Genomic DNA, 57,671 nt, shown 5'->3' on the forward strand with positions numbered 1-57,671 from the left:
AATGGCTGCCGTCGCTTTTAACGAATGTCCTCCCAGTTCAAAGAAACTATCCTCTATGCCGACTGGAGATATTCCTAGAATTTCCTCAAATACATCTACGATTGCTTGCTCCGTCTTATTACTTGGTGGTACGTATTTCGAGCTTTCTAACATATCTGGCTCTGGCAACCTAGTTTTATCCAGCTTTCCATTTATGGTTAGTGGAAATTCATCGATCTGTATCATAAAGGCAGGAATCATATACTCTGTTACTTCTTCTCTTATCGCTTCCTTAATTTCGGGTATAATTAATTCTTGACCCTTCTCTCCAATGAGATATGCACAGAGAATTTCATCGTTTCCAACTTCTTTTACAACAACGACAGCATCCGTGATGTTACTCTGTTTTCTTAATACACTTTCAATTTCCCCTAACTCTATCCTGTAACCACGGACTTTCACTTGTTCATCTATACGGCCTAAATACTCTATATTTCCATCTGGCTGCCAACGTGCTAAATCTCCTGTACGGTACAGTTTTCCCTCACCGAAGGGATTTTGAATAAACTTCTTATCTGTCAATTCTGGCTGATTCAAATAACCTCTTGCTAAACCATCTCCTGCAATGCACAACTCGCCAGGTATTCCAATACCGCATAGCTCCATTTCATTTAGAAGATATACCTTTGTATTTGCAATCGGACGTCCAATGGTAATGGAAGTAGAGTCTGTATTCACTCTAAAACTAGTTGCATTTACAGTAGATTCTGTAGGACCATATGTGTTTAGCACTTCTACCTTTTTCGCCCATTCTTTTAAAGTTTCTAGACGACCTGCCTCTCCACCTGACTCCAGCAAACGAAGCGTCGGTAATGCGTCAACACACAACCCGTCTATTAACTTAGGTGTCAATGAAGCTGTTGTAACATTATTTCGATCGATATATTTTTGTAGTTGCTCCATATCATAGGTTAAATGTTTTGGTACAATGCATAATGCCGCACCATTGCATAGTGCAGGGAAGATATCTCCCACCGCTTGGTCAAAAGATACATTTGCAAATTGCAGCACCGTATCCTTGTCGTTCAGTGCAAATGTTTCCTTATATGTGACCCACATATTGACCACATTTCGATGTTCAATTAAAACTCCTTTAGGGTTTCCAGTTGTACCAGAAGTGTAGATACAATACACTAAATCATTAGACCTGTTAACATGCAAAAGATTGTCCGTTTCATTAGCATAATTATTCTCATCTTCTAAATCTAATACCGGAATCCCTACCTTCCCTGGCAGCTTATTCTTATACGTCAATACAATCTTTGGACTACTGTCCTCCAGCATATAGTGAATTCTATTATCTGGATATTCCGGATTGATGGGTACATAAGCTCCCCCTGCCTTGATGATTGCTAATATTCCTACAATCATTTCCATGCTACGCTCTGTAACTAGAGCCACCAAATCGTTTGGAACTACTCCTAAATCCCGAAGAGTACGCGCCAACTGATTTGCTCTCTCATTCAGCTCGGCATATGTCATCTGTTTATCATCAAATTTAAGTGCAATATGTTCTGCTGTTTTCTCTACCTGATTCTCAAATAAGCTGACAACTGTTTGTTCTCGAGAGTATTCTACATTCGTTGCATTGAAATCAACCAATATCTTCTCTTGTTCCCTGATATCAAGCATATGCAAATCTTTAAGTTTTTTTTCTGGATGTGTTACTGCTTCCTCAAGCAGCGTTACATAATGCCTTGCCATATATTCAATCGTTTCTTGTTTGAATAAATCTATGCAATACTCAAAATCAATTTCATACCCTTCTGACACACATTCAACCAGAACGGATAAGTCAAACTTTGAAACATTTCTTTTAATAAATGCACTTTTTCCGCCCAATAGGCCTTGCATTTCCGTCGGTTTTTTCTTTTCTTTTAATCCGAACATAAAATCAAATATCGGATTTCTTGAGAGATCTCTTTTCTTCTCTACGGCTTCAACTAAATCTTCAAATTGGTATTCTTGGTTATCATAAGCCTGCAGACACTTCTCCTTCACAGCTAATATCAAATGCTCAAAGGTCTCATCCGGACTAATTTCTCCCTTGATCACCAGAGTATTGACAAACATCCCCAACATACCCTTAGTATCTGCATGAACTCGGCCTGACACGGTAGTTCCTACAATAATATCCTTTTGGCGACTATATTTGGCTAATAATAAAATGAACACAGATAGGGTAACCATAAATTCAGTAGCACCATGCTTTAGGGCTAGATTTTTAACCCCTGAGCTTAATGGCTCTTTTACCTTTGCTACAACATTGGCTCCCCTGAAAGACTGGATTTGAGGACGGAGGAAATCCGTCTTCAAATCCACCCTGGCAATTTCACCAGCGAATTCCCTCCTCCAATATTCTTCCTGTTTTGAGATATCATAAAAATTCTGCCATACGCTGAAATCTTTATACTGGATTCGGTTAGAATTTTTATTCATAAGTTCTCCTCTTATTCATGATCAGTTTCATCATTTTCATAAAATTCGTTCACCTGATGCAGTATAACTGGCAGGCTTTCTCCATCACATATAATGTGATGAATATCAACAAATAGATAGGAGGCCGTTGTTGTCTTCATTAATTTCACACGCATCAACGGTGCTTCGGATAAATTAAACGGTTGTATAAATTTATCGTATTCTGTTTGTACATCTATTTCGTCCACTTCGCTGTAGTCTATTAAAACCCTTGCGTCTGGAGAAATCGTTTGAATAGGCTCACCGTCCACAACATGGAAACTAGTTCGCAAGATTTCTTCTTGCTTTAACAGCTTATCCAAAGCCTTCTGTAATCTTTCTTTATCCAGCGGTTCTTCATAAGCATAAACGTCCGATACGTTGTAGTTAATATTAGGTCCGGTCATCTCGTCCAGAAGATAGAGTCGTTTCTGAGCTGAACTTGTAGGGTAGTATTCAGCTGCTGAAGCTTGTTCTATTGCCACAAACATCTCGCTCTCAATCGACTCGATATTTCCCGCTATCTGCTCGGGCGTACCAAAAGTAAAAACATCTCTAATTGACAATCTTACTCCTATGGCCTTCTCCAATTCATTGCACAAGAGCACTGCTTTCAGTGACGATCCCCCTAGATCAAAGAAGCTATCAGTTACACTGACTTTTTCAATATCTAGAATGTTCTCAAATGCCTGCACGATCAGAGTTTCATATTCATTTCGTGGTGCAATATATTCCTTTGACTTATACTGCGGCTGTGGTAATGAGGCTTTGTCAAGTTTCCCATTACTTGTCAGCGGAATCGCATCAACCGAAATAATATGTGCAGGCACCATGTAATCTGGTAATACTTTACTTAACTTGATCTTAACGTCCTTTTCTTCTATTTCTGTCTCAGTTATTACATAGGCACACAGGAATTTCTCATTCCTTTTGTCTTCTCGCACTATGACTACAGCTTCATTTATGCCTTCAAGCTCCAATAAACGGCTTTCTACTTCTCGTGGTTCAATACGATATCCTCTGATTTTTGCTTGGTCATCCATCCGTCCAATATATTCAATGTTTCCGTTAGGTAACCAACGTGCCAAATCACCTGTCCGATACATCTTTCCGGATCCAAATGGGTTGTGTACAAACTTCTCGTCTGTCAGGTCTTGTCGATTTAAATATCCTTGAGATACACCCTCACCTGTTATACATAACTCACCTGGAACTCCAATTCCACAAAGTTCATTTCCATTTAACATATAAATCTTCAATGTTGGAAGTGGCTTTCCTATGTCGCTAATTCCTCTCTCGATGGCTTCAGCATCAATATCGCGATAAGTAGCGTATACCGTGGTCTCTGTAGGCCCGTACATATTAACCAGACGACAATGCCTATTGTTCTCATGCCATTTCTTCAAATGTGTTGGATAAAGTGCCTCTCCTGCAAAAATAACATATCGTAAACTATTTATTGTTTGTCCTGTCGTTGCATCGATCAACGCATAAAATGGCGAAGGTACCTGGCATAAGATTGTTACCGCTTCTTTTTGCAAAAGCTCTCCAAAAGCATATCCATCTTTTACCGTATCTTCAGAAGGAATTACAAGCTTTGCTCCATTTAATAGGCATCCGAATATTTCCCAAACCGAAACATCAAAACAATAAGAATGGAATTGAACCCAAATATCATTTTCATAGAAATCAAGCTTAAACTTGTCATTCTTAAGTAATCGCACTACATTTACATGCTGAACCATAACACCCTTAGGCCTGCCAGTCGTACCAGAGGTATAAATTACATACATCAAATCACTTGATTGATTTACATGGACAAGGTTACTGCATTCCATTTTATAATTTGCCTCATCATGAAGATTCATGATAGGAATGTCAGCTTCAGGTTCTTTTGTACCGCATAATACGACCTTTGGTTTACAGTCATTAATGATATAATTAATTCTTTCCTCTGGATAAGATGGATCAACCGGTACGTAAGCTGCTCCAGCCTTTAAAATAGCGTATATACCCACCACCATCTCCAAACACTTCTCTGTTGAGATCACCACAAAGTCATTGGGTTGAATGTTATAGTCCATTCGAAGTTTTCTTGCCAGAGCATTCGCCCGTTCATTTAATTGTGCATAGGTCAGCTGTTGTCCATTAAATGTAATTGCTATACTATTAGGTATTCTGGCAGCCTGCTCTTCAAGTAACTGCACAATCGTCTTATTATCAGGGTATTCTGCATCCGTCATATTGAACTCATCCAATATTTTTGCTTCTTCGTTCATATCTACCATGGCAATATCCTGCAGCTTCTTTTCCGGAGACATTAAAACTCCTTCAATTAGTGTTAAGAAGTGTTTTGCCATGTACTCGATCGTTTCTGGTTTGAATAAGTCTGTAGAATATTCAAAATCAATCTTATAGCCTTCTGAATCACTTATCATGGTTAAGGTAAGATCAAATTTAGAAATACTTCCTTCAACGGATTCCCTCGTTCCAAATTGAATTCGATCCGAATAACTCTCTCTCTCATCGTCCTGCAATACAAACATCACATCGAATACTGGGTTTCTTGAGTAATCTCTCTTTACTCCCACTGCTTCAACTAAATCCTCGAACTGATAATCCTTGTTATCGTACGCCTGTAAACATTTCTCTTTTATACCTAATAATACATCCTCAAATGAATCATCGGAGCAGACATTCCCTTTGATTGCCAGAGTGTTTACAAACATGCCCAACATATTTCGGGTATCCGTATGGTTTCGTCCCGATATTGGAGTTCCTACTATAATTTCTTCCTGTCGACTGTATTTTCCTAACATAGAGAAAAAGATGGATAACAAAACCATAAACTCAGTTGCACCATACTTCTTCGCTAACTCTTTTACTTGAATACTCGTGTTTTCTTCTACCTGTGTTCGGAAATTAGCACCTCTAAAACTTTGTTTATGAGGGCGTGGATAATCCATGATTAAATCCAGGACTGGTATATCACCAGAAAATTCTTTCTTCCAGTACGCTGCCTGTTCTGTTATATCTCTAGCATTTTGCCAAACACAAAAGTCTTTATACTGTACTCGTGGTGTTAACAATTCTCTTCCTTCATATAACTCTTGTATTTTGTAGAGCATAATCGGCATGCTTTCTGCGTCACATAAAATATGGTGAATATCCAAAAATAAGTATGAATCATTTGGAGTATCCAGTATTTTTGCACGCATTAGTGGTGATTTTGACAGGTCAAATGGCTGGACGAAAGTATTATATTCATCCTGGATATACTGTGAATCTGCTGTATTAACTTCACTGTGCTCCAGCACAATTCTTGCATCTGAAGAAATTTTTTGAATTGGCTCACCATTCACTATATGGAAGCTTGTCCTCAAAATTTCCTCTTGCTCTACTAATTGATCCAATGCTCTCTGAAGTCGCTCATTGTCTGGTTTAACTTTAAGCTTGATTACTAAAGGAATATTATAAGTTGTACCAGGACCTGTTAGTTGGTCTAAAAGATAAAGTCTCTTTTGAGCTGAACTTATAGAATAGCTTTCTGCTTCTGCTATTTCTGGTATTTCTTCAAACGTATTTACAACCTTTGAGTTTTTAATTTGTTCTGCAATATTTTTTGGTGTAACTAAATCAAAAATTTCTCTAAGTGGTAACCTTACCCCTGCACTCTTCTCTAATTCATTACACAGCCGGATTACATTAAGCGAGTATCCACCCAAATCAAAGAAATTGTCGTTTACACTTACTCTATCCACACCAAGTACATATTCAAATGCCTCTACTACCAATTTCTCCGTCTGGGTCCTTGGTGCCTCATAACCCCTGATCATCTGACTTTCTTCAATATTCTTTTCCGGGTCCGGCAATAATTTACGATCTACCTTACCATTTGCAGATAGTGGAATCTCATCTACCTGTATGAATTGTGCCGGGATCATATAATCAGGCAGATATTTGGCTAACTCTCTTTTTATTTCTGCCAATTCTACTGTCTCATCTGCAACAATATACCCACACAGCTGCTTCTCTCCATGGGAATCACTATAATCAGCGACTACGGACTGGTGAATATTGGGCAAATGATTGATACAGTGTTCTATTTCTCCTAATTCGACACGATGTCCACGTATCTTTACTTGACTGTCTTTTCTTCCAAGGAAGTCTACATATCCTTCCCGACGCATCACACCATAATCACCTGTTTTGTACAGATACCCTAATCTATGGTTGATAAAGGCGGCCTTCGTCTTCTCTTCTTCATTGAGATAACCTGCGGCGACTCCTTTTCCACCAATATGCAGTTCTCCTGGAACGCCTATCGGGCATTCCTCTCCCCATTCATCCAGTACATAAATTTGTTGATTTTTCAACGGATAGCCATAAGGGATACTTTTCCACTCCGGCTTCACTTCTGTGATTGGGAAATAGATGGACCATATAGTGCCTTCTGTTGCTCCACCTAACCCGATGACTTGTGCTTTTGGCATTCTTGTTTTGATTTTCTCCGGCAAACCAAGAGAAATCCAGTCTCCACTTAGCATCACCCTACGTAAGCGTTCTGCTGCAGATCTCTGCACTGTATCTTGTTTTGTATTCTCCAGATACATATCCATAATGGCCGGAACCGAGTTCCATATCGTGATTTCTTCTTCGATCATGATCTGATGAATGCTGGCCACATCTAAGAGATCGGGAATTAATACTAACTGGGCTCCACTAATGAGTGCTCCAAAAATATCATAGACAGATAAATCAAAGCTCATCGATGATAGGGCAATGATTTTATCTTCGCTGCCTACTTTGAATCTCTCATTAATATCTAATAGTGTATTCACTACTGCCTCATGGGTGATCACAACGCCCTTAGGCTGTCCAGTACTTCCTGACGTATAGATAGCATAGGCTCTATCCTGCTGGCAGCCTTCTAGCGATTCCAAGGCACCATCGTTATAGGTGGAAAGGTTCTCTTTTTCATATAAATCCGGATGAATCATGAGCTTGATATCACTATTTTCCACGATATATTCTATTCTTTCCTCAGGATGTTCCGGGTTCACAGGAATATAAGCATGGCCGGCTTTTAAAATAGCCACCGTATTTACAATGGTCTCGATTCGTCTCTCTGCCCAAACTCCAATATAAGAATTGTGCGCATAGTTTTGTTCTGCTAAATAACGAGCGACCTGATTGGATTTTCTCGCCAACTCGCCATAGGTCAATGTATCCTGTCCTAATTTGACTGCAATAGCATCTGGCGTCTTCTGACATTGCCGGTCTATTAATCTTTGCAGTAAATCCCCTTCATAATCTCCTTGTGTATCATTGTAATCAAGCAGTAGTTCAGACTGTGTTACAGGCAGCGGCATAGATGAAAGATTATTGTCTATAACTTGCTGCAATCGAAGTTGATACGTTTCAAACATGGCACGGATCATATCTTCATCAAGCAAATCCTCCACATAATCCCAAGTCATCATTAATTGTCCGTCGCTTTCCGCAACTTGGAAGTCCAAAAATACTTCAGGGGCCTGATTTATTCCGTATTTCAATTCTCCCCTACTACCTATATTGGCATTGAAAGAATCCACTTCGCCACGAAGCATGCTTGTAAATATAATTGGCATTATAGCTTGAGCTTCTTGACCACGATGTTCAGCCAGATCACGCAGGAAATCAACCCCACTGTAAAATCTGTGGTTTAACGCTTCAAATAACCGATTCTGAATCTCAGTAGTTCTTTCCCAAAATGGTCTGTGAGATGATAAATCGATATCCAACAACAATTTTGATACAAAATCCCCCATCAGCGACATTCCATCTTGATGAAAAGGCTGATTACTAAACAGATTTAAGCTAAGTGCCATATTGGATTGATTGCTCCATTTAAATAGAACTTCCGCATATATTGTGCACAATAACGCAGATGGTGCAATTCTGTTATCCAAAGCTTTGTTTCTCACAATCGCCCAGTCTTTTGCAGAAATTTTCGTTTCTAAACGTTTTACTGTTGCGTTGTTTACAGCACTCCCATTAGAAAGAAGCGGTAACTGTGGTGCATCCGGGAAATCACCTACTTTCTTCTTCCAGTAGGCTTGATCTCTTTGATGCAATGCTTTCATCAAATCTGAAACTTGCCGTGCCAAAAGATTGGCATGATTATCAAGCTCTGCTTGGGTCGAATCTTTCTCCTCTTTCTTAACATCCTCTTTCTTAAGTAGCTTTTGCAAACGATCTTCTGGATTCTTGACAACTTCTGAAAGCAATGAAACATAATCATCCAACATTTGCTTTATCGTTTCCTGTTTAAATAAATCTGTAGAATACTCTAAATTGACCACATAACCCTCTGATGTGTGTATTACCATTAAATTCAGATCAAACTTAGCTACTTTTCCTTCCATTGGTACCCATGTTCCACTCATAATGCTCTTTGAACCAGACATAATTTCACTCTCTGGCATCATAAACATTACATCAAATAATGGATTTCTTGATAAATCTCTCTTTACATCTACTGCCTCAACCAAGTCTTCATATTGAAAGTCCTGATTATCGTACGCAAGAAGACATTTTTCTTTTACTCCTAGCAATACTTGTTCAAAACTCTCCTCTTGTTTCACATTTCCTTTGATAGCCAAGGAGTTTACAAACATCCCCAGCATGTCTTGTGTATCAACGTGGGTTCTACCTGATACAGGAGTTCCGACTATAATTTCTTCCTGTTGACTGTACTTGCTCAATAGAAGCATAAAGGTTGATAACATAATCATGAATTCCGTAGCACCATGCTTCTTCGCTAATTCTTTTATTTCCATAAAAACTGGTTCTTCAATCTTAGTTTTTACGTCGGCTCCATTGAAGCTCTTTTTCTTAGGACGTTGGAAATCTGTATTCAAATTTAGTATTGGAATTTCGCCTGAGAACTCGTTCTTCCAATATGCCGCCTGCTTCGTAATATCCTGAGTCATTTGCCAAGCAGAGAAATCTTTATAATGAACCCTTGGCATTGATAAAGTATTTCCTTCATATAACTCGCTTATCCAGTTCATCATAATAGGCAGACTTTCTCCATCAGAAACAATATGATGAATATCCAGCATCAAGTATGAAGCTTGTGGCGTCTGTAGTAACTTAACCCGCATCAAAGGTGCTTTGGATAAATCAAATGGGCAAACAAAACGATCATATTCATCTTGAATATCTAGTGTATCTGCTTCTTTGTATTCTAATACTACTCTCGCATCTGGTTGAATCACTTGAACTGGCTCTCCATTAATAAGATGGAAGCTGGTTCTCAATACTTCTTCTCTCTCTAAGAGTTTATCTAACGCTCCCTGTAGCTGCTCTTTATCCAGAGTGTTTTCATATTTTATGACATTCGAAATGTTATAGGAAATACTAGGACCTACTATCTCATTGAGAAGATAAAGTCGCTTTTGAACAGAACTCATAGGATAGAACTCTGCTTTAGCTATTTTCGGTATTTCCGAAAAACTATCATATTGTAAACTTCCAATTCTTTCTGCAATACGTTTGGGTGTAGATAAAGCAAATATTTCACTAAGCTTCAGTTTTATACCGATTGTCTTTTCTAATTCATTACACAATAATGTAACTTTCAGTGAATGACCACCCAAGTCAAAAAAGCTATCATGGACACTAATTTCTGTTACTCCTAGGATTTTCTCAAATGCTTCAACTACTAACTTCTCTTCTCTATTTGTTGGTGCTGCATATTCCTTAGACTTGTATTCTGGTTCTGGTAGTGCCGCTTTGTCCAGCTTTCCATTATGACTTAATGGAATTTGGTCAATTCGAATAATATATAAAGGAACCATATAGTCTGGTAACTTCTTGCGTAATTCACTCTTGATTGTATCTTCGTCTAATTTTTCTACTTCTGTATGAACCACTACATAAGCACACAGATATTTTTCTCCTTGCTTGTCTTGTCGTACTACAACGGCTGCTCCACTAACTCCTTCGAGTTCCATCAAAGTACTTTCAATTTCTCCTGGTTCGATTCTGAAACCTCTTATCTTAACCTGATCATCTATACGGCCAAGGTACTCAATATTTCCATCCGGTATCCACCGTGCCAGATCACCTGTTTTATACATCATTCCTGAACCAAAAGGATTTTTAATAAATTTCTGTGCTGTCAATTCTTCACGATTTAAGTATCCACGCGACACACTTTCTCCTGCAATACATAATTCCCCTGGTACACCTATTCCGGCTATTTTTTCATTTGATAATATATAAATTTGTGTATTACTAATAGGCTTACCAATCCATACTTTATCTACATTTAAGTCTGTTGGACAATGATATCCACTGGAATTAACTGTAGTTTCTGCTGGACCATAGAGATTCAGTAGTTCTGCTCTTACTTGTCCTTTTTCCCTTAATTGATTATAATGTCTCACACTTTCTGCATTCAGTTTCTCACCAATATTAATGATATAACGTAGCGTATTTATTCTCTCTTTGCTCATATCTAATTCTTCTAAGAACATATTGAACATTGAAGGAACGAACTGGATTGCATTGACTTTATAATCCTGAATTACCTTGATGATCTTATCACTTTGACTTTCTTCTCCTTGTTGCAAAATAACAAGTTTACCACCCGCTAACATCCACCAAAATACTTCCCAGGCAAAAACATCAAAGGCACAAGTGGTCTTCATTAAAAGAGATTCTCCCTCGTGTAATGGATATTCTCTTTGTGTCCACATCTGCTGATTGACTATATTCCGATGCTCTACCATAACTCCTTTTGGTTTTCCTGTTGTACCCGATGTATAAACCAGATAAATAAGATCATGAGGAGTATTTACATGTTCAGGATTCTCTGCACCTTCTTCATAATTGCTTGCACTATATAAGTCGACAACCTTTTCAGGGGAAATATTATACTTTCCATGACCAATTAAAACCGCTTTCGGCTGGCTATCTTCCAATATATACTCGATGCGTTCTTCTGGATAAAACGGGTCAATTGGTACATATGCTGCACCCGACTTCAGGATGGCATATAATCCGACCACCATCTCAATACTTCTTTCTGCTATAATCGCAACAAAATCATCAGGCTGGACATGGTATTCCCGTCGTAACCTTAATGCAAGTTTATTGGCACGAGCATTTAATTCAGCGTAACTCAATTGCTCATTCCCGCATACCACTGCTGTATTATGGGGTGTTCTTGCTACTTGTTCCTCAAATAATTGGACAATGGTCTTGTCTCTTGGATAGTCACGATCCGTTGCGTTAAACTGTACTAATTCTTTCATTTCTTCCGCTTCATTTGTCATGCCTAATTCGGTTAATTTCGTGTGTGGTGCTGCAATTGCTTGTTCCATAAGTCTTTGCAAATGGGAACCGATAATGTTTATTTCTTCCTTGTTATATAGCTTTGTACTGAATAGAATTCTAAAATGAAGACGATCACTCTTAAATGCTGTCATTCCCAAGTCATACCCGATTTGTTCGCGGTAATATTCAGATTCCACATTTAATTTGCCATCAATATTGATACTTGTTCCTTGATAGCCTTCAAAGAAGAATAAGGTTCCAATTAGATTCCTTCCTAATAAAGTACGATTCTGTATTTCTGCTAAAGGAAGAAAATCGTGATCATTTGCAGCAATTGCTTGGTCCTGTAATGATTTCAACAAATCGGCAAATGTGTCTTCGTTTGTTGTCGATATACGTACAGGTATTGTATTGATAAATAAACCAACGATTTCTTCAATACCTTCAATCTCTGCATTTCTACCAGATACAACCTTTCCAAAAACGACATCATTGGTTGAGTTGTATTTTTCCAATAAAACGCCCCAACAAGCTTCTACTAGCGTGTTCAATGTTACATCGTACTTGGCACATACCGCTTCTGCTTGTTCGGTTACCTCCAAGCTTAACTTAAACTCTTGACTCTGACTCTCTTCTTCTGTTTCTTCTGGACGACCCATAGGTAGAATATCAGCCCTTGTCTCATATCCTTGAAGAAGGTCTTCCCAATATTTAAGGCTCGGCTCTTTATCTTTTTCATTTATATAATCTACAAATTTTTCATAGCTGCCCATTTTATTAGAAGCAGTCTTATTAGGTATTTTTAAACACTCTTCGTCTGTTGCCATATACGCATTAAACAAATCTCTACGCAAAATTGGCAAACACCAACCATCTAAAATAATATGATGGTTCGTCATGATCAACCGATATCCACTATTGTTTATTTTTATCAGATTCATACGAACTAGTGTATCTTCTTCTAAATCAAATCCACGTTTTACATCTTGTTCCTTTAAATCAAGATAATCGGATTCATTATCTACTTCCATATAATTAAATTCCAGATTTCTTTCTTTCAATACAACTTGTCTTGGCACACTTACTCCCCGATAACAGATCTTTGTACGTAAAATATCATGCTGTGTTGCTAGAGATTCAAAAGCTTTGTGCATCTTCTCTACATCTACTTCCGTCAATCGCAACGTCTGCTGAACAACATACTTCGTAGAGGATTCATCCAAAAGCTTCTCATAGAGCATTCCCTCTTGCACAGGAGCCAAAGGATAGATACGTTGAACTTCTTCGCCGCGGTTTTTGGCAGCTTCCTGTACATAACAAAATTCGCTATCTTTCCATACCCTCTCACCAAAATCACTTGCCGTTGACTCACTCTTCTGTGCATGGGAGCAATGTTCTGCGACCGCTATCAGTTCTTCTTCATATGCTTTTCCTATTTGCTCAATTCTCTCAGCTAAATAACGACTGCTGTTGCAGGTTACTGTCATAGATAAACTACCATTTTGCACATGACCTATGACGTTAATGGATGGTCCAAATTGATTGCGAGGATCCGTATCCTGTCCATAACCCAGTTGTGAAAACTCAAAATATGGATCGCCAGATTCTTTCTTTGTTCCTAGTTCTCCAAGATAATTAAATGATATATCTGGTGCCACTTCCACATCCATTTCTTCTGAATTAACCATGTCTGCATACTTTATGAGGCCATAATCAATTCCATGTGCTGGCACACGTCGTAGGTTCTCTTTCGTATTTCGAATATCCTGAGCAATATTAGTGCCTAACTCTTCTAAAACTACGGGATATATACTAGTGAACCATCCTATTGTCCTACCTAAATCAAAAGACCCTACTGTTTCTTCACGACCATGTCCTTCCATCTGTATAGCAAGCGTTCTCTGACCTGTTACTTTGTTTACCGCACGTCCCAGTGCTGTTACAAGTAAGTCATTAATCTCTGTATTATAAGCATGTGCACTTTCTTTTAATAACTTTTCTGTGATCGTGGAATTAAGACATACCACGGCTGTCTTTGGTTCGAATTTATCATCAGTGCTATCTTCTTTTAACTTGCCATCAACCAATTTATTTTCTAACTCTGACCAGTAAGCTATCCTTCTCTTTAACTTTTCACTCTGGCTGTAACGAGCTAATCCTTCGCTCCATACTTTAAAGGAAACGGTTTTAGCTGGTAATGTTATCTCTTTCTGATTCAAAGCTTGAGAGTAGCCCTTCTCCAAATCCTCACTTAAAATTCGCCAGGAAATCACATCCATTATCATATGATGAGCTAGCAACATCATATAATCTTGCTCCGGCGTACTAAATAAAACAGCCTGCAATAATGGTCCTTCCGCCAAATCCATCTTTACTTTCGTTGTCTTAATTTTTTCCTGAATCTCTTCAGATTCACATGCTATTGTTGTAAAGCCGTACCATTTCTTATCTTCTACTTTCCCTATAACCTGTTTCTTATCTTTGTACGTAGCTCTCAACATATCATGATGCTGTACTAACGCAGACAAAGCTTTTTGTAGTGCCAGGACATTTAGTTTTTCACGAACCTTAAACACTTGGCATACATTAAAATGTTCAGGATTCATCATATTTTGTGCGAAGAAGTAGTTTTGAATTGGTGTCAGTGAAATCTCACCACTTATTTCTCCTTGCTCCGCAGGTATAATTTCTTTTTTCGTGGATAAATTCATGGCTATTAGCTTCGGTGTTCTCTCCATCAAAAGATTTCGCATGGAGCTATCGTATCCAGCTTCTCTTATCTTGTTTAGAATATGGATAGCCTTAATCGAATCTCCACCCAAATCAAAGAAATTGTCATTTACACTTACTCTTTCCATACCAAGTACATGTTCAAATGCCTCTACTACCAATTTTTCCGTCTGGGTCTTTGGTGCCTCATAACCCCTTATCATCTTACTTTCTTCAATATATTTTTCCGGGTTCGGCAATAATTTACGATCTACCTTACCATTTGCAGATAGTGGAATCTCATCTACCTGTATGAATTGTGCCGGGATCATATAATCAGGCAGATATTTTGCTAACTCTCTTTTTATTTCTGCCAATTCTACTGTCTCATCTGCAACAATATACCCACACAGCTGCTTCTCTCCATGTGAATCACTATAATCAGCGACTACGGACTGGTGAATATTTGGCAAATGATTGATACAGTGTTCTATTTCTCCCAGTTCGACACGATGTCCACGTATCTTTACTTGACTATCTTTTCTTCCAAGGAAGTCTACATATCCTTCCTGACGCATGACACCATAATCACCTGTTTTGTACAGATACCCTAATCTATGGTTGATAAAGGCGGCCTTCGTCTTCTCTTCTTCATTGAGATAACCTGCGGCGACTCCTTTTCCACCAATATGCAGTTCTCCTGGAACGCCTACCGGGCATTCTTCTCCACAATCATCCAGTACGTAAATTTGTTGATTTTTCAACGGATATCCATAAGGGATACTTTTCCACTCTGGCTTCACTTCTGTGATTGGGAAATAGATGGACCATATAGAGCCTTCCGTTGCTCCACCTAACCCGATCACTTGTGCTTTTGGCATTCTTGTTTTGATTTTCTCCGGCAAACCAAGAGAAATCCAGTCTCCACTTAGCATCACCATACGTAAGCGCTCTGCTGCAGATCTCCGCACTGTGTCTTGTTTTGTGCTTTCCAGATACATATCCATAATGGCCGGAACCGAATTCCATATCGTGATTTCTTCTTCGATCATGATCTGGTGAATGCTACTCATATCTAAAAGATCTGGAATTAATACTAACTGGGCTCCACTAATGAGTGCTCCAAAAATATCATAGACAGATAAATCAAAGCTCATCGATGATAGGGCAATGATTTTATCTTCGCTGCCTACTTTGAATCTCTCATTAATATCTAATAGTGTATTCACTACTGCCTCATGGGTGATCACAACACCCTTAGGATGTCCAGTACTTCCTGACGTATAGATAGCATAGGCTTTATCCTGCTGGCAGCCTTCTAACAGTTCTAAGGCGCCATCGTTATAGGTGGACAGGTTCTCTTTTTCATATAAATCCGGATGAATCATCAGCTTGATATCACTATGTTCCACGATATATTTTATTCTTTCCTCAGGATGTTCCGGATTCACAGGAATATAAGCATGGCCGGCTTTTAAAATACCCACCGTATTTACAATGGTCTCGATTCGTCTCTCTGCCCAAACTCCAATATAAGAATTGTGCGCATAGTTTTGTTCTGCTAAATAGCGAGCGACCTGATTGGATTTTCTCGCCAACTCGCCATAGGTCAATGTATCTTGTCCTAATTTGACTGCAATAGCATCTGGCGTCTTCTGGCATTGCTGGTCTATTAATCTTTGCAGTAAATCCCCTTCATAATCTCCTTGTGTATCATTGTAATCAAGCAGTAGTTCAGACTGTGTTACAGGCAGCGGCATAGATGAAAGATTATTGTCTATAACTTGCTGCAATCGAAGTTGATACGTTTCAAACATGGCACTGATCATATCTTCATCAAACAGATCCTTCGCATAATCCCAAGTCATCATTAATTGTCCGTCTCTTTCCGTGACTTGGAAATCTAAAAATACTTGAGGGGTCTGGCTTATTCCGTATTTTATTTTTCCTAATTTTGGCAGAACATCTGTAAATTCCGATTTATCGAATAACATACTAGTAAATACAATTGGCATAATCGCTTTACTAGTCATTTCTCTCTTACTTGCAATATTTCGTATAACATCAACACCACTATAAAAACGATGGTCTACTGCTTCAAATAATATATCTTGAACCATAGATGCTCTCTCCCAAAAAGCACTATGAACAGACAAATCAATATCTAACAGTAAAACTGATGTGAAATCTCCAATTAACTTCATTACGTCTGGATGAAAGGACTGCCGATTAAATAAAGTTAAATTAAGTGCCATTCTGGATTGATTGCTCCATTTGCCCAAAACTTCCGCATAAATTGTACATAAGAATACAGATGGTGTTACACCATACTGAGCTGCTAAGCCTTTCACAACATTCCATTCATGAGTTGTCAGACTCTTCTCCATGCGCTGAAATATTGGTCTCTCTATGAATTCTGGCTCACAAACTAATGGTAGCTGAGGTGCATAGGGAAAATCCTCTATTTTGGCTTGCCAATAGTCTTGAGCTTTTTGATAGGCGGAAGATTCACGAAAGCTCTCCAATGCCCTTACATAATCTGAAAATTGAAAGGTTAAAGGTTCAATCTCCATATTCGGTTTCTCATAATAATCCATTATCTCTTGTATTAAAATTAATAAACTGCCTCCATCAGCAATTAATAAGTCAATATCCAGGAAGAGATAATTTTTCTTCTCGCCAAGAATAAATGCAGACAACTCAAATAATGGCCAATGATCTTGTTGAAAAACAAAATGTGACCTGTGATTTCTTTTTTCCAATATACGTTTTTGTTGATCCTCTAAAGACAAGTCTTGTAAATCTTCAATACAAATATCATAAGAAGAATTAGAACGCCGAACTTTTTGCATTCCTGTATCATCAAAAATAGTACGCAGCATAAGCTGACGCTCTAAAACTCGATTCAATGCATCGTTTAAGCGTTTAATATCTAATTCTGTTTCAAACTCATAATAGGCATGTGTGGAGATGTTGCCCATTTCCATAATATTTTGTCTTCCAACTAAATAGGCTCCTTGTATTTCTGTTACCGGAAATGGCTCATACCACATGTCTTTATTCCCTGTTAATTCAGATGTTTGGACATCCTCTACCTGTAGTTGTTCCCCTACAATCGTAATTATTTGTTCTAGAGTAGACATTTTGAAAAGGCTTACAATGGGGATTTCAACTTGAAATCGTTGATTGATTTCATCCTGGAAACGAATCAACGTTAACGAACTAACTCCCATCCGAGAAATCGTATCGTCTACTTTCAAAGAAGGGATAGAGAATACTTCTTTTGCAATTTCAACGATTTGATTTTCAATCTCCGCTTTGTTCCATGCTGGCTTCTTTGCAGATTCCTTGCTACTCTCATAATAATATGGAGCTATTGCGATAACATCATCAAACTCATGATTCTCAAATCGCTCTATTAAAAGAAAACGTTGCACCTTTCCACTTGTTGTTTTCGGTATCGTTTTTATTGGAATTACATAATCTGCAGCTATTCCAACCCGTTCTAATACCATATCCTGCACTTGATGGGCAAGTGGCAAAAATGCCTTGGCATCTTTTCGATTATGTACAAATACTATAATTTCATCCCTGATCGATGACGGATTGCGAACACCACACACAACGACTTGAGACAACTCTGGGATCGCCAATGTTAACATATTTTCTATATCGCTAGCATAATAATTCTGACCATTTACAAACAGAATATCCTTCTTTCTGCCCATTACAATGAGTTCTCCATTGCGTAAAAGTCCTAAATCTCCTGTACAGAAGAAGCCCTGTTCATTAAAAGGGGAACTATCATGATTCATATATCCCTCAAATACATTTTTCCCCTTGATCACTATATTGCCTATGTAATTTTCCCCTAAGATGTGGTCTTCATCATCTACAATCAATATTTCTAATTCATATAATGGTTCTCCTACTATGGCAAACTCTGCTGCATTTGGCTCCTTCGTTTCTATATACTCCACTTCTTGACCAATACGAGCTTTATGACGGTTAATACATACACTTCTATTATGTCCTTCTTCAGGAATAGTAACAGCCAGACTAGCTTCTGCCATACCATAGACTTGATGGATCGTATTTTCACGCAAGCCAGAAGACGAGAATTTTTCATAAAATCGTCTAATGGTATCCATTGATATTGGTTCTGCACCACACATTATGTTTCGCACACTAGATAAATCAATATTTTCTAAATGTGAATCCTTTACAGTCTTTATCATCCAGTCTAATCCAAAATTCGGACTTACAAGCACCGTTGCTTTTAATTGCGCACATTTTTGAAGATATAGCCAAGATTTCTTTAAAAATGTACCCGAATTTAGAAGGGAATGAGATATACCCGCAAATATCGGAGTTAAATGATAACCGATCAAGCCCATATCATGTGTCAATGGTAACCAACTAGCCATGACATCATTTGTGTCTAGTTTCAAACGATCTACTATCTGTGCCAAATTATAAACTAGATTTTCATGTGTTAATTTTACTCCTTTAGGGTTACCTGTGCTGCCAGACGAATATTGTATATACGCTAAGTCCTGACAATCTACTGTAACGCATTGCCCCTCTTCCATATTACATGCTAAGGTTTCATACTCTAAGTATTTCAAATTATTGGCTTCATAACTTTCTCTAAACGTATTTAAATTTCTTTCATCAGTAATTATCCACGCATTCGGCAACTGCTCACTTACTTTCACTAACTTCTTGAAAGCTTCAGTGTCAGGCGATGCAATTAGCGGTACAGACAGAGGAACGGGGATCATGCCTCCTAAAATACAACCCCAAAACAACCTTATAAAGAATAAATTATTGTTTGTCTGAAAGATAATATAAGAGCCCTTCTGAAATCCCTGCTTTTGTAGTGCCCCTAAGATGGATTTGGCATTAAAATAAAGACTTTCATAAGACTCAAACAATTCAGAGCCATCGGATTGAGTAAAGTAAACTCCCCTTGATTTCTCGTTAGCATAAATTCCAAGTAATTGATCAAGTGTTATATTAACTCCATCCTCTAATACTGATTTTGTATAGGGTTTCATATTGCACCTCTTAAAAAGTTATTGTTTTTATGCTGCGATATTATCTTTGTTACAATTGATGCAACGTCTTGATCTTGCCTCTTTAATATTAAAATTTATGTTGAGAATTATTTATGTATATTGGCTTCTATAATTCTATTATATTATATTTAAGGATTATATCAACAAAATTCTTAAAATTTTTCCAGCTCAAAGGTCGTGGTTTAAACCCACCGCCCTTAGCCTTCGGGTTGGATAGTAATAATCAGAATCACTTAAAAAAACACTCAATAATGCCCCCGTTGTCAAGACACGATTTTTTGAGGAAAAAGTTATGTCCTTCTTATCATGTCATGTAGCATTTCAGGATGCGATCTGTTCTCAATATATCATTTTTTTACATTTCCCAATTTAATAGCGTGCAGAAAGGCAAACAGCCTCTGCACGCTTGTGTATAAATCTTAAATTTCAACTTATATCTTATATCATACAGCAGTCATTTTCTTGATCATCCAGACGGTGCTACATCAAATGCTCATCGGTTTCCCTTGATAGTCAACGAAAACAAATTCACTATCGATACGAACTTGTCGATTAATGAGATTATAAATATCTTCTGCTGTTTCTTTTGGATGTGTCGGGGCTATCATTCCTCCCATCTCCGTCCTTACCCACCCTGGATGGACGGAAAGGACTTGAATGCCTTCATTCTTTAATGCTACATGGAGCTTCTCGGACAACATATTTAAGGCAGCTTTCGACAATCCATAAGGATAATCACCACTATATGCATTTGTTAGACTACCACCTTCTGACGAGATGTTGATAATGGATTGATTCTCACCCTTTTTCAGCAAAGGTAGAAAATGTTTAATCACACGGGCTGGTCCTAACGTGTTGACATCAAATGCTAGTTTGATAGCCTCTATATCAAGATCCTCAATAGACGTACCCCTTCCATTAAGAATGGCAGCATTATTGATAATCACATCAAGACTTTCACCTACATTACGAGCTGCTTCACGAACAGATTCCTCGTCTGTGACATCTAAATGAAGAATTTCTAACTGGTTGCTATTTTTCTCTTTTAATTTGGTTAATTGAGTCCTTTTTTGTTCATTCGGATCTCTGACTCCAGCAAAAACTCGGTACCCTTTTTCTAATCCAACTTCGACAAATCCAAGCCCTAAGCCCCTATTTGCCCCAGTAATTAATATATCCACCATAATCCTCCCAGATTTTTTTTAATAGTTACTTCATTTTGCATTGAAAAATCAACAATTGGCCTCTTCTCTTTATTATACCCTCCTATCCTTAACCAAATTGTAATCATTAAATTAAGTAATTCTACAAATTTAAGGTTCCATATCGCATCTATTTGAGTATCAAAGGTTTTAATTTCATAATATAAATTATAAAAAAAATGAACAAAACTAATACAACCCTCTTCTACCTTTACATGATCTAACAATTTCAGTTCAAATCCACAGTTACATTTTTTTAATGTTTTTCTTATCGGAGATATCTTACTGTTACATCTTGGGCATTCATTAACCAAATACAAATTATGTATGGGACAAATAACATTAACTGTATAGTTCCAAATTTTAATTGTGGATTTTCTTTCATTCCTCTTTCCCATAATTCTCTAGGCGTAGCCCCTCTTCTAGAATCGTAAGAATTTGCAATTAAATCTAAAAGTTCTATATGTAGCATATATATAAACCCTTGCATAGTAATACACGCTTTTCCTTCTGAATCATATTGTCCCCGTTCAAGAGGATTTGAAAAAGTCGTTCCTTTTAAGCTATATCCCTTTCTTATATCATCCTCAGTCATAATTGAATATATCCAATCTTGTTGTTCACAGTACATCTTTCCTACCTCAAACTTAACGCCAAAATTATAGGGTTAAGACAATCAGTAATTTCAAGTTGGATAAAAAGAGGATTTTTAATAGGAAATGGTGATTCAGGAGGGAAAAGGTTTGCATTAGAAGATATACAGATGTTTCAAAAAAATATATTACTCTAAAAGAAATTACGGAAAAGCATAATACCATCTCTGTGTATATGATGAAAAAATTAAAGTGGGATGGGAATTGAGCCGATTTCAGGTATTGAGATTGATGGGAGCGAAGGATATCTTTATAAAAGTGAAGATGTAATGGTGATATTATAACCTACCAGTTACGTATTTTGGTAAACATGTAATAGGTAGGTGTTTTACGTTTGTAATTGAATTTTAAAAGTGGTATTTGTGGACTTGAATGTCTTTTAATACATTAATGGGGAAAAGTATTTTATTTCCATCATTGAACTTTGGACCAGAAATAGAATGGATTTTTCCAGTATAATTTTTCTCATAGAATGCTTTTTAAATCATTAGAATTTTTCGCAACATGGATTCCTCAAATATTGCCATAGTATATATCAAACTAGAATTTTCATAACCATTATAATCAGTTATTCTTAATATATATCCTGCTAAAGATTCATCTTCTAAAGGTTTTGGAGTTAGCAATAACCTTTCCAATAAGCCACACCTCTCCTTCATTTATTTTTTTATTATTTCAAAATAAAACAGCTAAGAAAATATAATTTTCTTAGCTGTTTTACTTTCTAGCTGATTTTGAAATCTAGTTTAGGAGTTCTTGAAACTATTCCGAATAATTATGAAAAATCACATTATAATGCTGTCATTTCTTCGTGCTCGTGTTCATCCTGCACGAATAAAATACCTAATTCATGATGTTCGCCTTCATAGGACGCGCGCTGATCAAACCGGATCTCACCGTTCAGGCCGATGATCTCCAATTTTACAAATGCGCGGTTTTTTTGAAGTGCTTCATAAAAATCCGATACATGCTTCACGGGGATGCCGTTTACCTTCGTAATAATCTCACCGATCTTCAGCTCAAGATCGTCCGCGGGTGTGTTCGGAATGATGCCGAGCACCATTAAGCCCTGATCCCGCTTAGAGAAATAAAACGGAGCCGCGTTATCGTTCAGCCGCTGTCTCAATGATAAAAACAGGCGTCCGAGCACCGCAATACAAGCGGCAGCTCCGGCAAGCGGAGTCCACCAAAGGGCCGCTGCCCCGAATGCGGCCACGATAACCCCGAGAATCATGACACGTTTCGCCGTTATCCTTATGCTGACTTCCGGAAGTGACCCCTGCACACGCTGTCCGAAGCCGGCGATATAAGGAATCCAGATCAAATGGAAAGAGCCGCCCGGCACGGTAAAGACAGGCCACCAGGAAAGGTGTGACTCAAGCCCGCTGCCCGGCACCAATAAGAAAAGCGGAAGCAGCCATGCGCGATTCGCCAATTGTCGGCCGATGGGCAGGCCTCTGCTGCTGACGACAAGCGCCGGAGATGTTTTCAGATGCGCTGAACGGCAGGCAGCCGCTCCCTCCGTGATAATCAAAAGGCCCATAAACACGGCCGCCGATGCCCAATTCACGCCGAATGCCTGCGGAAACCGATCCGCAAACGGCACTGTGTGGGTATACTGAAGGATAAACGCAATGAACATGCCGGCGCTGACAACATAAGCTGAGGACAGCCAATTCATACGGAACGTCAGCGAAAGCAAAGCAGTCACAGCCGCGATTATGCCGAGAAGACCGAATGGAATCGAAATTCCCAGTCCAAAAAATAATATGGAGAGAAGAATACCCGGTATAAGTCCTTTTATGTATGTAAAGATAAGCTCGTCATACATATCCGCGATTTTTGTATGAAACGTATGGCGTTCACGTTTGATCCGCAAATATCCGCATGCGAGACTTATGATGATAAAAAACCAGAACATCGGGTGCAAAAAAAACAGACCGATACTTTTCAGAAGTTCAATTCCCCATTGAACAGACACTGCTTTCACCGCCTCAAGCCAAACATTTTAATTCTATTCTACCAAATAATCATTGGCTTGAATATCTCAAACGTCTATCTCTCTTCCGTCATCCACAGCGTTACATTTGAGAGAGAGAAATCTTTCAGATAGTGGTCAACCTCCACCTCGATCACGCCGCTGATCAGAAGCATGGACCGCTTAATATCCGTCAGATTGATTCCTAAACGTTTATGGTTTTTCATTAAGTAAGTGAAATAATGCTTCGCACACTCTTCATTGATTTCGTGAACGCATTCAACATTTGTGTAATTGACCAGGTATCTGCTGAACAGCATAAGAAGACTTAGTGCTTTTGTTGATGAAAATGTGACGTCTTTTGTTCTGTCTTTTAGTTGTTCCACTAATTCATAATATTTTTTTTCACGCACAATACTTGCCCTCTTCAATTGTGAACCCCCATTTTTTTATCCAGATAAGCACGGGTGATTACAGCTGCCGTGCTGAAGCGCCGCAAACACTTCTGCTTTCGATACTGAAATGCAGCTGCCAAACTAAAACTGTTCTCTATTAGAACCTTCTTTTATTGTAAGAACTAAAACTGACTGAGGCAACTTTCAAAAGTTTCATTTTGAATACATATTAACTCGGCATAAAGTCTCTCTTCTCTATAAATATCGGGTAATGTTTGTCCTTTATAAATGTTTAAATGTGAAAATTTTTTTAATATCTTGTCAAAACCGACATAATTATATGTCTTTTAGTTCATTTTTAGAGAGTGACAAAAGAAACAGGAGACGTAAAAAACGCCTCCTTTTCATTTATTTTACAAATAATGATTTTAACGCCATTTGCAGCTGTAAATCATTTTTTTCGTCAGATTTCTGTTCATTCATCAGCTGATTCATTTTTTCCGCTGTCTTTTTATCAATGACCGCTGTTTTATCAAGCTTGTACCGGTCTTGAAACGCCAGAACGGCTTTTTTCATTGTTTTGCTGAAATAGCCGTCTGCTCTGCCCGGGTCGAAGCCTAGGCCTTTCAGCAGGATTTGGGCGTGCTTGACATCCGCGCTGTTCATATCAGGCTGAAGCGGCTGTTTCAGCTGAAGCGGTCCCGCCGCAAAATAATCCGGCTGGCTCACAGCGATTGTCGGAGCAATGCCTTTTTTGTGAATCCAATTGCCTTTCGGTGTCAGCCATTTGTAAAGCGTCAATTTAATGTTGCTCCCGTCTCCCATAGGCACGGCCTGCTGAACCGTTCCTTTACCGAAAGAAGTGTCACCGACAACGTCATAATGTCCCGCTTCTTTTAACGCACCCGCAAGAATTTCTGAAGCGGAGGCGCTTCCTTTATCCGTAATGACATTGACGGGATACGGCTTCTTATGTTTTAAGGTTGAGAAATATTGTTTTTTATCGCCGTTACGCTCCGCAATTTGGATATACGGCATGTCTTTTGTGATGAAATGCTTTAAAATTTGTTCGACGCTTTGAAGGTAGCCGCCGGGATTCCCTCTTACATCAAGGACGAGACCGTCAATCCCTTGTTTTTCAAGCTTTTTCAGCGCCGCGGCGAAGTCCTGGGCGGTATGCTCGGAAAATGTCGATATGCCGATGTAGCCGACATGATGGCCGCCTGATTCTTTGCGGGAAGCAAATACGGTTTCAAGCGGGATTTCCGCTCTTTTAATCCGGAATGACAGCTGTTTATCAGTACCCGGACGCTGTATTTTAATAGAAACCTTCGATCCTTTTTTTCCTCTGATTTTCAGCACGGCTTCGTTTAAACCTTTCCCGTTCATTGACTCGCCGTTTATGCTGATGATTTCATCATTCGGCTTGAGGCCCGCTTTTTCCGCCGGAGATTGCTTAAACGGTGATACGATAATGATTTTATTGTCTTTCATACCGACTTCAGCGCCGATCCCTTCGAAAGAAGAATCAAGAGAATCGGAAAACTGCTTGGCGGTCTGCTTGTCCATATAAACGGAATAAGGGTCGTTTAATGTAGACAGCATCCCCTGAATCGCTCCTTCAAGAAGCTTTTCTTTATCTACATTTTCCACGTATTCGTTCGAGATCAGCTCATATGCTTTTTCGATTTTTTCCATTGCCCGGCTTCTTTCTGCGTCTGATGAATTCGGCTGTGCCGCCCCGGCAATATGGGCTCCGCCGCACATGATGCTGACGGCAGCTATCACTGCGATCATTTTCTGCTTCATCGTTTACCTCCTCTTAGTCCTTTTACGAAAACCTGGAGATAGTATGTGTAAATTGCAAAGAATTCATGTAACGGCAACAAAAAAATGAAAAAGCGAGATTGTTACATATATATGGGTAACGTATAATATTTTGTATGCAATTCATTAAATATACAGGAGAATGCGATATGAAAATAAAATTATCGATTTTATCCGCGGCGGTTCTGGCCGCAGGCATTACCGCCTTTGTCTGGCCAAAAACAGAGGCCAATGAAAAAATGCAGACGGACGCCCTGTATGTTTCTCCGGCAGGCAGCGACCAAAATGAAGGAACGAAAGAAAAGCCGTTCCGCACATTAAAACATGCGGCTGAAAAGGCAGAGGCCGGGACAACCGTATTGATTCGGGAAGGGACGTACGATGAAACGTTTGAAGTAAAGCACAGCGGCACGGCCGAAAAGCCGATTACATTTCGGAACTATCAGAATGAGCATGTCTCAATCAGCGGCAATTCTGCGCCAAAAAGCGATTCTGAAACTCCGTTAATTCAAATCCGCAATAAACAGTACATTACCATTCACGGCGTTACGCTTGAGAATCTCTCCGTATCATCAGAAGATGCAACGGCCATGGGAATCTTCGTCACCGGATCAAGCAGTCATATCAACATTGACGGCAACCATATCCGAAACATTAAAACCACGGCTGATGAGGGAAATGCACACGGCATCGCATTTTACGGCACAGGCGCCATGAAGGATGTCAGCATCACAAATAATACGGTTGAAAAACTGACGCTCGGCGCAAGCGAAGCGGTCGTGCTGAACGGGAATGTTGACGGATTTAAGATTGCCGGCAATACCATCCGGGACAATAACAATATCGGGATTGACGTGATCGGATACGAAGGAACGTCCAAGCAAAACGACTATGCACGAAACGGCGTCATTGAAAACAATACGGTGAGCCATAACTCTTCTTACGGAAATCCCGCTTACGGAGATGAATATTCAGCGGGCGGTATTTACGTTGACGGCGCAGAACATGTGGACATTAAGAATAACACCGTTTACAACAATGACCTCGGCATTGAAGCCACTTCCGAACATAAAGGGAAATACGCACGAGATATCCGGATTACGGATAACAAGGTGTACGGCAATGCTTACACCGGTATTTCAATCGGAGGCTATGACACGAAACGCGGCGGCACCATCAATTCGGTGATCGCTCATAACATTATGTATCGAAATGACACGAAGGACCTTGACGGCGGCCAGCTGCTGCTGCAGTACGGCACAAAAGGGAACACGATCGAAAAAAACATCATGACGGCAAGCGGTTCACGGATTTTTATCGCAAATGATTATACGAAAAACGAAGGCAATACCGTTAATCATAACGTCTATCACAAAGAAGCGGGAAAAGACGGCATTTGGTATTGGAAGAACAGAGAATATGATTCATTCACAGCGTACCAAAAAGGAACGGCAAACGATTCGGATTCCATTTATGCGGACCCGATGTACCGTGACGAATCGTCTTATGACTTTACATTAAAGCCCGGATCACCGGCCCTGCCCGTCATTCAGTAACGAAACCATTAAAAAAAGCCAGTCTATATCAGACTGGCTTTTGTATTTATACACGAAGGAATTTCCGGATGGAAGTCAGACTTCCCCATACTCCGATAACCGCGCCGATCAGAATGAGCACAAGTGATACTTGGAACACAAACGGGCTGTACGGCAGAAGTGAAACAAATGAGCCCTGAACTTTCGGGGCCACCCAAGCGACCATCGACTGGTACGTACTCAGCACGAGAGCGATCGGTATGATAGAACCGAATACCCCCAGCAGCAGCCCTTCCAGGAAGAACGGCCAGCGGATAAACCAGTTTGTCGCGCCGACAAGCTTCATGATTTCAATCTCTTTTCTTCTGGCGAAAATCGTGATTTTAATCGTATTTGAAATTAAGAACATCGCCGTGAACAGAAGGCCGATGATTAACGCAATCCCGATGTTGCGTGACACCCCGACGATCTTAAACAGACGGCTGACTTCTTCTTTCCCGTATGTCACTTTATACACATGATCAAGCTTCTCAATTTTTTTCGCGACTTTCGGCGTATCATGCGGATCTGTCGTTTTGACGATAAACGCGTTGTTCAGCGGGTTTTCCTGATCTTGCATTTTCATGGCCTTTCCGCTGTCGCCGAAGCTTTTGACCAATTGATCAAGCTCTTTATCTTTAGATGAAAACTCTACGCTTTGGATTCCCGAGATGTCTTTAATCTCATTCTGCAGCGTATCCTGCGTTTTCTTATTAGACGTCAGATCGATTAATACTTTAATTTCCACTTCTTTTTCAGCATTTTTAGCCATGTTGTTTAAATTCAGCATAATGACTAAAAACACGCCGACCAAAATCAATGTAACGGTAACGGCACTGATGGATGCAAATGTCATCCATGTGTTTCTTCCGAGAGATTTAAAACTCTCACGCAAATGGCGCCCGAGAATTTTAATCATAAGAACCATACTCCCCTCTTGACTCATCACGCACAATAATTCCGTCTTCGATCGCGATGACCCGTTTCTTCATGGTGTTTACTATTTCTTTATTGTGTGTCGCCATCACGACGGTCGTTCCGCGGTTATTAATCTCTTCCAGCGTCTTCATGACTTCCCATGATGTTACCGGATCAAGGTTGCCCGTCGGTTCGTCAGCAATAACGACGTCAGGATTGTTGACGATGGATCTTGCGATGGAAACACGCTGCTGTTCTCCTCCGGAAAGCTGGTCGGGAAACTGCCGCGCTTTATGCTTCAGCTGCACAAGATCGAGCACTTCGAGCACGCGTTTTTTAATGACTGACTGCTGCTCTCCGATAACCTCAAGCGCGAACGCGACGTTTTCAAATACCGTCAGTTTCGGAAGAAGTTTGAAATCTTGGAAAACAACACCTATTTTACGCCGCACGAAAGGAATCTCTTTTTCTTTCACAGACGCGAGATCTTTATGATTAATCAATATTTGCCCTTTTGTCGGTTTTTCTTCTCTGTAAATCATTTTAATAAAAGTAGATTTACCGGCTCCGCTCGGTCCTACGACATATACAAATTCTCCGGGATGAATCATGACTGACAGCCCGTTAATCGCTTTTACACCGTTCGGATAGGATTTATATACTTCTTTCATCTCTATCATGAAATCACCTAATCTTTTAATTATGTCTTGCAGCCATAGAGTTCGCAAACGTACAGCGGTTTATGGCCGATTTACCAGGAAACAGATGAAAAATCTGAAAGTTCCTTTTCCTCAGTACACTTCATTATACGTCAAATTTAGACATATTACTATTACAGTTTCTTTTCATTCCCAGACCGTGAAAAAACCTTGCCCCTATAACAGGCAAGGTTTTTCTGTTATTTTTTCTGTGACAGCCATTTTGCGATCTTCGCGGCTTCCTCATCATTTACAAGATGGCTCGGCATATTGCCGCGTCCGTTTTTAATGATGCTTTCAATTTTAGCTTCATCATACTTCCCGCCGACTTCCTGTAAATTCGGACCTCCGCCGCCTTCTAAGTCTTTACCGTGACAGCCGATACAGCTTTGCTGATAAAGCTCTTCTCCCGCTGACGCAGATGCTTTTGACCCGCCTGAGCTGTCAGAGCTTTCTTTTTTCGATTCATTGGAACCGCCGCATGCCGCCAGCAGGACGGACATGGTCAGAACCAGCGCCAGCAGCGCCCATTTTGATTTCATATGTAAGATGCACCCCTTCGCTATTATAACCCCGTTTACGCGCGTTTGAAACCCTCGCCGAGCACCTCGCTTGCGTCTGCGACAATGACAAAGGCTGACTCATCAATTTGTTTGACGATTTGTTTCAGTTTTGTGAATTCGGTCTGGCCGACGACACACATTAAGATCGGCCGGTCATGTTCCGTATACCCGCCGACTGCGGAAATCTTCGTCACACCCCTGTCGATTTCTTTAAACACAGCCGACCTGACGGCTTCTTCATGCTGCGTAATGATTAAAGCCATTTTGGAGCGGTTGAACCCGACCTGCACGACATCAATCGTTTTGCTTGAAATAAATACCCCGAGCATCGCATACAGTCCCTGCTCCACTCCGAAAACGAGCATCGCGCTCAGCACAATTAATCCGTCCATGATGGCAAGGCACGTTCCCAGCGACAGTCCCGTGTATTTGTGAATGATCTGCCCCGCCAGAGCCGTTCCCCCCGTGGAGCCTTTGCCGAGATACACGATACCGATTCCCGTTCCGATCCCGACGCCTCCGAAAATCGCCGCCAGCAGTTCATGGGTCGTCGCGGCAGGCAGATCTCTTGTTAAATAGACAGCGAGCGGCAGAACGATGGAACCGACCAGTGTCTTCATTCCGAACTTCCCGCCGAGAATAATCACTCCGGCGATAAACAAAGGGATGTTAATAATCCACTGCACGTAAGCCGGTTCAAAACCAAACGTTTCTAAAATGGTACTGATCCCGCTTACTCCCCCCGCTGCTATACGGTTCGGCAGCAAAAATACGTTAAACACGACCCCCGTAATCGCCGCGCCGATCATGATGTATATATAATCTTTGATCAGACGGAGCGGCTTATTGTGATTCACATCCATGCAAAATCCTCCGTTCTCCGATTTTCTCTCGATAGCATTTTAAGTCTTCCCGGCTTAGAAGTAAATAACAGCCAAATACCGTATTAATTTGCTAAAGCGCTGTTGTGAAAAATGGAAAAAGAGAACGGATAAAAAAACACACCTTGCCAAAGGCAGGTGTGTTCCCGGATTACGACAGTTTAGAACGTAAATAGGCGTCAATGAAGATATCGATATCTCCGTCCATAACCGCCTGCACGTTCCCCATTTCCGTATTGGTCCGGTGATCTTTCACCATGGAGTACGGATGGAAGACGTACGAGCGGATTTGGCTGCCCCAGCCGATTTCTTTCTGTTCACCGCGGATTTCGTCAAGCTCCGCCTGCTGTTCTTCAATTCTGCGCTGATACAGCTTCGCTTTGAGCATTTTCATCGCCCGGTCGCGGTTTTTGATTTGTGAACGTTCCGTCTGGCACGTGACGACTACATTTGTCGGCAGGTGGGTGATCCGAACGGCTGAATCAGTCGTATTGACGTGCTGTCCCCCGGCACCGCTCGCACGGTACGTATCAACTTTAATATCTTCGGTCCGAATATCAATGTCGATTTCTTCATTGAATTCAGGCATGACTTCACATGACACAAATGACGTGTGGCGGCGGCCTGATGAATCAAATGGAGAAATCCGCACGAGGCGGTGTACGCCTTTTTCCGCTTTTAAATAGCCGTATGCATTGTGGCCTTTAATAAGTAGTGTGACTGACTTAATTCCTGCTTCATCTCCCGGGAGATAATCTAGCGTTTCAACTTTGAAACCGCGTCTTTCCGCCCAGCGGGTATACATTCTGAGCAGCATGGAACCCCAGTCCTGGGATTCCGTACCGCCGGCCCCCGGATGAAGTTCTAAAATCGCGTTATTTTTGTCATATGGTTCACTGAGCAGCAGCTGAAGCTCAAATTCATTCAATTCCTTCGTTAATGACTTCAGCTCTTTTTCAAGCTCTTGCTGAAGGTCCTGGTCAGGTTCTTCTTTTAAAAGATCATGTGTCATTTGCAGCTCTTCGTGAGACTCGCTCAGCTGATGATAGGAGTTCACGTATTCCTTCAGACCGTTCGCTTCGTTAATGACGGTTTGGGCCTTCTGCTGGTCATTCCAGAATTCCGGTTCCGCCATCTTTTCATCTAATTCTGCAATGCGGGCTTCCTTTGATTCGAGGTCAAAGAGACCCCCTGAAGTCCGCTAAACGAGAAGCCATATTTTCGAGCTCTGCCCTGATTTCTGATAATTCCATTCCATTCACCTCATTAAAAGATCCGGGGCGCCATAAGACGCAGACCCGGTCATGTTCGCTTCATACAGTCGAGACTATTCTGTCCGGCCGCAGCAATTTTTATATTTTTTTCCGCTGCCGCAATGGCAAGGCGCGTTGCGTCCGATATCCACAACTTTGCGCACCGGCGCTTTTTTCGCTTGTTTGGCCTCATCGCCGTCCTGCGGCTGATGAGCCGTCGTTTGGCCCTGAACAACTTCTTCGCGTTCCAGATTGCTTTCAATCTCGGCCTTCATGACGAATTTCGCAACTTCGTCCTCAATGGACTCAATCATGTGCTCAAACATTGCGAAGCCTTCCATTTGATATTCACGCAGCGGATTTGTCTGCGCATAAGCGCGGAGGTGAATCCCTTGACGCAGCTGATCCATCGCATCAATATGATCCATCCATTTTGAATCAACGGCACGCAATACGATGACTTTTTCAAATTCACGCATCTGCTCTGTGCCGAAATTCTCTTCTTTTTCATTATATTTTGTCATGATGCGGTCCATGATCATCTCATGCATTTCATCCGGTTCTTTTCCGAAGATATCGCTCTTTTCAAGTGCGCCTTCATCAAGATACGTTGAATTCACCAGCTCCACGAGTCCGTCAAGATTCCATTCTTCCGGAAGCTCCTCTTTTGGCGTATAAGCGGCAATCGCACGCTCCAGAGAAGACTTGATCATGCCTTCCACAATGTCACGCAGGTTTTCAGAGTCAATGACTTCAAAACGCTGCTTGTAAATGACTTCGCGCTGCTGACGGAGCACGTCGTCATATTGAAGAAGCTGTTTACGTGAATCAAAGTTGTTTCCTTCGACACGTTTTTGAGATGATTCCACGGCGCGTGACACCATTTTGCTCTGAATCGGCGTGGAGTCATCCATACCGAACCGGTCAAGCATCGCCATCGTCCGTTCAGCTCCGAAACGGCGCATCAATTCATCTTCCATTGAAAGATAAAATTGTGTGATGCCCGGGTCTCCCTGACGTCCTGAACGTCCGCGAAGCTGATTGTCAATCCGGCGGGATTCGTGGCGTTCCGTACCGACGACTGCGAGGCCGCCAAGCTCTTTTACGCCTTCGCCGAGTTTAATGTCGGTTCCGCGTCCCGCCATGTTGGTCGCAATCGTGACAGCGCCTTTTTGTCCCGCTTCTTCAATAATCTGAGCTTCACGCTCATGGTTTTTGGCATTCAGCACCTGATGCGGAATCCCTTTGTTTTTCAGAAGTTTAGAAATCAATTCAGACGTTTCAACGGCAACCGTACCGACAAGAACCGGCTGTCCGGTCATGTAGCGCTGGGCGACATCCTCCGCCACCGCCTTGAATTTCCCTTCCATTGAGCGGTAGATCAAGTCCGGACGGTCGTCACGGATGACCGGCTGGTTGGTCGGGATGGATACAACCTGCATGTTATAAATATTACGGAATTCTTCCTCTTCCGTTTTTGCGGTACCGGTCATACCGGCCAGCTTTTCGTACATACGGAAATAGTTTTGGAACGTAATCGTCGCCAATGTCATGCTTTCATTTTGAATCTCCAGGCCTTCTTTCGCCTCAATCGCCTGGTGAAGACCTTCGCTGTAGCGGCGTCCTTTCATCAGACGGCCGGTGAAGGAATCAACGATGACGACCTGGCCGTCCTCAACAACATAATCCACGTCTTTCTGCATCGCCGCATGGGCTTTTAAAGCCTGGTTGATATGGTGGTTCAAGGCCACGTTTTTGACATCAAACAGGTTGTCGATGCCGAACGTTTTTTCAGCCTTCGTCATTCCTTCTTCCGTCAGCTGAACGCCCTTCGTTTTGACGTCATACGTATAATCCTGATCTTTCTTGAGTGTGCGGACAAACGCATTTGCCTGCACGTACAGTTTTGTGGACTTCTGAGCTTGTCCGGAAATAATCAATGGCGTTCTCGCTTCGTCCACTAAAATTGAATCGACTTCATCAATAACGGCAAAATGAAGCGGGCGCTGCACCATTTGTTCTTTATAGAGCACCATGTTGTCACGCAAATAATCAAAGCCGAGTTCATTGTTCGTTGAATACGTGATATCGGCTGCGTAAGCTTCGCGTTTTTCGTCTTTTGACATCGAATTCAGGTTCAGGCCGACTGTAAGCCCGAGAAACGCAAAAATTTCTCCCATTTGCTGGGCATCACGGCTCGCCAGATATTCGTTGACCGTTACGACGTGAACGCCTTTTCCCGTCAAGGCATTTAAATACACGGGAAGCGTGGACGTCAGCGTTTTCCCTTCCCCTGTTTTCATTTCGGAGATGTTCCCCTCATGAAGGGCGATGCCCCCCATCAGCTGCACTTTAAACGGGAACATGCCGGTTACGCGGCGGGAAGCTTCACGAACGACGGCAAACGCTTCGACAAGAAGATCATCCGTTGTTTCTCCTTTTTCAAGCCGCTCTTTAAATTCTGCCGTTTTATGTTTAAGCGCCTCGTCAGAGAGATTTTCATAATCTCCTCTTACGGCATCAATGTCATTTGCTATTTTTTCGTATTTGTTCAGCGCACGTTTGGTCGGATCAAACATTTTATTTAAAATCCCAAGCATCTATAACGCTCCTCTATGTTCACATGCAGATTTTGCATGGAATAAATGATAATTTTCTGTCCATGTATACCTCTCATTATCATAACATACCTTTTGCTATTTCCAAAGAATTTGCAGATAAAGATAGAGAAAAACCTTCCGCGCGTTCACGGAAGGCTGGGTGGGTTTATTCAGTCGGTTCAATTAATCCGTATTTGCCGTCATTTCTGCGGTAAACGACATTTGTGAGATTCGTCTCCGCGTTGGTGAATACGAAGAAATTATGTCCGAGCATATTCATTTGGAGAATCGCTTCTTCATTATCCATCGGTTTTAAATTAAACCGCTTTTGACGGACAATTTCCGGGCTGTCATCTTCAATTTCGTCCTGAACCGCTACGCCCGTATCAGCAGCGCTGCCGTTCTCGAAATAATGTTTCGGAAGACCCTGCTCGCGGAATTTTCGGTTGACTTTTGTTTTGTGCTTTCGGATTTGACGTTCCAGCTTGTTTGTTGCGAGATCAATTGCATTGTACATATCCTCGTTATGCACTTCAGAACGAAGCGCCAGATCAGTCATCGGAATGGTGACTTCAACTTTGGATTCCTTATCGTTATAGAATTTTAAGTTGACGTTCACATCGGCATTGACGCTCTGCTCGAAATATCGCTCCAGCTTGCCGATTTTTCTCTCCACATGATCCTTTAACGCAGGTGTAACCTCAATGTTTTCTCCTCTGATATTGTAGTTCATCAAAGAACGCCTCCCTTTATCTAAGGATATGTAACTATTTCTCTTTTACCCCTTCTGATCCCTGCTGAAACGTTAAAATAATGTGTAAATTCGGTGAACGATGACGAATGGTGTCGGTTTTATCCCGCAGCTTCCGGCAGGATTATAAGTATATGCAGAAGACGCAGGCAAAAGACCTGCCGCTTGCAGCAGGTCTAGTGAAGAACATACGGTTTGATGCAGTCGTGCGTCTGCTCCATCCATAGCTTATAATGCGGCAGAAAGATGGTTTTTAAAAACTCCTGAAAAGGGGCGGACGGGAAATCATAATCATTTAACATGCTGAAATCCTGAAAGATCTCGTCAAATGAGCGGATCGCCGTCTCCACGCATCGGCACTCAATGATAGACAGCAGAAGCGCATGAGAGGAATCGAGATGAAAAAAAGCCTGAATCAAATCGTTGTAAATCCGCTCGCCCTCCGTCTTAAAAAAATCATCCTGCGTGTCCAACAGGTAGCAAAGCCCCTCATCAATCGTAAAAAGAAGCTGGTAATAGGCTGACACCAAATGGTAATCGTTCAAACTTCTCAAAACACTCACCTATTTGCGTTTGTCGTAATAACGGCCGTCACTTGTCGTTTGATGATACGGATTGAAATACGTATTATGGTAGATTCGTTTTTTCTTAAGCGTTTTTATTTCATTTCGGATACCATCCTGAATCCGTTTCACTTCGCCGGTAATCAGGCGGTCCATCGCGGCCACCTGCTGAAGCAGCGTTTTTTCTTCTTCGGAAAAAGGCGGCTTTATGCCCGCAAGCATCTCCTCCCTTTTCTCCGTAAATGCCGTAACGCTGCTGATAAGACCGTCGCTTTCCGGGGCGTCCTTCAGCGCGGCGTACATGTTCTTCGTTTCGTTATACAAAGCAAAGACATTGCTGTTCATCAGGCAAGGCCGCCCGCGCCATGGCTGTTTTTCCGTTCACTCTGCATGGCCTGCTTCCACGTGTCGCGAAATTCAGTAACGAGCTTTTCCGCTTCATCTAAAAATTCTCCGTTATTCTGCACGTTCGCGTCGATCAGCCGGCGGCGGATGTAATCATAAATGGATGACATCTGTTCAGAAATCTCAATCTCCCGGTTTAACGTGATGCTGAGCTCTTGAATGATGTTTTGCGCCTTTACGATATTTTCATTTTTGGCTTCAAGGTTGTTTTGCTTCATCGCCTGCCTTGCCAGCTTAATGAATCGCAGGCAGCCGTTATAAAGCATAAGGGTCAGCTCTTCCGGAGCGGCTGTAAAGACGGATGTCTGCTGATAAGCAGCAAAAGGATTATTTATTGCCATTTTTATAAAACCTCCAAGGTTATGATGTTGAAGATCCTAACATTGACGTGAGATATGAAGATTGGCTGTTCAATTTCTCCAATGCCGTATCCAGTGCGCTGAACTTTTTATAATATCTCGTTTCGATATCATCCAGCTTCGTTTTCATATTGGAAATATTTGTTTCTATTTCATTCAGGCTTTTTCCGATGGCAAAGCTGGTTGATACCGAGCTTTCCGTACCCGCCTGTTTTGAAATTTGAGTCTGCATTTTGTTTAATGTGTCTTTTAATCTCCGGGCAATCCCCTGTTCCTCCGGGTTTTTGGTTTTCGCTGTATCAGGGCTGTCTGCATTAAACAGTTTAGCCACGAGAGAAGGGTTCTCGGTAATTTTCTGTTTCAGTTTCGCTTCGTCTTTAATAACAAGTTTTCCTTGATCCGTATAACTATCAGACGTCTCAATTCCGAAATCGGCAAGCTGATATTTTTTCCCGTCAATCGTAACCGTTGAGTACAAATCAAGCCGCATCTCCGCCAAACCGTTCTGCAGCGTGCTGTCGCTCCGTAATAAACCGCTTTTGGCTTTTGCCTCCCACTGCTCAATCTGCTTATCGGTCATCGCTTCTCTTTGTTCATCGGTTAGCGGCTTATAATCGCGGTATTTTGATTCTGTCACCTTCGCGTTTGCGCTTTTAATTAACGTATTGTATTTATCAACGAAATCTTTAATGTTGTCAAAAATCCCGTCCGTATCAGTCGTGCTGTTAATCGTAACCGTTTTATTGCTGTCCGTCACGCTGTTCAGCGTGTATTTGATGCCGTTGATCGTAAAGTTATTGGACGTTTTTGTCATTTCAAGCCCGTTGAACGTAAACTTCGCATTTTTCCCTTCGGCATTGGCCGTCAGTTCATTTGTCGCATCATCAACGGCAAAACCGAGCTGATCTTTCAGAAAGCTTTTGGTCGCGTCATCACCTGCGGCAAGTGTAAACCCTTCCCCCGTTTTATTGGAAGTGAACGCAATCGTGTCCACATAATCCGTGCCGTTGGAAATTTTCTCTTTTAAAGCCGTCACCCCGAGGCCTGAGCTGTTCAGTTTAGAAATGACATCGTCAATCGTATCGGTTGCGGCGATCGTGACGTTTACCTCAGTCGGCTTCGTTTCACCCGGATTTGTGACATTGAATTTCAATGTTTGGCTCTGACCTGAAGTGAAATTGATGGCGCCCGATGATTTATATGTCGTCGGCGTGGCCAGCTGCTGTACAGACATACTCGTTGAAATATTTTGCTCAGCACTGACGGCCGCCGCGCTGACACTGGAATCCGAACTTGTTACTGTTTTTTTATTCCAGTTTGTGGACATCAGCATATTATTAAATGTAGTAGAATACATGTCGGCAATCTGGGTATTCATTTCCCGATAAGCATCGCGCTTCCATTCAAGCGTCTGTTTTTGCTGATTTAATTTATTAAGCGGCTGCTTTTCGGCATCCATTAGTTTTTTCACCAGAGAATCTACATCAAGACCGGAATTAAGGCCTGTGATTCTTGTGACCATATGTACCCTCTCCTTTTCGGCGTTTAGTCGTAGACGGCTCTATGACAACAGTGAGTTTCCGACTGTTTATCATATCACAGCTCCATAAATGTATGATCTTATTCTTATATCGGTCATATTAAAAGGTTTTCAATAATGTAACTGCAAAATATAATGTTTCATTTTGTCAATAGGGTTCTTTGGCTTGCTGAAGGGGGAGATAGCTGAAGAAATAAAAAAAAGACCCTGGAGAACCAGGATCTTTCCGTCATTAACCTTTCAGCAATTGAAGAACTTGCTGAGGCTGTTGGTTAGCTTGCGCAAGCATAGCTTGAGAAGCCTGAGTAAGGATGTTGTTTTTCGTGTACTCCATCATCTCAGAAGCCATGTCTACGTCACGGATACGTGATTCAGCAGAAGTCAGGTTCTCAGAAGAAGTACCAAGGTTGTTGATTGTGTGCTCTAAACGGTTTTGAACCGCACCAAGTTTAGCGCGCTCGCTAGATACTGTGTCGATAGCTGTTTTGATTGTTGTAAGAGCTGAAGACGCAGCTTTAGCTGAAGAAGAGATGTCGATACCTTTAGATAACTTTTCGCCTTCTTCTAGTTTTTCACTTCCTACTAGAGCACCTTTATCATCATAATAACCGGCTTCTTTTGTAACTTTACCGTCTGTTTCTTCTGCGTCTGCCCAAGCAATAGTTGTATCACCTGATTTAAGTGTTCCATCAGCTTGAGCTGTATAAGTCGTACCAACATTCAGGCTTTCAGAGTCCATTTTATTGATAGACAAAGTCATGGTTTGACCTTCGTTAGCTCCGATTTGGAACGTAAGATCTTTTGCAGTTCCGTCAAGAAGTTTCTTCGTGTTGAACTCAGTGTCAGTAGAGATTCTTGTTACTTCAGATGATAATTGGTCCATCTCTTTTTGAAGCTCAGAACGGTCAGAATCTGTGTTTGTATCGTTTGCCGCTTGTGTAGCAAGCTCGCTCATACGCTGAAGAATGCTGTGAGTTTCGTTCAATGCACCCTCAGATGTTTGGATAAGAGAGATTCCGTCTTGAGCGTTTTTAGACGCCATGTCTAAACCGCGGATTTGAGAACGCATTTTTTCAGAGATCGCAAGACCCGCAGCGTCATCACCAGCGCGGTTGATCCGAAGACCTGAAGATAATTTTTCCATGTTTTTTGCAGCAGAGTTTGAACCTGCATTCAGCTGACGGCTTGTGTTAAGAGCCGCGATATTGTGGTTGATTCTCATTTTGTATTTCCTCCCTGAATTGTTTTTCGCACGTCCTTGTGCATTTGCGCAGCGTCATTCTGAAGAAAATTTTTCCTCTCATTGGCTACACTATATATATCGGATGGCCGCTTCTATTGTTTATATTGAAAATAAAAAAATCCTCACTTTTTTTGTGAGGATAAGTTAAGTAATAAATCGGTATTAAAAGATACGGCTCTGTTGTTCTCTTCCAGGATCGACAAGTAGATTTCTTTCCGGTGAATATCTACGTGCTGAGGCGCTTCAATTCCCAGCTTCACTTGTTCTCCTTCGATGGCGATCACCTTTATTTCAATATCCGGCCCGATCTGAATGGACTCATTCACTTTTCTTGAGAGAACTAGCATGATCCTCCTCCTATCAGATGTTTTGTTTCATAGGAAGCATCATGTAAAATGATTTGTTTCGCCTTCATTTCCTTTTTATTGACGATAATCGGCGCTTTTAAATTGGCGGTCGTGTTTTCAAAAGGCTCTTCCAACGTTAAAATCGCCATCACTTCGACGTCCTCTATATCTTCAATATGCAAAAGCTCAAGCGTCGCTTGGTCAATGTCAAATTCGTACCCTTTAAAGAAAATAAACGGACTGGCGACTATAAAGGCGATATGATCCTGTTTCACAGACTGCAGCGCCAAAAACGGTGAATCTTCCGACAAAGGAAGAACAACAAATTGAGTCTCGTCATTAAATCCCGGCAGGCCGTTTTCAAATGAGATAATCTGCCCTTCGTCTATTCTGATTTCTCCGTGATATTTTGTTTTAATTATCATGCTTCACAATCCTTTACCACTTTCATCTTTTATTCTGCGTTGCCATCGTCAACCGAAATCGTCACCTTAGGGTCTTGCATCATATCAATCTGAACTTTCCCCGGCGTATAATTCCATACAGGTTTATTGACGGCTGCTTCAATTGAAGGTTTGCGGGCTTCAATATCAATCGTAAGCTTTGAAGGAATGCAGTCAATGTCGACGAGAAACTGCGCAGGCAGAAAGTCGCTGAATTCGCCGAATGGATCGGGCGGACTGACATCTGCTGCCTGCCGGGCCATCACATTGCCCGTTTTCTTTTCGATAGCCGCCATTTCCTTCCCTTCCCTGACTGTTTTGGCAATAAACTCGCTGCAGGCTTCCGCACCTTTTTGGGCGGCTTCAGCGTTCAGCTTTTCAAATGATTTGAGATTCAAGTTCTCCCACGCCCTCGTCTGGTCAATCGTCAGTTTGGCCGGCGTGCTTTCAATGTTCAGCTCTGCCGGCGGCTGCTCAATTTCCAGGTCAGCGGGCGGCTGTTCCATCTCGATTTCTTCCTTTTGAAAGGTTATACCGATTTTAGCAGGCACACTGTCAATAATCAATCTCGGCATCTGCACAGAGACCCCTCCTGTTTATAGTATTTTAGTAAAAAAAGCGATCTCCCTGGTGTGAGTCGCTTTTTTATATATTGAAGACGGTCAGTTATATTATTTCAGAAAGTCAATCAGTGACGGCTGAATGATATTCGCATTCACTGACAGCGCTGCTCTATGAACCGTCTGTTGAGATAAATAATCAACAATTACATCTTCCATTTCTACATCTTCATTATCGGACAATACTTTTTCAGCGGTTGCCGCTTGTGATTCCAATCTTGTCTGAATGAGTTCCAATCGGTTTGTGCGTGCGCCGATATTGGATTTTTCAGCATTCATTTTATCGGTAAAACCGTCAATATCTGACAGAATTTGATCTGAATCTGCTTCGGACAGCGTGCCTTTGCTTAAAGAAGCTTCTAAGGAGTTGAGAAATTCAAATACATTATCTCCATTTTGTGCGACGCCTCCGAAAGCTGAGTTTGGATCAGAATTCACTTTAAGCACTGCTCCGTTTGAGATGTTGATGTTAACATCCGAAGCACCGGTATAATTCTCATAGTTGTACGTATATGTGCCGTCGGCATTTTCAGTGATCGGCGGGACGTCTGAATTTGTTCCGTTAAACAGATAACGTCCGTTTACCTGAGTATTCGCGACAGAAACGAGCTGCTTTTTCAGCTGGCCGATTTCTGTACCGATTGCTTTCAATTCTGTTTCACCGTTCGAATCACTTTTCGCCTGAACCATCAAGTCCCGAATTTTCCCCATAATATCCGTTTCCGAGTTTACGCTTGATTCCGAGTTTTCCAGCCATGTAAAACCTTGCGAAACATTCCGCTGATACTGGTTTACCTGCGCAAGCTGAGTACGGTACTGCATTCCCTTCATTGCAACGACCGGATCATCAGAAGCTTTCGTGATTTTTTTCCCCGTAGACACTTGCTGCTGAAGCCGATCGAGCTTGTCAAAACTTGAGCCGATAAATCGAAGAGAATTTTTTGCGATCATCCCTTGAGTTACTCTCATTTACTTATCTCCTATCTTCCTCCGGTGCCCATACCGTTAATAATTTTATCGAATATTTCATCCTGCATCGTTATGATCCGCGCAGCCGCATTATAAGCGTGCTGAAACTGAATCATATTTGTCATTTCTTCATCTAAAGAAACTGCACTGACTGATTGTCTCCGTTCATCGGCTGAAAGGGTGTTGCTTTCAGAGTTGTTCATAAGATTGGCCGCTTTTTGTGAATTAACGCCCAGCTTTCCGATAAGGGATTCATAAAAGTCATTAATTGTAGTGGTTTCACCGTTAATAGTCAGCTTGCTGTTCTGTACGGCTGCAAGATTTGTCGCGTTGGTGCCGTCACTTTTTTCTCCGTTTAACGACGCTGCGATATTATCAGTAGACGCAAGAATTTTGTCACTGACTTTTATTTTCGCTGCCGCACCTTTTGCCGGCACCGCTTCATCACCGCTGAAATCAAAAAATGCTGCACCCTGTTCGCCTGTATAGGTCTTCCCTTTTTCATGAACTGCATTAAACGCGTCAGCAAAGGATAGCGCCATATTGTCAAGAGCCGTCAGCATTTCAGGATAAAGACCTTTTTCTTCTCCATTTGACATATAGCCGTATGATTCAATAAGACCTAAAAGTGAGCCTTTACCGGTAAATGCATCCGCGTTGACCGTACTGCTGCCGACTGACACACTCGACACGAGGCCGCTGTCCTTGTCGTAGTTGATTTTCATTTCTGAAACTGTTTTTGTGTTACCGTCGAGCAGCGTACCGAGAGAATTGTTGTTCCCGTTCAGCAATTCGACGTTAACCGTGCCCTCAGCAGTCGCCAAGGCATGTCCGCCCGACTTATTATATGAAACTTTTATATTTGCCATAGAAGATAATTGATCAATTAATCTGTCTCTTTGGTCATACAAATCATTAGGGAGCATACCGCTCGGCTCAACTGCCGCTATTTGATTGTTAAGGTCATTCAGCTGATTGAGAATGGAATTGACCTGATCCGCTGTGTTATCCAGGTTCTTTTTAATATCACCCTGAATGTTAGTCAAAGAGGTAGATATATAGTTAAAACTTTCGGCAAGAGATTTCCCCTGCTCCTGCAAAACTGAGCGCGCTCCCGTATTTTCCGGATTCGTCGCCAGATCCTGAAGGGCATTCCAAAACGAACTGAGCGATCCGTTTAATCCGTTATCGTCAAGCTCTTTCATGACGCCTTCCATTTGCGACAATGAATTGGAACGGGCTGTATAGTACCCTAATTTTGTATTTTCAGTTCTGTACTGATAGTCTAAAAAACTGTCTCTGACGCGCTCAACTGAACCGGCTTTTACTCCTGTTCCGATTTGGCCGGCCGTCAGATCACTATTTTTTGATACTGCGGGATAAGGGCTCGTCGATTGTAATGTGACGCGCTGCCTCGTATATCCTTCTGTATTTGCATTTGCAACGTTATTTGAAACTGTGCTTAATGCAGTCTGCTGCGCACTCAATGCACGCCTTGCTGTTTCGAGCCCCATAAAAGTCGATGGCATTGAAAATCCTCCGTTCTAAGCTTTTGAATCGAATAATGTCAAACGGCTGACAGGCTTGCGCGCCGCTTGCGGCTCTTTATAATTCATATTCTCTTTTTCACCCGGCATGATCATATCGAATGCCCCGGAGATGAATTGTAAAGCCTGAATCGTGAGCTGTTTGTTCATCTCATTCACTTCTTTCAGACGGTCAAGAAGCGCAGACAAAGAGTGAAATAACCCTTCAAGCTCCTGTTTTTCACTGCCTGAAGTTCTGGAGATGCATGCAGCAATTGTATTGTCCTCACCGCGGCTGAGAAACTGAGAAGTTAACCTGATTCGTTCTTCCTCAGTCTGCCCGATTGCCTGAATATACTTTTGCTCTTTGGTCAATATGTTGGAGAGCTCTTTTGTTTTACCTGCTTTCAGCGCTTCCGTTTTCTCCTCAGACAGCGTGAGCAGATGTTCATGCAGTGCGCAAAGTCGCTTCAGTTGATCAATAATTGGCTTTGCTGACATTGGCTTTCTCCTTTTTATTGCTTTTTATAGAAATTCACTATATTTTCAGCGATGCTGTTTGAATCTATTTTATATGTTCCGCTCTCTATATCCGCTTTAAGCTGAGCGATTTTTTCCTGACGTGTTTTAGTGACCGCATCTGACGCATTTTGAAGCTCTTTTGCATGAGAAGAAATTTCCACTTTGTCCTTCGGCTTTGCAGCCTCTTTTTGTACGGCTTGCTTTTCGTAATTTTTTTGGTATGGATTAACGGATTGTGTTCCGTACTGATTGATTTTCATAGGATTCCTCTCGCTTTCTGTTCGCAGTCTAATTCTTTTATCGACTGCGTTATCAGTTAGTTTAGGGAATCAGGTGTTTTTGGTATTATAGGCATAGTATGTGTCTTTTGTACTGTTTTTTTCATCGAATTCAGCGGCTGTTTTTTGGTTCATATGGTCTAATTGCGACTCAATATCTGTCTGACAGGACTTGCAAAATTTCCCCGTCCTGATTGGATTTCCGCACCTTTCGCAAGGATATGCCAAATTCGGAAGCTGGCTGATCTGAATCCTTTTTTGTTTGATAAACTTGAGGATCAGCTCTTCATCCACACCTGTTTCCTCAGTGATCTGCTGCATCGTCGACTGTCTGTTGATCTGCTTTCTCAAAAATTTATAGACGGTTTCAAATGCTTTTTCTTCTTCTTTAATACATGCCTGGCACACGGTCTGCAGGTTCGTTTTAAAAAATAAAGCATTGCATTTTGGACAATTCGCCAATTCACCCATCGTATTAACTCCTATTCCTTCTTTAATCTGCCTTATATTTCTATCAATTATATCGGCAGAAAAAAAGAATGATTTAGCTTCTGATTAAAGTAAAAGAGGAGACCGATGACGCTTTACCCGCTGTCAGCAGGACTTCGGCGGCTTGGTGAAGTGTGGCGCCCGTCGTATAAATATCATCTATTAAGATGACGTTCATACCTTCGGCGGAGTTTTCGGCTGCTGAAAACTTTTTTTCTGCGGACAGCCTTTCTGTTTTGCTCTTTTTGGATTGTTTTTCATTGTTCAGTCGGATGAGGGGGAAAATGACGGGCATTCCGAGCAGAGAGGCCAGCAGCTCGGATTGATTGAATCCGCGTTCCGCCAGCCGTTCGCCGCTCAGCGGAATAGGGATGAGAGTATGTGTATTTGATGGATATGCCGCTTTAAAGCCGGCAGCAAAGTCACGTTCAAATGCTTGAATGATTTTCGCATCACCCCTGAATTTAAACCGGGCCAATGAGTCCTTCATCGCATCATTATACAAATATACCGAACGGTTTTGCCGCAGCAAAAAGCGCTTTTCCGTTTTTGATTCCCGGGCCGCACAATCAGCGCATTTTTCATTTGACTCCCGAGGCCTCCCGCATATACTGCATACGGGGCCTTCAATTTTTTCGAATTGGCTGCTGCATGCGCTGCATACCTCTTGCTCGGGCGCCAGAGAAAACAGAGATCTCCAAGTCAATGAACTTGAAATTGGTGAGTCACACAATAAACAATTCAGAGATATTACGCTCCTTCCCGAGTTTCACAGAACTCGCTTGGATTAACCGAAACAATCGCCGCTGATTCAGCCAGAATGACAAGCAGCGCCGTATTTTTCTGTTTATCAACTATCTCTGCTTTTGCATAAGCAACTTTCTTTTTATCTGTAACATATGCCGGTTCAGCCCGGTTTAGTGAAAGTGCCAGTACATCATTTTTGCATACCCGGCATGTGCATTTCATATGAAGCTTAGGCATATGGCGGTCGAGAAGTTCCTTTAATATGATTTCTTTAGAATTGACAAGCATGCTGACAGCTCCTCATAGGAAAGTATGAGTATACTGTATCACGTTTTCTGAAATTAACTAGTCCAACAATTTACTTTTTTGTGCCAATTTGTTCATATGTTCTATATGTTTTTTTGCTTTTTTCATTCCGTTTGTAATTCCGAAATGAAACATGACGACATCACCGCTGAAATGTTTATAATGCCTTCCCGTTCTGCCCGCGATCTGTACGAGCGCGCTCTCAGTAAAGATAGGTGCTTCTGCGCCGAGGACACATGTCTGAACTTTGGGCACGGTAACCCCTCTTTCTAAAATCGTAGTCGTTACCAGCAGGTCAAGCCGGCCGTCTCTGAATCGTTTCACTTTATCCTTTCTGAATGTGTCTTCCGCATGTACGCCTTCTGCCCGTATGTTTAATTTCCGAAAATAATCCGTTGTCTTTTTCAATACGTGTACAGACGGGACGAATAAGAAAACCGGCAGCTGTAATTGAAGTTTTTGGCGGACCCAATCCGTTACAGAGCGCGGCAGTTTTCCTTTCTGAAGCTTCTTCTTCCAATTGCCGCACCACAAAAAACGCGGCTCCGGGAGGGGTTTCCGATGATATCTGGCCGGTATGCGGACGCTTTTCAGCAAACCGGCTTCAGCCTTCTTTTTTAATGTGTCTGAAGGAGTCGCCGTTACATAAACAAGGGCGCTGTTTTTCTTCCTCGCTTTATCAACAGCGAATCTTAATGTCTCATCGGCTGAAAAAGGAAACGCATCTACTTCATCTATTATCATGACATCAAAAATGTCTCGGTAGCGCATCAGCTGGTGAGCGGTTGAAATCATCAGCGGAGTCAAGCGGCCTTTGTCCTCGCTGCCGCCGTACAAAGCAGAAACTTCGACTTTCTCAAATGCTTTATTCAGTCTCGGCAGCAGTTCAAGTACGACATCTGTACGCGGAGTTGCGACACAAACGCGCAAACCGTGATTCAGCGCAAACTCGATACCCGGAAACAGCATCTCTGTTTTCCCCGATCCGCAAACCGCCCATACTAAAAGCTCTTGTCTCTCTTTTATCGCATCTGTAAGCGCGGCGGCCGCCCGCTTCTGTCCGTCTGTCAGTGTTCCTTCCCAAGAAAGCTTTACAGGCTCCCAGCTGTTTTCAGGGGCTTGATTCCAAGAATATAATGATGTCAGTTCATCAGCCCTTCCCATCATGACACAGGCACGGCAATAGGTAATCTGCCTTTTGGCAGAGGGCGCCCAAAATGCCGCAAAGCTGGCTTGATCAGACTGACCGCATCGTTGGCAGACGTAACGGTTTTTCCGGCGGATGATTGACGGCTCGGCCGTTATATATTCTTTTTCTGTTAAACGCTTGATGCGCTGGTCTGAAAACGGTATCTCAGATCTCAATAAACGCCGGCCGTAAAAGAAATCCCGCACCTCTGAAAATTCTGAATCACCTTCGGACATCTCCCTGCCTCCTTTCTGCTCAAAGTATGCCTGCCGGGAATTTTTTTGTCGAATCACGAAAACTTAATAATAAAAAAATCTCCGCCCTTGAAAACGGAGATTTTCACTTAGTTTTTAAAGCACCAGCCGATTCCGATGGCGCCTTCCCCCAAATGGGTTCCGATCACGGCACCGAAATAGCTGTTATAGAATTCGACATGAGGATATTTACCGCTTAACTCCTGTATAATATCCGCCGCTTCTTCTTCCCTGTTTGCATGGATGACAGCTGCCCGCATCGGGATTCCTTTACTTGCATCCTCCCCAAACAGCTCAAAAATTCTCGAAATCGCTTTTTTGCGTGTCCGAATCTTCTCAAAAGGAACAATTACCTTATTGTCAAAATGAAGAATAGGCTTTACCTTTAACAGACCGCCGATAAAAGCCTGAGCGCTGCTTAGACGCCCGCCCCGCTGGAGGTGTGATAAATCGTCCACCATAAAATACGCACGGACTGTTTTTTTCATTTCTTCCAGCTCTTTTATAATCTCTTCCGGTGAGTCAACACCGTCTTTAATGAGCTGTGCTGCCTTTAATGCATAAAAACCTTGTGCCAAACAGCTGATCTCTGAATCAAAGGGATAAACTTTAATATGATCAACCATAGTGTTTGCCGAGGCGGCGCTGTTATAAGTTCCGCTGATTCCGCTGGACAAATGTATGCTTATGACTGCGTCATATGTTTTGCCCAGTTCTTCGTACAATGCGATTAATTCACCGAAAGAAGGCTGGGACGTAGTCGGCAGCTCATCATGATTTTTTACTTCTTTATAAAAACTTCTCCAGTCGAGTTCTGTTTCTTCGCGGAATGTTTTTTCACCGAAAACCACTTGGAGAGGGATCATATGAATATGATGTTCTTCTCTCATCTCTTTCGGAATATATGCTGTACTGTCTGTTACAACTGCAATCTTCATCACTTTACCTGCCTTATTAAGTACTTAATAAGTATTTTAATAGATATGCAGCTGTAAAAAAAGACTTGCCATAACAGGCAAGTCTTCTCACACATGACTAACGCATCTCTACCCAGCCGTTTTTAATGGCTACGACAACGGCTTGTGTCCGGTCATTAACGTTCATTTTCTGCAAAATATTACTCACGTGATTTTTCACTGTTTTCTCACTGATAAACAATGATTCACCGATTCCGCGGTTGCTTTTTCCGTCTGCAAGCATTTGCAGCACTTCACATTCCCGTCTCGTTAATATATGTAATGGTCTCCGGATTTCCGGGTAAACCTCATGCTGAGGATGAGCAGAAACTCCGCTTGTCGCAAGACGGCGGAATTCGTTGACAAGATTGTGGGTTACTTTCGGGTGAAGGTAAGAACCTCCCTCGGCTACCACTTTCACTGCTTCGATTAAAGTATCTGCGTCCATCTCTTTCAGGAGATAGCCTCTTGCACCTGTTTTTAAAGCATGAGTCACATAGTTTTCATCATCATGGATGGAGAGGATAATCACCTTAGATTCAGGGTACAGCTCAACAAGCTGTTTAGTAGCCTCTACTCCATTTACATTCGGCATATTGATGTCCATTATGACAACATCGGGATGATAATGCTCGACGATTCGAGCCGCCTCATCTCCATCGTCACCTTCTGCTACCACTTCAAAGGTAGGTTCAAAATCCAATATTCTTTTTACACCCTCACGGAATAGTTGATGGTCGTCGATAATAACAATATTTACTTTAGTCACACGCTACGCCTCCTTATCCTATTGTTCTATATACGCCGCTGTTCGGTCAATATGTCTTTTGGCTCTATTTAACAAATTATAGGCCGAGAGATAACGGAACCTTAATCATGATAAATGTCCCAAGACCTATTTTAGAGTCTATCGTTATCGTTCCTTCAAGCAGATCTACTCTTTCTTTCATTCCCAGCAAGCCGAATGACTTGTTTTTCTTTTGTTTAGCATCCTTAATATCAAAGCCTTTTCCATTGTCCTTAATGATGAGAACGACAAAATCAGCGGTTACTTCCACTTTTACTGTAATTTCCTCTGATTCTGAATGCTTGAGTGCATTTGTGACGGCTTCCTGAGCGAGACGGAAAAGCGCCACTTCAAATTGCGGGGCAAGCCTTTGGTTCTCCGTGTCTCCGATGCACTGAAAATGTATTTTCACCTTTCCGTTGTATTCTTCAGTTGTATAAAGATATTTTCTCAGTGTCGGAATCAGCCCGAGATCATCCAATGCCATCGGTCTTAAATCATATATAATCCTTCTGACTTCGTAAAGGGCATTCCGCACATTCTGCCGTAGATTTCTGATTTCCTGAAATCCGTCCTCCGTGCCGCGGTCGCGGAAGATCCGTTCAATTAATTCCGATCTCATCATGACATTTGCCAGCATTTGCGCGGGACCGTCATGAATTTCTCTGGAAACTCTTTTTCTTTCTTCCTCTTGGGCTTCAATGATTCTTAACCCGAAATCTTGTTTAGCCTGCGCATCGGCAAGAAGAAGCCCCACTTGGCGAAGGTCTTGATTCAGGTAATTCAGAACGACGGTTATTTGGCTGACCAACGATTCTGACCGTTCAATGATTTCCTGAAGCCCTAAAAGCCGGCGTTCTAAATCATCTCTGCGCTCCCGCAGCTGCTTTTCACGCTGTTGGATCATCGTCAGTTCCACTTGAAGTTTGTGCGCCTTTTCATAGGCGTTGCGAATTTCTTCTTCGCTGAACTTATGGAAATTTCTGCTTACTTCAGACAAGCGGTTTCGTGCGTGCCGCGTATGAACTTCAAGTTTGTCGCCCAGCTCAATGACTTCGTAGACCTGCTGTTTGATCTGTTTGAGTTCTTCAACCAGCTGCTCATATTGCTGGCGCGACTGCTCTCCGATTTGAAAAACCTCGTCCTTACTCCCGTCCACGGTTTTCAGCATTTTCATAAGTATAGAATCCAAAACTTTGGAGTCCATCTTCGATTTATTCATCTGTCTCCCTCCGTAACGGTGTTGTTATGTATTTTTATTATAAATGTAATTGAACTGCAATTTATGTCGAATTATAATGAAAGAATGCGTATATTCTAGAAAAAAACATTTTTATATAGTATCTTACTCTTTCATGATACCAAAATATGCGCAAAAATTCTAAAGTCTGTTCGAATTTGTAGAAACAAGTCTTTTAATGCTTGTCAGGAGGGTCCAGCAATCATGCTGCACAGCTATTTAACAGTTAAAGAAACGGGTGAACATGAGATTGTGATTGAAAAATCGCGTTTTATCTGTCACCTGAGCCGTGCTGCTTCTGAAGAGGAAGCGCAGGAATTTATACAAAAGATAAAAAAACAGCACTGGAATGCGACTCATAACTGCTCAGCTTATCTGATCGGCGAAACCGACCATATACAAAAGGCGAATGATGACGGAGAACCAAGCGGCACAGCCGGCGTCCCCATGCTGGAAGTGCTGAAAAAACGCGGTCTGAAAGATACCTGCGCGGTGGTTACCCGGTATTTCGGCGGAATAAAGCTCGGTGCAGGCGGATTGATTCGTGCATATGGGAAGTCAGTGTCTGAAGGCTTAAATCATATAGGAGTTACGGAGCGGAAGCTGATGCGGATTATGCATACATCAGCGGATTATACGTGGCTCGGCAAGATAGAGAACGAACTGAGAGAATCAGTTTTTTTACTGAAAGATATCCATTATGCGGATCATGTCGAATTTGAAACGTACGTTGAAGAAAAAGACAAAGACGAGTTTATAAAATGGATGACAGAGCTGACGAACGGCAAGAGTAAGAATACAGAGGGAGAACTGACGTATTTAGAAACAGACGTCAGCCCTAAAGGAGACTAATGTAATGGCTGAACGTGTAAGAGTGCGTGTTCGAAAGAAAAAGAAAAGCAAACGAAAGATCATATTCAAACGGATTTTGCTGCTGCTTACCCTCGTTTTGTTAGTCGCTGCCGGGTTTGGCGGATACAAAGTATACAAAACGATCAATGCGGCAGATAATGCATATGATGCCCTTTCCCGCGGAGACAAATCAAAACTTCGGGATAAAGTCATCGATATGAAGAAAAAACCGTTCTCCATTTTGTTTATGGGGATCGAAAATTATGCCACCAGCGGAAAAGGCGGACGATCAGATTCCCTTATTGTCGTTACCCTTGATCCGAGAAATAAAACAATGAAAATGCTGAGTATTCCGCGTGATACGCGGGTGACGCTTGCCGGCGACACAACCGGTAAAAAATCAAAAATCAATGCGGCTTTTGCTAAGGGCGGAGCGGATGAAACCGTGTCAACCGTAGAAGATTTATTAGACATACCGATTGATAAATATGTCACTGTCGACTTCAATGGCTTTAAGGATGTTATTGATGAGGTAGGCGGGGTCGATGTAAAAGTGCCTTTTGACTTCGACGAGATGAGTGACGTCAGTAAAAAGAAACGGATCTATTTCAAGAAAGGAAACATGCATTTGAACGGTGAGCAGGCTTTGGCTTATGCGCGGATGAGAAAACAGGATAAGCGCGGAGACTTCGGCCGGAATGACCGCCAAAAGCAAATCCTAAATGCACTGATCGACCAAATGTCCAGAGCTGGAAATATTGCTAAAATCGATAAAATCGCTGAAACAGCGAGCAACAACGTCCAAACGAATATCCGAATCACTGAAGGACTCGCTCTTCAGCAGATTTACAGCGGCTTTACCAGTAAGAAGATTGATACACTGACCATAACAGGATCAGATTTATATTTAGGCGGAACTGCAACTACGCGCGGAACATATTATTTCCAACCAGATCCGACCAATCTCGAAAAAATACGGCAGGAATTGCAGAAACATTTGGATTACCCATCCGGAAGCAGCACGGCGTCCGATCCTGCTTCTGACAGCACCGGAACGGACAGTACGACTGATTCGACTTCCGACAGCACGGGAACAGACGGCACAACCGATTCAACTTCCGGCGGCACAGGAACAGGCGGCACAACCGACTCAACCAACGGTACTGCTGGTGCAAACGGTACGGACAGCACACAGTCCGGCGGCACAACAGGCTATTAAGAGTAAACCCGATCCTTTGAGCAGGATCGGGTTTTTTTATATAATAAGAGAATAGTAAAAAAGCAGACCATTCGCATGATCTGCTCTTTTTAATTTTTCTTTACCAATCTTTTGTAAAACTTGGTAAATGGTTTAAATTGTTCATTTACTAACCCTGTGACCTCTGCTATGATTTGCATAAATACAATCAATACAAAAATAATAAACAGCGAAAGCCAAATGGTCGCGCTTTTCAGCAGGATGGCACTGACGCTGAAAATAAAGCCGATTAAATAAATGATAATGACAGCCGTGCGGTGTGACAGCCCGAAGGCCATCAGCCGGTGGTGTATATGTGACTTATCAGGCGCTGAGATCGGCTGTTTGTTTAAAATCCGCCTGATGACGGCGAATGTCGTATCAAAAATCGGCACGCCCAAAATGATGATCGGAATAATGATACTGAATAAAGTAACACTTTTATAAAGACCTAATAATGAGAGTACTGAGATGACGTATCCGAGAAAGAGCGATCCGGTATCTCCCATAAATATCTTTGCCGGGTGAAAATTATAAAATAAAAATCCGAGTGTGCTTCCTATCACGACAAGTGAAAGTGACAGAATAAGGATTTTCCCTCCGGACAACGCCATAACGGCGATAGTGGAGAGTCCGATGACCGACAGGCCGGCAGCGAGTCCGTCCAAACCGTCAATCAGGTTCATCGCGTTCGTAATACCGACGATCCATAACACAGTCAGCGGGTAAGCGACCCATCCCAATTCTAAACGTTCCGTTAAAAACGGTACGGAGAAAAAGTCCATTTTCAGTCCCGTGCTCACAATCATAATGGCCACGGCCAGCTGGACGAAAAACTTTACCTTTGCGCTTAATTGGTATTTATCATCAAGGATTCCTAAAATAACAATAATAAACGCACCCACCGTGATGGCGGTCATTTTCGTTTCATTATATATGCCGGCCGCGAGCACACCCGCCGCTACGCCGATAAAGATGGCCAAGCCGCCCATACGGGGCATTATTTTATCATGTACTTTTCGGTTGCTGGGCTGGTCAACTGCACCTATTTTGATCGCAATTTTTTTTACGATAGGAGTTAGGATTAAAACCGTTAGCAGAGAGACAAAAAACGCAACAACTATGCGAAACATGCGTTCGTCAAGCATAAAGAAGTCTCCTTTGGAATTATATGAAGTCTTTTCTGATATTGAACCGTTCCTTCCATTATAATTCTTACTAGTTATTATAACAAGCATCATCAAAAAGAAACACGCAAATCAAAAATGCGCTTTCCCTTTTAATGGGATTGCGCATTTTTCAATATACCCGTGCATTCGAGCATTCGGCCGAATAAAACATTCCAATCCCGTTTCCGGGCCAATTCACGGCGCAAAGCCTCATATGATCCGCTGCGGTCCGCTGCCAGAAGCGCGTCGCAGGCCGCGATGAAATCTGCGGGGTCACTGCCTTCAACGTATTCATAGACGAAAGGCCTTTTGATTTTTGACGTAGAAGAAAGGTTGCAGCCGACAACCGGTTTCCCGGCGGCTAAAAATTCAAAAAGCTTAAGCGGAAATACCGCGTCATTATAAGGTGAATTTTTATACGGCATGATGCCGATGTCGACAAGCTGCATATAGGACGGCACTTCATTCGGCGCGGCAGGTCCCGTCCAGATGACATTCGGACGGTCCAAAAGCGACTCGAAATCCGGATCGTCCTGAGCCGTGTTCGGGCCTACCAATAAAATCGTCCAATCAGGCCTCACATCTGCCGTTTCCGCCATAAGCGCAAAATCGAGCTTCGGTTTGATTCCGCCGATAAAACCGAGAACCGTTCCGTTCCGTCCCCGTAAAATGTCTTCATCCGGCTGTTTATTTTCCCGTGAAAACAGGTCATATTCCACTCCGTTTTCAATGGTGAACACTTTTTGGTACGGATTCTCCAGCTTTTTTCCGACCTCCCGGTGCAGACAGTCAGATGTACATGTTATGGAATCGGCACGCTGAATGATTCTCATTTCCGCCTGTCTAATGATGTTTCTTCTAACATTTGACAGCACCCCGGACCGGCCGCTGATCGGAGCGGCCCACAGATCACTGCAATCGTAAATCACTTCATCCCAAGGAAACAGATCTGCCAGCAGCGGAAAACCGGGGAAGGTGTACCATAAGCAGCAGCGGGCCCCTTCTCCTTCTTCCTTCAGCATGTTCAACAATGGTGAAAGCTTATGCCTGTAGCACATGTCTGTATACCTGCCGAAGCGGAAAGCTTTTTTCTGCATGAGATCCTTTACAGTGAACTGCCGGATTCCCTCGGCGATCCCGGCCATCTGACCATCATTGGCTCGCGGAGACGGGCATACCCAAATGACGCTTTTCGTTTCTTTTTGCCGGGCGAGAAATTCAGCCAGCCGGTGCCGTCTGTATCTCAGCCGGTCATGCCCCCATTCCGCCGCTCCGACGATTACGTGAATAATCGGTTCCACCTTCATCACCCAGCTCCTCTGACGCCTACAGTCTTTTCAAGACCGCGTTTTTCGCATATTGCATAAAACACCACGAAGCCTTGATAAAATGCAGGCGCTCAATTTCTCTATAAACAAACCACGTTTTTTTTGCGGCTTTCCACTTGTTGCTTGAAATCGAATTCTGAACAAGCCTGTATTCTGAAAGGCACTCATTCAGGCCGTAAGCCGTAAATCCCCTTTTCAGCAAGGAAAGCCATGTCGCTAAATCCTGCCGCGTTCTGATATCAGGCATTTGAATCTGCCCTGTCTGCTCTCTGTCAATCATGACCGTTAAACAGCCGATAATCGTGTTTTTTAAAGCTTCATCATATGACAGGCTTTCAGGGGCTTGAATCGTTTTGTCCGTCGGCGTTCCGTCCTGCTCCATGACGCTGTAGCCCGTAAATGAAAAAGCGCAGGACCGCTCTGCCATAAACGCAAGCTGTTTTTGAAGCTTTTCCTTTTTCCATCTGTCATCGCTGTCCAGAAATGCGACATATCGGCCCTTGGCATGTTTAAGGGCTGTATTTCTGGCAGCCGCGGCTCCCCCGTTTTTCTCTAAATAAACGACGCGGATCCGCTCATCCTTTTGTTCATATTGCCGTAAAATATCTCTCGTTCCGTCCGTTGAACAATCATCCGCGATAATCATTTCCCAATGCGGGTGGCTTTGATGTAAAACAGACTGAATCGTGTCTTCGATATATTCACTTGCGTTATAAGACGGTGTAATGACAGATACGAAAGGTTTCCAGTTTGTCATGGTCACATCTCCATCGCAGATTTTTACAAGGACTCTCTAAAAAACTCAGGAATGACAATGAACATAAATGCAACTGCAATGCCGATTAAAACGCCCAGAACCGCTTTCTTTTTCGGCGGCATGCCTTGTCCCGCCGTTTCATTCATCGGCTCTGAATTGATGACGCCGGCCGCTTTCAGGTTCAGCTGCGTATTTTTCAATTCGTATAAAAATCGTTCCTTATCCACTTTGGCGTCCGCGCTGACGGTTTCTCCTTCAAGCGCAGCAATACTCTGCCGCACTACTTTTGCCCGTTTTTCAAACAGGTCCTGGTCATTCTTCAGAAAAGTTTTTATGACGGCTTGAAACACCGATTCGGTCTCCTGTTTGTTTTGGCCGCTGTAGCTGACCGTGATCAATGAATCTGATTGTGTTTCGACAGTCAGTTTACTTTTCACGGCCGCTCTTTCTTCGTCTGTTTTATCAGGCAAAGCCTGCTTTAAAAAGGCATCGCTCGTCAAAAGGAGCGGGATTTCTTTTGTATTGTTATAAAGCGGATGATCATAATTTCCCGCGGCGATCGCGGCTTCTGATGTAAAACTGCTGTTTCCGCTGATTTTTGACGGCAATACATATCCCGCCGCCCCTAACACAACGGGCAGCGCAATGATCCAAATGATATTCTTTTTGATACGCCGGGTTATTCTTGTCAACATATCCTTCATCTCGCATCTCCCTGTTTTTCATAGTACGCCGTGACGGCAGGCTCCTTTTGTAAACGCCTCAATATATTGACCGCCGCGATCACGAGCGAGAGAAATACCCAGTGGAAAAATAAATTTGATACGGAGCTTGGGCTGATGCTGCTTACCAAAAAACCGGCCATCGCCGTGATAAGTCCTTCTGTGACCAGTCTTGACTGATTTTCCGATTTTCTTTCATGACATTTATAAAGTGTCCAAAAAAGGAACAAATAGACTGTCAGGTAACCGAGCATCGTAAGCACGCCGAAGTTCGCCATAATCTCGACGAGCCAGTTGTGCACCTCAACTACGCCGCCCGTATCATAAACGGGCTCCGCTTTTAAATAGTAAGAGACGTTTCCGGCACCCACTCCGAACCCCCAGGAATCAATCACATAGTGAAAGGCGTTCTTTAAAAGATTCGCCCTCGCGAGGTTGGAAGGAAGCGGTTGCTGTCCCGGCATCGCCTGCGGAGCTGAAAACAGATTCAAGACGGCATTGGTGATACGGCCCGCAAATAAAACCGCAAACAGCGCCGCGCCCGCTCCCGCAACGTACAGCGCGAGTTTTTTCAACAGGGAAGGCAGCAGGATGAAGACGTATACAGCCGCCCCCGCGCATATGCCCAGCAGACTCGCGCGCGAACCGGTCAAAATGATTAAATACAAAGCGCAGATCGCAAAGAGCAGGCTGACGGCCTTCACATAGCCGTTTTTCATATTTTTCACCGCCGCCGCATACAGAAAGAAACTGATGCACAAAAACGTCGCGAAATCATTTTGATTAAAGAAAACGGACGTCGGATAATGCTGTTTGTACTGCGGGCCGTTATAAAGCGTGGAGCTCGGCAGATGGTGGTGTGTAAAATGGTTGTAAAAGCCGATCGCCATCACAAAAATGGTCATCACAAGCCATATGCCGTAAAAAACCATCAGCTGATCAAAGCGCTGAATGAACATGACGATAAGATAAATCAAAAACATGCCCATTCCCATTAAAGCTAAATATTTAATCCCGTACGTCACGGATTTTGCCCACAATAACGATAGGAGACCGTATGTAAACCATAAGGCGAAAAACATCAGAACCCCTTTTACATTCACCCGATTCCATCTGTCAATATGATGACGGTTTGTCAGGATGCCGGCGATGTGAAGGGCGCCCGCTCCGATTAATAACAGCCGGTATATAAATAAGCTGAAAAATCCGAGATGAACCGCAAAGAAGGCCTGGTTTAAAAATGTACACGCGATCAGTATGTAAATGAGCCCCATAAACATCTGACCGTTTGTTGTAAAGGCGGATAGCAAAGCAAGTCCGGCAATGCCGATCATGGCGGCAAGCAGCAGCACGGTGATTTTTCCGAAGCCGGCATCCGCCCTGACCGCCTCCAGCATGATGAATCCTCCTGTAATGAGAGCGGCAAGCAGCACAAGAACATGTGCCGCTGAACGTTTGATACTCACATGGCAAACCCCTTTCCAAAACCGGCAGCCGAGCCGGGCTGCCGAGAGCCTGAAGACAAATCTTTTTCTATCTTGCCAGTTCTTTTATTTGCCGATCGGCATGAACCGCCGGACGTCCGACGGAATGATAAGTGAATCCTGAAACCCTCATATACTCCAGCGGAAACATATTTCTGCCGTCAATGATGACCGGCTGTTTGAGCAGCTGCTTCACTCTCTGAAGATCCATCTCCTTGACTTCCGGCCAATCTGTTGTAATCAGGCATGCGTCCGCGTTTTTGATGGCACTGTACAGCTCTGTGTGATACTCAATGCCGCCGTCTCCTAATATCGCTGACGCTTCGGGAATCGCGATCGGATCATACGCTTTCATGTGAGCGCCCTGCTCTTTAAGACTTGTGATGATATCAAGAGCCGGGGCGGAGCGGACGTCATTTGTGTGCGGTTTAAA

42 protein-coding genes (1 of these 42 running past the window's edge) are annotated in these 57,671 nt (G+C 42.2%); 3 read left to right on the top strand and 39 right to left on the bottom strand.

The features are described from left to right. The 7 genes from G9F75_RS17930 to ctpB form a co-directional block, all read right to left on the bottom strand. Positions 1-2,478, bottom strand: a 2,478-nt coding sequence (locus G9F75_RS17930) for a non-ribosomal peptide synthetase (protein ID WP_167409284.1), incomplete at its 3' end; no start/stop codon positions are given. Positions 2,479-2,489: 11 nt separating this feature from the next. Continuing rightward, a complete protein-coding gene (locus G9F75_RS17935; protein ID WP_167409285.1) occupies positions 2,490-19,592 on the bottom strand; it encodes a non-ribosomal peptide synthetase in 17,103 nt (5,700 codons plus the stop codon). Between the two features lie 506 nt (positions 19,593-20,098). After that, positions 20,099-20,794, bottom strand: coding sequence for an SDR family oxidoreductase (locus G9F75_RS17940; RefSeq protein ID WP_260399147.1), 696 nt, complete (start codon positions 20,792-20,794; stop codon positions 20,099-20,101). A 289-nt stretch (positions 20,795-21,083) separates the two neighbouring features. Then, complete coding sequence (locus G9F75_RS17945) at positions 21,084-21,446, bottom strand: hypothetical protein (protein WP_029972814.1); 363 nt, start codon at positions 21,444-21,446, stop codon at positions 21,084-21,086. Between the two features lie 812 nt (positions 21,447-22,258). Continuing rightward, positions 22,259-23,449, bottom strand: coding sequence for a cell division topological determinant MinJ (minJ, locus tag G9F75_RS17950; protein ID WP_167409287.1), 1,191 nt, complete (start codon positions 23,447-23,449; stop codon positions 22,259-22,261). Positions 23,450-23,523: 74 nt separating this feature from the next. Beyond that, entirely contained in the window at positions 23,524-23,877 is a 354-nt protein-coding gene (swrA, locus tag G9F75_RS17955) for a swarming motility protein SwrAA (RefSeq protein ID WP_014305920.1), read from the bottom strand. A 372-nt stretch (positions 23,878-24,249) separates the two neighbouring features. Further along, the gene (ctpB, locus tag G9F75_RS17960; RefSeq protein WP_376700814.1) at positions 24,250-25,608 is read right to left on the bottom strand and encodes a carboxy-terminal processing protease CtpB; all 1,359 of its coding nucleotides are present in this window, start codon (positions 25,606-25,608) and stop codon (positions 24,250-24,252) included. Between the two features lie 209 nt (positions 25,609-25,817). Between ctpB and G9F75_RS17965 the strand changes: the two genes are divergently transcribed. Then, entirely contained in the window at positions 25,818-27,224 is a 1,407-nt protein-coding gene (locus tag G9F75_RS17965) for a right-handed parallel beta-helix repeat-containing protein (RefSeq protein ID WP_167409288.1), read from the top strand. A 46-nt stretch (positions 27,225-27,270) separates the two neighbouring features. Here G9F75_RS17965 and ftsX read toward each other — a convergent pair whose 3' ends face one another. From ftsX to degS, 26 genes are all read right to left on the bottom strand, one after another. After that, complete coding sequence (gene ftsX, locus G9F75_RS17970; RefSeq protein ID WP_007407464.1) at positions 27,271-28,161, bottom strand: permease-like cell division protein FtsX; 891 nt, start codon at positions 28,159-28,161, stop codon at positions 27,271-27,273. Beyond that, a complete protein-coding gene (gene ftsE, locus G9F75_RS17975) occupies positions 28,154-28,840 on the bottom strand; it encodes a cell division ATP-binding protein FtsE (RefSeq protein WP_007407465.1) in 687 nt (228 codons plus the stop codon). The genes ftsX and ftsE overlap by 8 nt, the downstream gene beginning before the upstream one ends. A 218-nt stretch (positions 28,841-29,058) precedes the next feature. Then, a complete protein-coding gene (gene cccB, locus G9F75_RS17980) occupies positions 29,059-29,400 on the bottom strand; it encodes a cytochrome c551 (protein ID WP_003151417.1) in 342 nt (113 codons plus the stop codon). 35 nt (positions 29,401-29,435) lie between these two features. Then, positions 29,436-30,284, bottom strand: a complete 849-nt coding sequence (locus G9F75_RS17985) for a YitT family protein (protein WP_007614078.1) — start codon at positions 30,282-30,284, stop codon at positions 29,436-29,438. Between the two features lie 169 nt (positions 30,285-30,453). After that, positions 30,454-31,555, bottom strand: a protein-coding gene (gene prfB / locus G9F75_RS17990; protein ID WP_096034905.1) for a peptide chain release factor 2 whose coding sequence is annotated in 2 segments (ribosomal slippage) — positions 30,454-31,482 and positions 31,484-31,555 — 1,101 coding nt in all. Because the reading frame shifts where the segments join, the coding sequence is not laid out codon by codon here. Between the two features lie 74 nt (positions 31,556-31,629). Beyond that, positions 31,630-34,155: a preprotein translocase subunit SecA gene (gene secA / locus G9F75_RS17995; RefSeq protein ID WP_007407469.1), complete on the bottom strand. Its 2,526-nt coding sequence runs from the start codon at positions 34,153-34,155 to the stop codon at positions 31,630-31,632. A 166-nt stretch (positions 34,156-34,321) separates the two neighbouring features. Continuing rightward, positions 34,322-34,888 (bottom strand): ribosome hibernation-promoting factor, HPF/YfiA family, encoded by a 567-nt coding sequence (gene hpf / locus G9F75_RS18000; RefSeq protein WP_003151413.1) that lies wholly within the window; start codon positions 34,886-34,888, stop codon positions 34,322-34,324. 194 nt (positions 34,889-35,082) lie between these two features. Beyond that, entirely contained in the window at positions 35,083-35,460 is a 378-nt protein-coding gene (locus tag G9F75_RS18005; RefSeq protein ID WP_003151412.1) for a DUF8042 domain-containing protein, read from the bottom strand. 9 nt (positions 35,461-35,469) lie between these two features. Next, positions 35,470-35,814 carry a flagella biosynthesis regulatory protein FliT gene (gene fliT, locus G9F75_RS18010; protein WP_094296240.1) on the bottom strand — a complete coding sequence of 115 codons (345 nt, stop codon included), beginning with the start codon at positions 35,812-35,814 and terminating at the stop codon, positions 35,470-35,472. Further along, positions 35,814-36,215, bottom strand: a complete 402-nt coding sequence (gene fliS, locus G9F75_RS18015) for a flagellar export chaperone FliS (protein WP_003151407.1) — start codon at positions 36,213-36,215, stop codon at positions 35,814-35,816. The genes fliT and fliS overlap by 1 nt, the downstream gene beginning before the upstream one ends. Before the next feature lie 19 nt (positions 36,216-36,234). After that, the gene (locus tag G9F75_RS18020; RefSeq protein ID WP_022553863.1) at positions 36,235-37,755 is read right to left on the bottom strand and encodes a flagellar hook-associated protein 2; all 1,521 of its coding nucleotides are present in this window, start codon (positions 37,753-37,755) and stop codon (positions 36,235-36,237) included. A gap of 250 nt (positions 37,756-38,005) precedes the next feature. Then, a complete protein-coding gene (locus tag G9F75_RS18025; protein ID WP_021494094.1) occupies positions 38,006-38,995 on the bottom strand; it encodes a flagellin N-terminal helical domain-containing protein in 990 nt (329 codons plus the stop codon). 143 nt (positions 38,996-39,138) lie between these two features. Then, a complete protein-coding gene (gene csrA, locus G9F75_RS18030; protein WP_003151402.1) occupies positions 39,139-39,363 on the bottom strand; it encodes a carbon storage regulator CsrA in 225 nt (74 codons plus the stop codon). Next, complete coding sequence (gene fliW, locus G9F75_RS18035; protein WP_021494095.1) at positions 39,357-39,788, bottom strand: flagellar assembly protein FliW; 432 nt, start codon at positions 39,786-39,788, stop codon at positions 39,357-39,359. Before fliW ends, csrA begins: the two co-directional genes overlap by 7 nt. 29 nt (positions 39,789-39,817) lie before the next feature. After that, a complete protein-coding gene (locus tag G9F75_RS18040; protein ID WP_003151397.1) occupies positions 39,818-40,387 on the bottom strand; it encodes a DUF6470 family protein in 570 nt (189 codons plus the stop codon). 90 nt (positions 40,388-40,477) lie between these two features. Continuing rightward, a complete protein-coding gene (flgL, locus tag G9F75_RS18045) occupies positions 40,478-41,395 on the bottom strand; it encodes a flagellar hook-associated protein FlgL (protein WP_014419007.1) in 918 nt (305 codons plus the stop codon). Positions 41,396-41,406: 11 nt separating this feature from the next. Next, positions 41,407-42,924: a flagellar hook-associated protein FlgK gene (gene flgK / locus G9F75_RS18050; RefSeq protein WP_014419008.1), complete on the bottom strand. Its 1,518-nt coding sequence runs from the start codon at positions 42,922-42,924 to the stop codon at positions 41,407-41,409. A 15-nt stretch (positions 42,925-42,939) separates the two neighbouring features. After that, entirely contained in the window at positions 42,940-43,422 is a 483-nt protein-coding gene (locus tag G9F75_RS18055) for a flagellar protein FlgN (protein ID WP_003151394.1), read from the bottom strand. A gap of 14 nt (positions 43,423-43,436) precedes the next feature. Continuing rightward, complete coding sequence (gene flgM / locus G9F75_RS18060) at positions 43,437-43,703, bottom strand: flagellar biosynthesis anti-sigma factor FlgM (RefSeq protein WP_003151393.1); 267 nt, start codon at positions 43,701-43,703, stop codon at positions 43,437-43,439. 69 nt (positions 43,704-43,772) lie between these two features. Next, on the bottom strand, positions 43,773-44,192 hold the full coding sequence (locus G9F75_RS18065; RefSeq protein ID WP_014419009.1) for a TIGR03826 family flagellar region protein: 420 nt from the start codon (positions 44,190-44,192) through the stop codon (positions 43,773-43,775). Between the two features lie 73 nt (positions 44,193-44,265). Then, positions 44,266-44,955: a ComF family protein gene (locus tag G9F75_RS18070; RefSeq protein WP_199449054.1), complete on the bottom strand. Its 690-nt coding sequence runs from the start codon at positions 44,953-44,955 to the stop codon at positions 44,266-44,268. 5 nt (positions 44,956-44,960) lie between these two features. Further along, positions 44,961-45,245, bottom strand: coding sequence for a late competence protein ComFB (gene comFB / locus G9F75_RS18075; RefSeq protein WP_003151389.1), 285 nt, complete (start codon positions 45,243-45,245; stop codon positions 44,961-44,963). Between the two features lie 57 nt (positions 45,246-45,302). Continuing rightward, on the bottom strand, positions 45,303-46,688 hold the full coding sequence (locus G9F75_RS18080) for an ATP-dependent helicase ComFA (RefSeq protein WP_029972824.1): 1,386 nt from the start codon (positions 46,686-46,688) through the stop codon (positions 45,303-45,305). Positions 46,689-46,795: 107 nt separating this feature from the next. Next, positions 46,796-47,644, bottom strand: a complete 849-nt coding sequence (locus G9F75_RS18085) for a DegV family protein (protein WP_003151387.1) — start codon at positions 47,642-47,644, stop codon at positions 46,796-46,798. A 97-nt stretch (positions 47,645-47,741) separates the two neighbouring features. After that, complete coding sequence (degU, locus tag G9F75_RS18090; protein WP_003219701.1) at positions 47,742-48,431, bottom strand: two-component system response regulator DegU; 690 nt, start codon at positions 48,429-48,431, stop codon at positions 47,742-47,744. A 76-nt stretch (positions 48,432-48,507) separates the two neighbouring features. Next, entirely contained in the window at positions 48,508-49,671 is a 1,164-nt protein-coding gene (gene degS / locus G9F75_RS18095; protein WP_007407484.1) for a two-component sensor histidine kinase DegS, read from the bottom strand. Positions 49,672-49,893: 222 nt separating this feature from the next. Between degS and G9F75_RS18100 the strand changes: the two genes are divergently transcribed. Both G9F75_RS18100 and G9F75_RS18105 read left to right on the top strand, forming a co-directional pair. Further along, on the top strand, positions 49,894-50,541 hold the full coding sequence (locus G9F75_RS18100; RefSeq protein ID WP_007614107.1) for a YigZ family protein: 648 nt from the start codon (positions 49,894-49,896) through the stop codon (positions 50,539-50,541). A gap of 4 nt (positions 50,542-50,545) precedes the next feature. Next, complete coding sequence (locus G9F75_RS18105) at positions 50,546-51,760, top strand: LCP family protein (protein WP_167409289.1); 1,215 nt, start codon at positions 50,546-50,548, stop codon at positions 51,758-51,760. Between the two features lie 89 nt (positions 51,761-51,849). Here G9F75_RS18105 and G9F75_RS18110 read toward each other — a convergent pair whose 3' ends face one another. From G9F75_RS18110 to tuaD, 6 genes are all read right to left on the bottom strand, one after another. Further along, positions 51,850-52,926, bottom strand: a complete 1,077-nt coding sequence (locus tag G9F75_RS18110; RefSeq protein WP_003151382.1) for a glycosyltransferase family 4 protein — start codon at positions 52,924-52,926, stop codon at positions 51,850-51,852. Between the two features lie 131 nt (positions 52,927-53,057). Further along, entirely contained in the window at positions 53,058-54,254 is a 1,197-nt protein-coding gene (gene tuaH, locus G9F75_RS18115) for a teichuronic acid biosynthesis protein TuaH (protein ID WP_022553869.1), read from the bottom strand. Between the two features lie 19 nt (positions 54,255-54,273). Further along, positions 54,274-55,032 (bottom strand): teichuronic acid biosynthesis protein TuaG, encoded by a 759-nt coding sequence (gene tuaG / locus G9F75_RS18120; protein ID WP_012118576.1) that lies wholly within the window; start codon positions 55,030-55,032, stop codon positions 54,274-54,276. A 23-nt stretch (positions 55,033-55,055) separates the two neighbouring features. Next, a complete protein-coding gene (gene tuaF / locus G9F75_RS18125; RefSeq protein ID WP_017418812.1) occupies positions 55,056-55,736 on the bottom strand; it encodes a teichuronic acid biosynthesis protein TuaF in 681 nt (226 codons plus the stop codon). Continuing rightward, on the bottom strand, positions 55,733-57,220 hold the full coding sequence (gene tuaE, locus G9F75_RS18130) for a teichuronic acid biosynthesis protein TuaE (protein WP_121984548.1): 1,488 nt from the start codon (positions 57,218-57,220) through the stop codon (positions 55,733-55,735). The genes tuaF and tuaE overlap by 4 nt, the downstream gene beginning before the upstream one ends. A 67-nt stretch (positions 57,221-57,287) precedes the next feature. Next, positions 57,288-57,671, bottom strand: the final stretch of a protein-coding gene (gene tuaD / locus G9F75_RS18135) for a UDP-glucose 6-dehydrogenase TuaD (RefSeq protein WP_103526589.1). 957 nt of this gene lie beyond the right edge of the window; only the last 384 of its 1,341 coding nucleotides appear in the window; the start codon falls outside the window, past its right edge; the stop codon is at positions 57,288-57,290.

This window comes from Bacillus sp. EKM208B (assembly GCF_011800725.1).
Taxonomy (GTDB): Bacteria; Bacillota; Bacilli; order Bacillales; family Bacillaceae; genus Bacillus; species Bacillus velezensis.

Bases quoted from the DNA above. Each gene is read 5' to 3' on its own strand.
- G9F75_RS17935 (WP_167409285.1), bottom strand. From the start codon at position 19,592: ATGAAACCCTATACAAAATCAGTATTAGAGGATGGAGTTAATATAACA.
- G9F75_RS17945 (WP_029972814.1), bottom strand. From the start codon at position 21,446: ATGTACTGTGAACAACAAGATTGGATATATTCAATTATGACTGAGGAT.
- ctpB (WP_376700814.1), bottom strand. From the start codon at position 25,608: ATGTGCGGCGGAGCCCATATTGCCGGGGCGGCACAGCCGAATTCATCA.
- G9F75_RS17965 (WP_167409288.1), top strand. From the start codon at position 25,818: ATGAAAATAAAATTATCGATTTTATCCGCGGCGGTTCTGGCCGCAGGC.
- ftsX (WP_007407464.1), bottom strand. From the start codon at position 28,161: ATGATTAAAATTCTCGGGCGCCATTTGCGTGAGAGTTTTAAATCTCTC.
- ftsE (WP_007407465.1), bottom strand. From the start codon at position 28,840: ATGATAGAGATGAAAGAAGTATATAAATCCTATCCGAACGGTGTAAAA.
- cccB (WP_003151417.1), bottom strand. From the start codon at position 29,400: ATGAAATCAAAATGGGCGCTGCTGGCGCTGGTTCTGACCATGTCCGTC.
- G9F75_RS17985 (WP_007614078.1), bottom strand. From the start codon at position 30,284: ATGGATGTGAATCACAATAAGCCGCTCCGTCTGATCAAAGATTATATA.
- secA (WP_007407469.1), bottom strand. From the start codon at position 34,155: ATGCTTGGGATTTTAAATAAAATGTTTGATCCGACCAAACGTGCGCTG.
- hpf (WP_003151413.1), bottom strand. From the start codon at position 34,888: ATGAACTACAATATCAGAGGAGAAAACATTGAGGTTACACCTGCGTTA.
- fliT (WP_094296240.1), bottom strand. From the start codon at position 35,814: ATGAACAGCAATGTCTTTGCTTTGTATAACGAAACGAAGAACATGTAC.
- fliS (WP_003151407.1), bottom strand. From the start codon at position 36,215: ATGGCAATAAATAATCCTTTTGCTGCTTATCAGCAGACATCCGTCTTT.
- G9F75_RS18020 (WP_022553863.1), bottom strand. From the start codon at position 37,755: ATGGTCACAAGAATCACAGGCCTTAATTCCGGTCTTGATGTAGATTCT.
- G9F75_RS18025 (WP_021494094.1), bottom strand. From the start codon at position 38,995: ATGAGAATCAACCACAATATCGCGGCTCTTAACACAAGCCGTCAGCTG.
- csrA (WP_003151402.1), bottom strand. From the start codon at position 39,363: ATGCTAGTTCTCTCAAGAAAAGTGAATGAGTCCATTCAGATCGGGCCG.
- fliW (WP_021494095.1), bottom strand. From the start codon at position 39,788: ATGATAATTAAAACAAAATATCACGGAGAAATCAGAATAGACGAAGGG.
- flgL (WP_014419007.1), bottom strand. From the start codon at position 41,395: ATGAGAGTAACTCAAGGGATGATCGCAAAAAATTCTCTTCGATTTATC.
- flgK (WP_014419008.1), bottom strand. From the start codon at position 42,924: ATGCCATCGACTTTTATGGGGCTCGAAACAGCAAGGCGTGCATTGAGT.
- G9F75_RS18055 (WP_003151394.1), bottom strand. From the start codon at position 43,422: ATGTCAGCAAAGCCAATTATTGATCAACTGAAGCGACTTTGCGCACTG.
- flgM (WP_003151393.1), bottom strand. From the start codon at position 43,703: ATGAAAATCAATCAGTACGGAACACAATCCGTTAATCCATACCAAAAA.
- G9F75_RS18065 (WP_014419009.1), bottom strand. From the start codon at position 44,192: ATGGGTGAATTGGCGAATTGTCCAAAATGCAATGCTTTATTTTTTAAA.
- comFB (WP_003151389.1), bottom strand. From the start codon at position 45,245: ATGCTTGTCAATTCTAAAGAAATCATATTAAAGGAACTTCTCGACCGC.
- G9F75_RS18080 (WP_029972824.1), bottom strand. From the start codon at position 46,688: ATGTCCGAAGGTGATTCAGAATTTTCAGAGGTGCGGGATTTCTTTTAC.
- G9F75_RS18085 (WP_003151387.1), bottom strand. From the start codon at position 47,644: ATGAAGATTGCAGTTGTAACAGACAGTACAGCATATATTCCGAAAGAG.
- degS (WP_007407484.1), bottom strand. From the start codon at position 49,671: ATGAATAAATCGAAGATGGACTCCAAAGTTTTGGATTCTATACTTATG.
- G9F75_RS18100 (WP_007614107.1), top strand. From the start codon at position 49,894: ATGCTGCACAGCTATTTAACAGTTAAAGAAACGGGTGAACATGAGATT.
- G9F75_RS18105 (WP_167409289.1), top strand. From the start codon at position 50,546: ATGGCTGAACGTGTAAGAGTGCGTGTTCGAAAGAAAAAGAAAAGCAAA.
- G9F75_RS18110 (WP_003151382.1), bottom strand. From the start codon at position 52,926: ATGCTTGACGAACGCATGTTTCGCATAGTTGTTGCGTTTTTTGTCTCT.
- tuaH (WP_022553869.1), bottom strand. From the start codon at position 54,254: ATGAAGGTGGAACCGATTATTCACGTAATCGTCGGAGCGGCGGAATGG.
- tuaG (WP_012118576.1), bottom strand. From the start codon at position 55,032: ATGACAAACTGGAAACCTTTCGTATCTGTCATTACACCGTCTTATAAC.
- tuaF (WP_017418812.1), bottom strand. From the start codon at position 55,736: ATGAAGGATATGTTGACAAGAATAACCCGGCGTATCAAAAAGAATATC.